The organism is Mesorhizobium sp. CA8 (assembly GCF_020164955.1).
Classification (GTDB): domain Bacteria; phylum Pseudomonadota; class Alphaproteobacteria; order Rhizobiales; family Rhizobiaceae; genus Mesorhizobium.
The window spans coordinates 1-57,671 of the sequence record NZ_JAIUHG010000026.1 but is presented as its reverse complement, the minus strand read 5'-3'; the positions used below and the strand labels follow the sequence as shown (position 1 = coordinate 57,671).

Here is a 57,671-nt window from a genome sequence, read left to right as displayed (position 1 = left end):
CGGGCTGATCGATGCGCAATGTCTGCCCTGCCACAAGCGAACCCATTTCGTCCTGCCTGAAGCGCTCGGCCACGTCCTTCGGATAAAAATCGAAATCCGTTTTGCCGATGAGGTCCTCAACCGAGGCGGCGCGCATCATTTGGGCGGTGGCTGGATTGGCTACGACGAAGCGGCCGTGGACATCCTTCACGTTGAGGCAATCCGGCAGCTCGCGAACCATGGCCCGGTAGATCATATTGGACACGGCGAGATCGCGACGCCTCTGCTGCCGATCAAGCAGCACGGAGATGATGAACGTGCTGAGGAAGCGGAGCACGAGGGAGGGGAACGTGCTCTGCTGAACGAAACCGGTCACGACGTGCGACGGTATGACTAGAAGCATGATCAGTCCGGCAAGCGCGATCGACACGCCGAGGCCGAAAACGTCGAACATGGAGCGTGAGCGCGACCCAACAATGTGGTGCCATACTAGACCGACTACAGCGCTGATCAGTATGCTCATGATGCCGACGCTGGCACCCTGCCCGCCAAGATAGAACCGATAGACGATTGAGCCGGCGGTAGCGATGAACATCGCCGGCCAACCGCCAAAGAATGCGGCCGCACCAATAAACGCGGCGCGCAGGTCGACAATGAAACCTGAGACAGACAGGGCCGTCGCCATGGAAATGATCGAACCCACGGCCATCACCACGCCGAGAAGCAGCGATTGCATCAACCGCGACAGACGCCCGGTAAAATCCGCCACGAGATCCCAGGCGACGACTAGGATGGAGACCAAGGCAAGATTGGCGAGGAGTGAGTGCCATATCTCGGACATGACTTCCGGCTCCTTTTTCCAAATAAATACCGTCAAAACCTATCCGAGGTCTAAACGCCTGCTCACTTGCCGTAGTGCCTGAGCGGTGGCGCCCCGAGGAGACAATGGCGGGCGCCATCAGCGCGGTTCTGGAAGCATCAGGTAAAATCTTGGGCGAGACTGACCGCTTGTGGTCCCCACAACCTCCATATTGTTTTCTCCGGACTCTGTTTCCCCGGCGGCGGCCAAAAGATCCTCGTACGGCCTAAAATTGCAGCACTGCTGCTCGGCATTTTAGTGGCATCGCCGGCTCCGGGCGAGACTTTAGAATTCACTGCTCTAAGGCGGCCCAGTTGGGGCCGGAGCGCGTTTCTGGCGTGCGCCGCGAAGGGGGCCACGCGGCTCTCAAAGCTAATTTAAAACCGACGGAGATCTACTGGATCGCACTCGATCGGGCTGCGCAACCCCGACCAGCTGACGCCCGATCGGGCGCTCTCGTCGCGGCCGGCAGGTAGTTTGCTGAGAGTTCTGCAAATTCGTTGAGGGAGGCGGTCATGGCACGCCGGTGATGTTCAACGTTACCTGATTCCCACGAAGGAACGCCACCGAAGACCAAGACTGAAAACAAGACTGCCATAGCTGCGTCAAAGACATTCTGCTTTCGAACCCGGATGGGCTGCCCGAAGTGACCCGCGCGGCGATGCAGGAAGTGCGCGCCACGGCGACACAGGCCTTGCAGTGGCATGATCGTTTGGCGATCGCCTGGCCCTTGACCTTATCGGAGCCTTGAAGCGCGTCATCAGCCCCGACGCCGCCTCGTAAAGCGAGCGCCGCACATCCGCGTCGCCGGCTTTCGATATGCGACCCTGAACGTCGATCGAGGTGCCCGACTGCCAGCGCCGCGAGGTCAGGCCGCGACGTCGCGCGAGCGACGGAAACGCGACGGATCGTCGATCGCCGTCATGACGAGAGTGCCGGCCCCGGCCCGACGCCGGGGATTGCCATGAAGCGCCGGCACAGCTCGCTGCGGGCCACAATTTTGACGACGAGATCGTGCAGCCGGCAATACTGTGTCCACAGCGCTGCGCGCGCCGACAGCATGGCGTCCATCAACTCGGCGGACAGCGGATCCTCCGCCACCGCGGTGCGCACCGCTTACTCGAAAGCCCCTCGCCCGACCTTGCCCAGTCGCATGCCGAATGCCTTCAGCGAATGGCGTATGGCGTTCTCCAAGTCGAGGAACTTTGGCTTCCAGATTGCGCCGATGCGTCAGCAAAAGCTTCGTCCGGTAGCAGCTTTGCGACTTGAGATGGGTCTGCCGGGACCAGCCGGAGCGCATGATGTGGGCGATGCCCAGCGCATCGGCCTTGTCGGTCTTGTTACGCTTCGCCGACACCGCGGCGCGCACGTGCTGCGTCTCCAGGCAGACGGCCGGCAGGCCGAGTTCTTGAGCTCTGGATGCAGCCACGGCGACAACGCGCCGGCCTCGTACCGACACGCCGCAGGTGCGGCAGAAATGGCTTCAGCACCGCAAACAGCAGCGTCGGGATCAGTCACCGCCGTTATCTCAAGATGCACGACGCCATGATCGTCGACGACGCACACCGCTGTCTCGTCCATCGCTACGTCCAGTCCGCAAAAGAATTCCATCGTTCGCCTCCTGCGTTGCTTCACAGGAGCAGATTTTGCCGCCGAGTCGCCGGCGATCGCCAGTTGACCTTCAGTCGACGCACAGTTTTGCTGCTTGGCCAGGCGCTTGCCCCGACTACGGGCGGCAATCGGCCGGCAGCGCGATCTTTCGATCAGGAGCATTCGAGCTGTGGATGCACCATCTGGTGAGCAACGATGACCTGCGCTAGCGTGCGAAAAAGCTGCAGAATTTGCGTCGCAAGAAGACCGGACGCCAGCGCAAGGCGCCGCAGCCGAAGGGTTACCAAAGGCGGTCGCGCTATCGCTACGGCAAGCGCACGGACAGCGGTCCGATCGCGCTTCGGGCGTTGTGGAGCATGCATGTCGAGGCGATGAACTGGAGCGGCATGCGCCATGCCGAGTACGCCGCAGCGCTCGGACTTTCGCGACATGCGCTGCGGATCGATCTGCTGAAACGCTGCACCTGAGGGTGGGAAGTCGCCACCCTTGGGCAGGACTACTTTTTCAGCAAAAGCGCTTCACGCACCAGCGACGGCAGATTGCCCACACCGAGCAAGTCAATAAGCTCATAGGCCTGTGTATTGGTGATGCCAGTTCTGTCTACAAGCCAGTTGACTTGCTTTTGCTTAGCAGTCTGAGTTTCGCGGCCGCTCTCGCTGGGCATGGCTTTCCTCCGGTTGGGCGAAAGCCTGATCGTCTCTTCCAAGCGTCCGTTGCCAGTTATGCGCGGGCGACCAAAACAGCTTACGCCCTAACAAGACTTATGGCTAGCGTTATGGATCCGGTAATGTCTCAGTTTGATTTGACGTTCTTAGATTTGTCGGCAACTGTGAGCCGTATCAGCGTTATGGGGGCAAGCGGGCGATCGTTAGGAGTGTAGCCACACCGCGCTTGCCTGCCCAACTTCGGCGCAACGGCGTCCATCTGCTCGCATACGTGTTCCATCGACCTTCGCAGCGGGCTTGGGCAATGGGATGGGAGCCACAGTTTGAGCTGGTGTCGTCTGTCGTCGGCTTCCTCGCCAGTGGCGATGCGGCATAACGCGAACGGCGTTGCCGATCACGTCGGCGGGTCTCGCTTCAGGCCTTTAGGTCCGGTTGGCATCTTGCTTGCCTTTGTTGGGCGGACAAGCCGGCAGATCATCGATACCGGGCGCGTAAGCCTTTGCCTCATATTCCCTGGCTGGCATCTCCAATTCCTTGCCGTCGCCGTACCGAACCCACAGCTATCCTGCGTGGCCCAGCCATTCTTTATCCTGCAAATTCCGATCGCCAACTGAAGACCTCGCTTATGCTTTGTCCCTTAAGCATATAGGCGGTTCGGTCTATGGGAGCAAACGCGGTGAGGCGGTTCGGCCTGCCGTCAAATTTCGAAATGAGACACTACCGGGACCCGGCTGGGTCTGCCAAATATATGTCGCCCTCAGCAGCAGAAACGAAATCCAACACAGGCTGCCCATACGCGCCCGTGTGCAGCGCTTGAAGCACTGGCGGCCCAAATCCGCGGTCAGTGTAACCGTCGTTACCTCCGAGCAGGAACAAGGCTTCGCGATCATCGTTGGTCGGTGACCGACGGGAGCACTGCATGAAAAGTTACGTTGTCGAGACAGTGGCCGGTGAAGTGGTGACAGCCAGTCAAAGAGTGGTAGCCGAAACACCGCTGTGTGCGGCCAGAATAGGAACTGCCAGCTAGACTAGGTTCACGAAAGGCGCGAGTTACCGACGAGACGGAGGCCGCCGTGTTTTGGTTCGCCTTCTCCCGGGTTGCACCAGGGCTATCGCATATGGGTTAGCGCCTGGACTAGGTAGTCGTCGTTCCATGCGCATTTCTTGATGCGATGACTGATGGGGACTTTGTCAACGTCGGCGGCCTGAAGGATGTTTCTAGCGATGCGGGTGAGAAGCGCGGTGTTGGCCGGGGCATTGTCCTTGCGGGCACGTGATTGATCCTCATCCAGATGAACGTCGAGCATCCAATGCAGGCCGTTCTCGATCTGCCAATGAGCTCTCGTGAGCTCGAGCGCCCGCTGTGGCGACAGTAAGGTGGAAGCCATGAACAGGCGCGTCATCGGCTTGGCCTGATCGCGCTGGCTGGTGATGCGGATGAAGGCTTCGTGGCCGGCCATCAGTGGCTTGATGGCGGCCACGACCTCGGCCTGCCGCCATTCGCTGCGACCATGGCTGGTTTCGCTCCGCTCCGCCACAGCGAGGGCTGTTTCGGCCAGATGTTGTTTGGCATGAGCGACCCAATGGCGGCGGTTGCCTTTGAGCGCGAGTAAGTAGTCCCCGCCGCGTTCGGTGATGGCTTGTGCCATGCGTTTGTGACAGTGGAGCGCATCGGCCGTGACCATTCTGCCCGCAAGATCAATGAGTTCGACGACCTTGAGGGCTGCCTCGACCTCATTCTCTCCATCGCCCGGCGACACCGCCGCCAGGCACAGCCGCGTCTCGGCGGCAAAGGCCGACACCGTCAGGGGCGGGCTGGCCGCAAGGCCCTTCTCATAGGCTCGCCGCAGCGTCTTGCCGTCAAGCGAGACCACCTCTTGGCAGGCCCGCGCGAAGCCTGCGGCAAAGGCGGCGAAGGCCCGACCGAATGCCTCCGGATCAAGCAGCCGCAGCAGCCGGGAAAAGGTGTCGTGGCTGGGCGCCACCTCGTACTCGATCAACCGCGACAGCGCCTGCTGGCGCTCCTGTGCGAACAGCGAGAACTCAGTCGCATTGCTTGCCCCACACAGGCTTGCGGCGATCATCATCACGATCAGATCGCCAAGCCGATGCGTGGCGTTGCCAGCGCGCGGATCGGGCAGCGCGCCGAAATAGCTCTCAAGGCTGGAAATGGCAGTCTCTCCCTCGTTCGACTGCCTGCCCAAAGAATCCCTTCTCAGGCCAACTTCAAGTCCCAAAAAGCCATATGCGATTCCCCTGCGGGTTGCACGGACAGACGGGTCGGGAGACGGCTGTTCCCTGGCGTATGTACCATTGTAGCTCGTCCAAGCTTCAGAACACCCGGCTGCGGCAATATGTTAGAGGTCGCTTGACGAAGCCGTCGGCCGCACCAGAATCCCGGGATGGTGAAGGGCAGCATCAACATCGGCGATGAAGTTGCTATCACAGCCACGGTTCGCAGGCGGGTGACAAAAGACTGGGTGAGCGTCTGGATCCCGTCATACAATCAGCCGCATTCCACCGTGGATCGGACATCGACCGTGAAGCAGGGCCAACCGATCAAGCTGATAGGCGATGTCACGCGCGTCGGCGATGGCAAAGTGACGGTCAATCTCGGCGTGCCGCTCACTGTGAATGCCGATACGGTCAGGCTGGTGACTGCCTACGTGCCACCTAAGAGAAAGACGCCGCTGGTCGACAAAGCCACCTAGTGGGGCGCTTTCTCTGGCGGTCCAGGTCATTTAAGAACCAGGCGAGCTCATCCGTCATCTCGAAAGGTGAAATGCTTCCAGAGGAAAACGCTGGAGATCATCGGCTACCAGCGTGACCCTGGCCAGGCCACGCGCGTGCTGATGGCCGACAAGGGCCGTTACGTCGGCGCGGCGGTCGTCCACTCAAGCTCGACCAGCGGCAGAAATTATGGGATCAGGTCCAAGGCCTGACCGGCGCGCCGTCCCCAAAGGAATTGAAGAAGGAAAGAGCGCAGTGGCTGAGGCCTGGCCTCGTTGGCCAGGTCGAAACCCTGAAGGGCGGGGAGAAGCTGCGTCACGCTTCGCTGAAACGAGCCTGGAGACAATAAATGGCAGTCGCCAAGAAAGGCCAGGAGCGCGTCACCTACGGTTGGATGTATGGACAGCAGGCGCGCAAAGACGGCAAGGAACGTGCCGTGCCGGACTATTGGGCAGAGCATGCCGACGCTTGGCTGCAGGGCTTCGACGGCGTGCCGATTGGCACCGAGGCGAAGCCGGTGAGTGATCCGTTCGAAACAGAGCTCGACGAAAGCGCGCTCGCGAAGGGCGACAACTAAAGCGCCTTTCCCGCCCGGATCATCGCCCGAGCAATGGCAAGCTCTGCCTCGACCTTGGCGTTTTCCTTCTGGGTCATGTTGTCGGCGGCGATCAGGCGTCGCAGGGAGCGCATGACTTCGGCGCGCCCCCATCCTGCTTCAAGCATGCAATCCACGATCGCCTGAAAACCGGGCTCCATAGCTTCCTGACTGTCGACCTCTCGGTCGGGGTAGTCGCCTTCGCGTCTCGGTCTGCTGATCATCCGTTGCCGTCCACCGTGCTTTCTTCGTCCAACTGGCGCGGCACCGGCAGATAAGCATTGGCGACGAGCCATTCGCCGACGATCTTTTCCACCAGATCCGGCTTAGCAGTGCCCATCTCGGCCGCCAGGCTGGTCAGCGCGTCGTCGGTGCGGGGATCAAGGCTGACCCCACCGGCGTTTCTGATCAGCAGCGCGGCCCGCCGCAACAGCACCTGCATGTCCGCCCGAGAAGCGTCCGCAATGTGGTCGGCGGTGCTTTCCAGTTCATGCACGAATTGATATCGGGACATCGGTCATGCTCCTACAGGAAGTGCTCGCCTTCAGCCCTATGCTCAAAGCAGAACCAGTGCGGCGCCTGCTTCGGCTTGGCAAAGCCCCAACCGGCGTCCTTGCTGCAGCCGTCGTGCTCGCAAACGTGGTGCTGGACGCCAGCCGGCGTAGCGTATTCGGGCCGTGGAAGTCTGATTTCGTCGCTCATAGCGGGTTGATGGGTCCCACAAGGCCGGAATGGTCGTTGGGCTGCTTGTTGATCGTGGCGGCGTTGACCTCCCGTTCGACGCGGTTGAATTGAAGCTGCCCGTCAATGTCGCGGGAGAGCAGCGCCTTAAGGTCGCTCGCCGGCGTGTCCGCATTCAGCCAGACGTCGTAGTAGGCTGGATCGAGGATTAGCGGCTGTCTGTCATGAAGCTGGCGCATCGGCTCGCCGGCGGGCTCGGTGATGATCGTGCAGCTCGTCATGTCCAGCGTCTTGTTGTAAGCCCACAGGCCAGCGAAGGAGAAAGGCGCGTGACCGGGCAGGAAGATGTGCCAGGGGTCCTTGCCGCGATCGGCCGGGCTGATAGTCCATTCGTAGAAGCCATCGGCAGGGATCAGGCAGCGTTTAGACTTGAACGCATCTCGAAAAGCGGTATCGACGCTCTCGATGCGCATTGAACATCGGTGCCTTTGGCATTTCCTTCGCCCAAAAAGGCACAAGCCACCAACGGCCCGAGCGAACCTTATGGTCACCGTCATCTGCGGCGGTGATGAAAGGCACCTCGTCGGTCGGCGCGATATTGTACGCGGCGCATCGTTGCGCCCGACATCGGCCGCGCCGTCAGCCGATAGAGGCGATGGATTTCCGACCAAGGGAGATAACGGGTGTAGCGCCCACACATGTCTATCACTCCATGTCGGGCACATCACCGCTCACAAACAAAGTGTTTGGCGGGCCGTAGTCCCCAAGCGCCGGATCGGCATCCCTGCTCCATGCGATGACGCCCGCATGCTTGCCGGCGAGTGCTTTTGCAGTTCGGATCGCCCGGTCTTCGCTTTGCTGGTCGGCCGGGCCGTACATAGGAAACAACTCGCCGTCGTCGCCGCGATCGAATGCGACCACAACAATCAGCTTCGGCTTTCTCTGCTCCGGAAGGACGTGCGTGGACATTCAATGGCCTTTCTCAATTGAGCGGCGCTGATCCCGCCTCAAGAGCGTCGATCGCGTCGAGCACTGCCTGGCGCTTTGACACGATAGGCTCATTTGGGTGGAACCCTGCGAGCGACAGAGACGTATAGGCAACCGTTACGGCGCTGACGAGTTGCTGCGCTTCCGAACTATCCGGAACCTCAGCAGTGGCGGCCAGAGCAAGCAAGAAGACCCTATGGTCATGATATTCGTGCTTGCCGTCCTCGGCCTGGATGAGGGCCCGCATCCGGGGGAGTGCAGTGGTGCGGTCGGCGAGTTGCACATCCGGATTATGCAGCAACTGCAGGCCGCTGACCTGCATACGCTTCTCGTCCGGCCACCCTTCGCAACACGCCTTGATTGCGGCATTGCTAGCCGCCCACCAAACGTCAGCCGCAGCATACTCGTCTTCCGATGGCTCTTGGTCCGGCGGGAAACCCATCTCATCCAAGCCTTCAACTGCGAATGAGCCTTCCGCCGCTTCCTCGGCCGTCAGGCCAGATTGCTCGATCACGGCCCGAGCTGCGGCGAGGCCGCGCTGTTTTTCTTCAGGGGTGGCTCCCCTGGCGTTCATAATAATGTCCATGACCGGCCTCCTGTGGCTGTCAGAGCATCAGTGAACAAAATGAGAACACTGGAGTCAAGAGCCTCTTGACCAGGCAGGAATATGTTCCTCATTTCAGAGTATGCCGGAACAACCGCAAAAATGGCCGAGAGGCGCCGCCTGGACCCTGACGCATGCCCACGACGCGGGGCAGGTGGCGGGCATCCGCTGCGCCCGCTGCAATATCACGCGCTACTATAAGCCGCTCGAGCTACGGGAGGTGATCGGCAACGTCACGATCGATGAGGTGAGGGACAAGGCGCGCTGCCAGAAGTGCGGGAGCCGGGAGTGGATGAGCGCGCAGTTATTCCACGCGACCGGCGAGCAGGCCCACACCATCCGCTATCGGCGCCTGGTGCAGATCCGATGGGAGAAGCGGGTGATTTGGCGGGATGAGTAGCGGACGGCCCCACGAAACCATCTTCAAAAATACCGACCATACGCAAGCTTCTCGAACAACGTCGCACGTCGCGCCGGAGGGATCGCACCGCGTTGTGTGTATCCGAGATCGGCCAGTGTAGGCTCCATTATGGCGGCCAAAGAGTCGAGATCAGTCGGCGATAATCGACGCCATTTTCCAATCGACTTCGCTGAGAGCCGCGGCTTCTTGGGCGGAGCCTCTGGCAAGTTCAAGCGGGAAAAGAGCCTGTCGAGAGTGACATCGTAATTAAGAACAAGGTCTTCGTATTTTACCTCGATATAATGGTCGCCGAGCCATTGAGAAAACCCTCTGGCGAGGTCGACGTGATACCTCCACCTGTGCGCATTGAAGAGCATGCCGTGGGCTCGGTATGCTCGTTGCGTCATCGGAAATCCGTGCCACGACGAAAGTTCGGAACTGCCGAAATAGACTTTTCGCCACAATGGCGCCTTAGGCGCCACGAAAGGGCTCAACGCCACATCACGACCATCCCTGATCAGGTGAACGAATTTCGCTTGCGGAAAATAGGCCTTTATCAAAGGAACAATGAGAAGCGTCTCGCACAGCTTCCATCCCCACCGCTCCGCTTGGCCAATGTTCTGCAGGTGTTTGCCGATATGACATTTCGCCAGGCGGCGGCTTTCCGGGTCGCGAAGTTCGTTCCCTGTAGGTACGCCGCTTCTCGAAGATAGAATGGCGTGCTCAACCAATGGCACCATCTCCAGGCAGTCTAGTGAGCCACTGACGTTACTGCCCATGTAGACGCCAGCGTCCACCAAAATGCTAGTGAGAAGTCGACTGCCCGAGTGAGCAGTATTGACGATCACGATAGGAGGCGTCGCTTCCGAAAATAGACTTGATGAGTGCATTGCAATTTACAGTGAGCGGACCTTAGCTTTTAGGCTTTTTGCATTCGCCTTCTGGTCTGTTTAGCAACGCGCGTTGCTCCCGTTTTTCGACCGAGTCCGCTCGCCTTGGCCAATTCTGACCGTTGGGCGGCATAATTTGGCGCCGTCATTGGATAGTCGCGCGCCAAGCCCCACTTGGCCCGGTACTCGTCAGGCGTCAGGCCGTAGTGCACGCTGAGATGACGCTTCAGAGATTTGAACTTATTCCCGTCCTCGAGGCAGATGATGTAGTCAGGGAAAACCGATCGCTTCGGATTGACCGCGGGCGCCTGGGCCGGCGTTTCTGGTTCGGCCGATCCTCCGATCTTCGAAAGCGAGAAGTTCACGTTCGCGATCAGATCCGAGAGAGACGCAACCGGCACCGCATTGTTGCTGACGTACGCGGACACTATATCGGCAGTGAGTTCGATCAACTGGCTTCGGCTGTTCTCAATCTCTTCCGGCATGCATATCTCCGATCCTCGCAACAAATAGCCTAACTCTCTTAGCCGGTTTCTGTCCAAGCGCAACAGCCCGAGGATTACCTAACGAAGCCATTGCTACGACCTTGGTCGTGGCCGGCATTAACATGCAGTAGGCGGTAGGACGCGGTCACGTCGCGACGGAGGCTCGCGCCGCGATAGCGCACCCCTGTAGCTGCATCCCAAGGTAGTGGTCCGGGAGCGAGCGCGGAGTCGCGAGTAGCGTCTGGAGCACCTGGTCGGTGAACTTTTGGGCGCGAACCTGAAGCTCGAGCGTTGAAGTCATAACCATAATCCAGCTGCCTGAGAGTGGTCAGTCGTGCTAACTCTGGGGCGGAGAAAGGGAACGTCCCCTCTGGTGCCGTGGCGCAAAAAATGCATTGCGTTTTGATTGCACGTAATCAGGACTGCGGCCGCCATCTCAGCCCCCAATGAAAATTACTGGGCATCGATAAACCGAAATGTCACGTCGACTTATTGCGGTGACGTGATCATGCGAAGTACAGATTAGCAAGGGCGTATGTTTATTCTCACCGAGCCGAGCGGATCGAGTGGGCCCGCTCGCCAATCGCGTGAACTCCGGCGGGTCAGCCAACATTTTGGCTAATTGAGCGGCGAGCCATCGGACCCGGAGATCTCCGCGCGCGCGTGCCAGATTTATGGGGACGCGCCTTTACATCGATTGTTTCTGATCACAAACACCTTGGGTCCCATGGCTCAAACGATGATATTCAGGATCGGCATCATTTCGGACACGCACGGCTTGTTGAGGCCTGAGGCAGAGCGTCGCCTGGCCGGTGTCGATCACATCATTCACGGCGGAGATATAGGCGGGCCGGAGATCATCGCCGCGCTTCGCAGGATTGCGCCGGTTACCGCCATCAGAGGAAACGTGGACACCGGAAGCTGGGCCGCGCAATACGCTGACACTGAGCACGTGCGGCTTGCGGGGCGAACCATCTATGTGCTTCACGACCTAAAGACGCTGCAGATCTCGCCCGCGGCCCTTGGCATCGACATGGTAATCTCGGGCCACTCTCACGTGCCGATGATCGAGACCGTTGATGGGGTGCTCTACTTAAATCCTGGCAGCGCCGGCCGGCGGCGCTTCAAGCTGCCGATCACGTTGGCGACAGTCGATGTCACGCCCAGCCACATGCAACCGGTCATTCACGAGTTGGGCGACGGTTGATACGTCGCACGCAGATAGAGGCGCCCGTGATCATGGCCGAGTGGGCGGCCATCAGAACTTTCTAAGCGGCCGGCAAACAGCGAAAGAACCCGTCGCAACGGTTCTACGGCGGGCAGGCAACGGGCTGCAATCCTAATGGGGGAAATGGGACCGGGTCGTGTGCGTCAAGGCCTAAGAAGGGCGGCCAAGGCGCGGCGATCGAGCATGGCTTGGAAATGCTCCGGCGCCGCAAACAAGGCCAACGGCATCTCCTATTACCCCCTTGGGTGTTCCTAATCACGGACGGAGCGCCGGCTGAAAGCGTGGCGGCGGCCGAACAGGCGATCAAGGCTTTTCGACGGCCCCGAAGGTCAGGTTCTGACGGCTGTCGTATGCGATGGCGCTGGGAGCGCAGCCTATTCTGAAGTCGGGTCCTGGCTTGCCAGCCAGACACTGCTTGAACTCGTGTGACCACCCGTCATCCTGGCCGACACCACCATCGCGCCGTCCCCGTGAGACGGCTGACAGTCGGCACTCCGCCCCAACGCAGACTGATGACTTCGCTGCGCCGGCAGCCCACGGCTATCACCCGGATCAGTGCCGCGGTGGTCCTGCCGGTCCTCGGCCACACTGCATTAAGACGCGGGACTCACCGCGACATCGCGCTTCTCGCAATGTGCGGTAAACCCCCGCACATTGCAAAACCGCGTCGTAATTCATTGCAAATACAACCAACCGACTGCGGCACAATGTGTGTCATTTTACCTTGCCGTCTTAATCGGTCGTACTTTGGAGGACTTATTAATGCAATAATATGCCACTCTATGCTCTATACCACGATTCCGTTTGCTGGCGCTGATTTCGGATGCGCCGTGCAGTCTTCCGCGCTCTGGGACGGCGTAGCTGCGCTGCTTATCTGCAACACTGGAACCCTCGCGGCGCACTTTCCCTCGGGCAGACGGAGCATCGTCATAGGCAATCCGGCGTGGTCCTGCCGCCTCGCAATCGGGCGGCCGCAAGCGAGATAACGTGCGTTCCATCGTTCCTAGTCCTCATCCGCCGGAGCGGTTTCCTTGTGTCAGATGGCGCCCGACAGCGCGCCGACGCCACGCGTTTCAACGTCCGTTGCGCGTTCATGGATGCGCTCCCGGAAGCCGGCGGTCCTTCCTATGAGCGCGCCGGGCAGCATCGCTTCGGTTCGTCGCGGAATCGCCGGCATGGACCATTCCGTCGCTTCACATGGCGAGCATGGTCACCGCCAGTTTGCACGCCACGGCGACACAGGCCTTGCGGCGGTCAGGAGCGTTTTGGCGATCGCCTGACCTCAGCCCTTGACCTTGTCGGAGCCTTGAAGCGCGTCATCACCCCGAAGCCGCCTCGTAAAGCGAGCGTCGAACATCGGCGTCACCGGCTCCTGATATGCAATCCTGAACGTCAATCGAGGAGCCCGATTGCCATCGCCGCGAGGTCAGCCCGAAGTGGGCCGCGACATCGCGTGAGCGGCGAAAGCGTGACGATCGTCGATCGCTGTCGTAAACGAAAGTGCCGTGACCGGACCGACGCCGGGATCGCCATGAAGCGTCGGCACAGTTCGCTGCGCGCCACTTCTTTGACGACGAGATCGTACAGCCGGCAATACTGCCTCCACAGCGTAGCGAGATTGGGTTTGAACCGTCGGCACGACGGATGCGAGATCGGCGCACTTTTGATAGCAATGAGACGTGTCGCTATCTTATTCTTGGTTTCGCTCCGCGTCGACCTAGCATTATGCCGTAATTCGGCGCCTCTGCTTTCGTGAAGCGAACAACTTCATGCTTGCATTTCCTGCGCAAGTCGAACTGCTAGCGCATGCGTACGCACAATCGAAATCAGGGCAGCGCAGATCGATGACCAAGGGAGCGAGTGTGATTGATGTCAGGTCGATCCGGGAGCGTGAGATCACCCTTCATGGCCTTGCTAAGGCTGATGATAGGTACATAATTTACTACGACGAGACGAACAACATTCGCCGGTTGCACGTGCGATCGGACGGGCTCAACGTGCGCGAGCCAAAGTGCTTTGTCGTGGGCGGCATTGTGCACCGCGGGACGCCGCGACCGTTGCCGATTGCCGAGCTTCGGCTCTACGTATGCAACTCAATGCCCCCGAGATAAGACTCAAGCATGTGGCGGCCGGAGAAATTCTTGAGCTGCTCAACGCGCCAAGGTTGGAGATTTTCCTGAAATGGCTCATCGAACAGGAGCTGTTCGTCCAATACTCGATTATTCCGCTCTATTGGTCGATTGTGGATACAATCGACTCAATTCTGAAAGCGCGAGCCGCGGCCGCTCTGCTGGCGGTTGCGTCTCAGCTCAAGAATGACCTTTATACGCTCCTCCGCCACGACTGCGACGACACCGTTGATATTTTCATTCGCTACCGGTACCCGGATGTGGGGCCAGAACGGCGGCCGGCTTTCGTGGCCGAACTCCTCGATCTCCTGGAGCACCGGCGGGAGTTGCTCCCGCAGTTCAACCACATGATGCTGAAAGGTGTGCTTCAGATTGCGGAACCGCTCGATGCCCTTCCTTATCTTGAGGACGAGACACCCAACGTGCTGGTCGAGAGTTGCGCGCGCTTTTATGTGCAGAGGCTCTGTCTCTTCAAGAACTCCCAGCACATCCTCGGCGTTGAGGAGATCGTGAAGGAGCGTATCGAGCGGTTGTCATTCACCGACCGCGATCGCGAGCTGAAACACTTTGCGATTTCCCATGACGAACCTGGTATTCAACTGTCCGATATCATCGTCGGTATTCTCGGCAAATTCCTCTCGTTCGTCTGCTCGTCAGACGACGCGGGATTAATGGCTGCGCGGCGCGGCCTGGGGGAGCGGGAACAGCGAAGCCTGAGCCTACTGAATGCATTGCTCGATCGGTCGGTCGCGGAGACCAAGGCGTTTGAACACTACCTGCTGAGCCTAAGAGATCGGGAAGCCGCAGCGTTCTTCCTGGATCCGTCGGTCTCGCCTTAGGCGCGTGATCGTACTTTGTGGCCGACCGGATGGCCGCCATACTTGGCCTAGAGTCGTGTCGCATTCACAATGTCGGTCAGGAGGTCGTCGATGCTTCCAGACGATGTGGTAAGCCTTCCGTCAACAGCATGAGGAAGATTGTGCTCTTCTTCATAGCGATAGCTCGCCTCGAATTCTTCAATCGCCTCTCCCGCTAGAGGGACGCCACGAATTTCAGGCGCTCATATGCTGCAACGACGAAGTTGAACAGGGCCGGGTTGATGTTCACCACCGAACCATACCAATGGAACATGCGCCGGCAGGCTTGCCGAGTCTCTTCTTGGCATCGTCTAGTGGTCTCAATCGCTGCGACAACGATGTCGCGCGGAACGAGGCACAACGTCATCAGATCGGCCATGATCGGGCAGGTCGCGCATTGAAGAATAAATTGGGACAAGACAAGCAGGTGAACCGTTTTAACCATGAAATGCAACCTGTAACAACCTGGGGTTCAGACCGACATTCTTGGAACTGCTTACCGAACGTATATTAATTAACGCTAAATTAACCACGACGAATGGATGATAAGCCCTACGTTGAGCCGCATCGTCCGGCTCGAAAGAGGGATCTCAATGAAGTTCTTTCGCGCCATCATGGCTGCGAGCCTGCTGGCCGTCTGCGCTGGCCAGAGGGCATCGGCCGCCACCGGAAATGTGCTGTTCAGCGGCACGGTCACCGCGACCTGCACTATCACGATCAACTCCAACGGCACTATGACCGTGAGCAGCAATCTTCAGTCGCTGAGCTCACATAATGCCGCCGGCTCGGCAGGCAGCGCTCAGGTCGATACGACGGGCGGCGTCTCGCTCAGCGTGGACCCCGTGACCACGACGACCGTGCCGGTCTCGGACACCACGGCGACGACATGGATCCCGACCTTCGCCACTTCAGGCGCGCAGACGATTGCCGAAACCGGCACCGCAACCGCGCTGACGGTGCCGGGCACATCGACGGTGGCGGTCAATCTCGCGGCACCAAGAGCGGCACGAACCGGTTCTCCGCCGGCAACTATCAGGCGACGGTGACGCTGCGCTGCGAATAGTCCTAATGCGAAAGGATCGGTCCTTGAGAAGAATTTCAATGCTTGGGGCGGGCCTGATCGCCGCGCTGTCTCCCGTTGCAGCGATCGCCCAGTCGATGACGCCGATGCGGGGTGAGGTGCGATCCTTCACCGATGCCTTTGCCGTCCGCGTCTTTCCGGGTAATCCGTACAACCAGCGCATCCGGGTCGAGGTCCATGTCTACGACCAGGATTTCCAGCCGGTCGCGGCCAGGATCACGCCGGGCACCTTCCTTCTGGCCGGCCAGGCCTCGCGCCCTGTCCTAGTGGTCGTGCCGTTCGACGGCGCGAATGAGCGCAAAGTGCGCATCTGTACCGAGAGTATCCCCTTTCCAAGCGAGCAGACCCAGATAAGGGCACAGATATGCGGAAAGTTCTTCGGGCATCGCAGGTTCTGACCTTGTCCTTGCTGCCCGCCCTGGCTGCCGTCAGTCAGGGGCTTGCCGAGGATATCCTGAACCTGAACCTGAACCAGAACCAGACCGGTTTCAGCCTGCCCGGCGTCACCCTGCCCCAGGGCCAGGACGAGGTTCATGCCAGCGATGGCACCACCTGCCGCTCGGCCGTTTCCGGCAGCGGCGCCTATCTCGACCTCGGCATCATCCGCGGCAATAACAACAGCAACCAGGCCAACAGCGACATCGCCACCTATGGCCGCGTGGTGATCCCGATCGGGCGGACGCCGAAACGCGTCGATTGCAGCCGCCTCTACGAGCTGGAAGTCGAGCGCCTGCAGCTTGAATTGAAGCTGCTCAAAATGGGCCTCGGCGCCGACGGCCAGACCGTGGGGAGTGTGGCCGCCTCTCCACCCCAGGGCGCCGAACCCCAAGCCGGCGCGGCTCAAGTCAGCGCGGCCCAAGCCAAATCAAGGGGATGGGCCAACGAAGGCTGGAGTATCAGAGGCACGGCCGGTGGTGAAAAGAAAAAGAAACGGAAATAGCCGCGCGCTGTTGGCGTTGGCAGCGCTTGCCTGGGTCTGTCTCCCGGCGCAGGCGGCGATCATCGGCACCTGCACAATCGTGATCGGGGCACCGGGAACGATGAAATCGAACCCCGCTATCAACATCTTCGGCTCCAAGCAGGCGGGCGGCTCGAGCGCCGGCGCCACCATCACCGCGAACTCGACGCTGTGTTCCATCCTAAACCTGCTAGACTGCTATACCGTTTCCGCGCCCGCGCCGGCCGCATTCACGTCCGCGCCGACCGGCGGCGACACCAACCTCACCTTCGCCTCCGTCTTCCGCCTCGACGGCTCGGGGCTGGATGTCCCGGGCAGCTCGCCGCAAAAGCTGACCAACGGGACCCATACGATCCAGGTCGATCTGACCGCCACAAAGTCGCCGGGCATCTTCCCGGCAGGCAGTTATCAGGCCGAGGTCACTGTCCGCTGCGAATGATGCCTGTGGGCCACGGGCGCGCGCAACCGACATGATCTGGAGACCGACGCTCTTTCCAGCTGGGCAATCCCAGGAAAGTGGTGACCCGGCCCGGGGCAAGATGCCGATCGACAGAATCGGCCTGGTCCAGGCTAATTTAAATGACAACGACGGAGAGCCTGCGTGTCCCGGCGCACCTGTGCCTTGCCCCGCCAGTCGCAAAGCGCGTGAGACGAACGCCTTATCCGCCAACTCGTAAATCCCGACGGAAAACTGCTTCCGCAGATGTTCATTCAGGTGCTGGCGAGCATAGCCCCGTCATAGTCGGCTGAAAGGCGCCCGCTGACGCCATCGAAAGCGTCCTATCAGCCCAAAGATACCAGATTGCAACGCCGCGCTCAGGCTTGGATACCCCGAAAACCTCCACCTCTTTGAGAAGCCCAAGCATCTAAGCAGACGGACCCACGATGCCGATGTTGTAAGATGCACGCCGGTCCAAGCCAGCGTGTGGAATGCAAGGGTTCAGCCGCACGGTAGGGCCGAGCGCTACCGGCAGCTGGGTTCAAACATGGCGGCGACTCCTGATACCCGCAGCGGCGATGCCGTTGCTGCTGGCGCGACCAATGGAGCTACGAAACCGGTGGAAAGACATAAACATCTATATCAATGCGGGGGCGCTAATTTAGCCTCGCGTTTTAGCCGACTCTTCCCCTACCGAGTCGGTTAGGCCCGGCGGTTCAACCCAACGCACCCCAACGCGGAGCTGTCGGGCCGCTATTATGAAAGACGACATCCAAGCTTTGCGCCGTCCGGAAGGAGATATCAAGAGCAGACAGCACGAACATTAGCATGGCGAACCGCGCATCAAGCGACGCGATCATGGCGACGGTGCGCCGGCGAAGCAGCGAGGATCGTGTCAGCGTCCCGTTCCCGTCCGCCATTCGATCGCCGATCAGAGATCAAAAATCAGCAAGGCCGCCCGGTCGGAGCCCCGGCGGCTTCCCACCCTGAACGCCGCCGCCTGCTCGGTCATGCGGACTTTAGCACGGTAAATGGCCGTTTCTGGTTGGTCCGCTTTGCCTGGAAGCTTCCGGCGGCAGCAGGGCGGCCAACACGGTAACCTTGGACCTTGTCGATGGCGAACTCGTGTATGAGCGCCATCTGCTCGTCGGTTTCCACCCCCTCGACCAGGATTTTGGGGCCGCGATTTCGGACCAAGGCGACGATGTCCTGGAGCATCGCCATGCCCTTCTGGGTACCGCAGGCGTGAAGGAACGAACGGTCGATCTTGACCGTATCGAAATCGATGAGACGCAGCCACGAAAGGCCTGCGAAGCCCGTCCCGAAATCATCAAGCCATATCTTGATACCCAGCACTTTCAGGTCGCTGATGCAGCGTAGAACGTCCGAATGCATCTCCATCTCGAGGCCTTCGGTAATTTCGAAGGCCAGCCTGCTGCCGGCAACACCGGTCTCGCCCAATATGCCGGCGACGGACGTTGCGAAACCGGGCGTCTTGAGCTGGATCGGCGAGACGTTGACGCTGACGACGCCGATGTGGTCGTCCGCCAGGAGCTCGGTGCAGACCGATCTTATCACCCAGCGCCCGAGTTCCAGGACGGCGCCGGTTCTTTCCGCCACGGGAATGAACAGGCTTGGCGGAACCAAAGTGCCGTCCAGCATCTTGAGGCGCATCAAAGCCTCGGCGGCGTGGACCTTGCCCGAAGCGACATCCTGGATGGGCTGGTAAACGAGCGAGACGAGATTCTGGCCGATCGCGATTTTCAGCAAAGCCGCGATGTTCTCGCTCTCGTCGCTGCTCTGGGGATCGGTCGGATCGAACAGCCGAGCGCAGTTCCTGCCGCCGGCTTTTGCCAGGTAGAGCGCGCGATCAGCCTCGTGAATGATCTTCTCCAGCTTTGCGCCAGCCTGCACTCTGGTCAAGGCGGCGCCGACGCTCGCCGTGACGATCGAGATGCCGTCACGCCGCAGCTCGTGGGTAAGAGCCAGCCTTTCCACTGTGAGGCAAATGGCTTCCGCTAGCTCCGCGACCCGCTCCTTCTTGTCCATACGGACCAGCACGATGAATTCCTCGCCGCCGTAGCGCCCGATCGAACCGTCATATTGCTTAATGAGATCGCGAAGCGCATTGGCGACATGGATCAAGCAACGGTCGCCTTCCTGATGGCCATAGCAGTCATTGAATTTCTTGAAGAAATCCACGTCGATAAGGATGGCCGCGAAACCGTTGCCTAGCTGTTGCCAGTCGCTCCAGTAGTCACGCAGCTTCTCATCGATTGCCCGCCTATTCTCCAGCCCCGTAAGCGGGTCTGTCCGCGATAGCCGCAGCAGGGCCTTGCCGCGCTCTGTGGCCTCCCTGTGCTGAATTTTGGCTTCCAGGGCGTTCAGGAAGACGTTGTAGCGCTCCCCATTCAGCTTCCAGTTCACATATGACGTGAACGTAAAGCACGACACGTAGAAGGTCGCGAACACCATCTTGTAGGTTAATGTAGCGGGCAAAAAATAGTTTACCAGGTACAATATTAACATTATTATTGTTGACGTTACTATCGACAACTTGAAGCTGAACGTGAAGAAAAGATTGGCACTCATCATGAAAATCGTGCCGAACACCATGTAGTACCCAACGCTTTCCTTGTCGGCGCCGGTAAAGGCTGGGCAAAGCCAACCGACATAACCGAAAATGATGGCTCCGGCGCAAGTCAAATCGAGCCATTCCGTCGCGACCCCGCGGCGAAGCTGTTCTTCCAAAATCAGCAAGGCTGTTATGCCGACGACGAAGCGGGCTACAATCGTATAGGCCGCCACGTCCGGTATCAGCAGCAGATCCGTTGCCGAAAACGTCAAATAAATGGCGACTGCCATCCATAGCCCAGGCCTGGCTTCCGTTCTTCGTTTCGCCTGGGCTTCCGCTCGATAGAGGACGCGGAGCTCGTCACGCCCCGGCTCGCAGCGGGATTCGTGCGGCTCCACATGCGCCATATCGGCCAATGCGGAGGAGACGCGGTAGTTCACAGCACCCCCCCGCTGAACGGGGTTTTGCGTTGCGAGATCCTTTCCAGCTTCTGCCCCACGCGTCGACTCCTTGGGACACGGTTTGCCACGCAATCATTGCACTGGCGCAGGCCAAGTTTGCATTAACTGGAACCCGGACTCCGAGCCAGGAGATGCTCAAACATCTGAAATGGTTAACGGAGAATTAATCATATCGGTAAAATGCGTCCGAGCCGGCATTGGCAAATGACGCATTCTACGCAATAAGTTAACTGCCTGTTAACTATGGAGCGGCGCGTGCGAACCGTCTTAGATGGCCAAAGCCTGATTACAGCCGAGATAATCGCCGCCAACCTACATCGAAAACCAGAACATCATGGCGAAGCGTTCGAAACCGCACGCGCTGAGCTTGCGCTCATCCTGCACACGACCAGCCAGCAGATCGAACGAGGTAAGAACCCGGCCGATCTTGTTAGCCGCCTGCTGTCGACGCTCAACGCACTGCGATCCAGGCTTCGCCCCGATGTCTGGCAATCCTTAATACCGGTGGCGCAGAACCATCCAATCCTGGAATACTTTCTCGAAGACCCGCTGACGCGCTGGTCTTTCACAAAGCCCAGGGGTTATTCCGGCGACGCGCAGCTGCTCGACTACATCTATTGCGACCCTCATGTGGCCGACAGCGTGGCGAACGCCTCCGAGATCGGCACGGCGCTCTACAGCCATACCAAGAATGTGCCGTCCTGCATCGCTGCACGGGAGCGGCGCGATCTTCTGACCCGCTATGTCGATGAGACCGCGGCCAGAAACGGGCCGGAAACCGAGGTTCTGGCAATAGCTGCCGGCCATTTGCGGGAGGCCAATCGTTCGGCGGCGCTGGCGGAAGGGCACATCAAGCGCTGGGTTGCACTCGATCAGGACCCGCAGAGCGTCGGCCTGATCGCGCGCGAATTCCAGGGCACAGCGGTCGAGGCATTGGACGGTTCGGTGAGGACCGTGCTCGCTAGGGGTCATAGGCTCGGCAAGTTCGATCTCATCTATGCCTCGGGCCTTTACGACTATCTTGCGCACAATGTCGCAGTGAAACTCACGAAACACTGCATGCAGATGCTGAAGCCCGGCGGCACGTTCCTGTTCGCGAACTACGCCGAGGGCAATCCCGACGCCGGATACCGCGAAACGTTTATGGACTGGGTGCTGCTGCTGCGATCTGAGGCCGATATGTGGAACATCATCAATGGGAGCGTCGACCGCAACACGGTCGAGGCGCAAGTGTTCTTCGGCGAGAACCGAAACGTGCTTTACGGCGTCATCGGAAAACGGGGTTAGACAGCGCACGCGGTGGATCGCGATGCGGCTGGGCGAGATCATTGTAAACACGTTCACAACTATCTTGGTGATATGCGGCCTCGCCCTGATTTTTCCGGCAGGCCAAATCTTCCCCAGACGCCGAGCACGAATGGTCGTCCTTCGGCCAGCCGATCCCGACACGACAGCGTCGATCCGTGACAAGCGCCAGCAACTGCCAGGCTACTTCGATCTTGCGCTCGCACCAAGAGGCCAACGGCATTGCGATAGGACCTTCACGTCCAGCGTTTTGGTCAGATGCGCGCAGAACGCCCTAACTCCCCTCCGAGGGCAGGTTAGCATTTGGATCCCTGGGGACTGAGTTGCGAACCCGGGTCCGGGTGCCGTGCGTGCGAAGACACTGGTATCCGCCGGCGTTCGCCGACTTCGATGTCGCACCGTCAGACGGCAGGTTAATTAATCCGTCCTCGAAGGAAAAATCGGCCGAGACCTTCCTGGCCTGTCCACAGCTGCCGCCATCCACGACCGCGCTTGTTGGTGACAATGGCTCTTGCTTGCCGAATCCCATCCCGTCCAGCCATGATCCGGCATGGACGAACTCTCGATTCCCACGCTGGGGCTGATCCTTCTGACGGCCTCGCTTGTCGCCATGATCTCAAGGCGGCTGCCTTCCCTACAGCGTCGGGCTGGTGGCCGCCGGGATAGCGGCTTTGTCCCGGGCGGAACCGAGCTGCCACTCAGCCGCGAGCTGATCTTCACGGTGTTTCTGCCGCCGCTGATTTTCCAGGCGGCGCTTGAAATCGAATGGCGCCATTTCCGGGTCAACCTTCCGGTGACTGCTTTGCTCGCCTTTCCTGGGGTGGCGATCGCCGCTGCTGTTGTAGCGCTCGGAATGCATTGGCTGCTCGGATGGAGCTGGACCGGCGCAAGCCTGTTTGACGTGCTGATCGCGGCGACGGATCCGGTCTCGGTGTTGGCTGCATTCAAGGAGCTGAAAGTGCAGCCGCGCCTTGGACTACTGGTCGAATCCGAAAGCCTGCTCAACGATGGCGCGGCGGCAGTCGGTTTCGCCATCCTGATCGCCATGGCGTCGGACGCCAGCGCCACGCCCGTGGCCATCGCCTCTTCCTTTGTCTGGATCGTCGCCGGCGGCATCGCGATCGGCGCGGCCGTCGCAGCAGTGCTCCTTCTTATCGCGGGGCGGACGGAGGATCACCTGGTGGAGATCACTCTCACCACGATCGCGGCCTATGGATCTTTTTTGATTGCCGAGAAATTCGGCATGTCAGGCGTTCTTGCGACGCTCACCTCCGGACTTCTGGTTGGGAATGTGGGCTGGAAGGGCGCGATATCGGCCAACGCGCGAAGCCACGTGCTGGCATTCTGGGGCTATGCCGCGTTCCTCGCCAACTCGATCGTCTTCATCTTGATTGGCGGCCATGAGGCGCACCAGCCTCTCGCGATCTTTGCGGGTAGCTCTGCAGTAGCCGTCGCACTCATGCTGCTGGGCCGGGTACTGGCCATCTATCCGCTCTGCGCCCTCCTCAACCCGACTTCGCTGAAGGTGGATCTCAAGTACCAGCATGTCCTGGTTTGGGGTGGACTGCGCGGCTCGCTCGCGCTTGCCCTTTCGCGTGCGCTGTAGCGGCTGGTCACCGTGCCTCGCGAATGCCCAACCAGGGCGGCGATCGTCGCTTCGGTGAACCCAAGGTCATTTCCGATGCTAGCGAAGCTGTGTCGCAGAACGTGCGGCGTGATGTCGGCCAAGTCGGTGTCCTTGAGCAGCTTCGTCCACTGCCCTGGGGAAGCTCTCGAACGGCATGCCGTCCTCCCAGCCGGGAAAGACGCAGTCTTCAGCATCCTGTTCCTCGTCGCGGCGACCTTCGAGGTATTCCAGGGCTGGCAAGCCGATGGGACGTACTGATGCTCCCTCCTTGCTGTCGGCGAGGCGCAGGCAACTGCCCGCGATATCAACTTCGCCCCAACGCAGGCCGATGACTAGCGACGCGACCGGCCTGCAGAACGGTATTGCACGACGTAGCTTTTCTTCCCGAGGCAAAGACGCGCAACCCGAAACCGGGCAACTCCTCGTCCCAAATGACATAATCGGCGGAACGAATTTCCGTGGTACCGACAGTTCGTTTGGTCAGCTTCGCCATGCTCGGGCGACTCCTTGAAAGATTCCGCGCGTAAGCAAAGCGTAAGCACGACAGGGCAGGGTTTCGACCGCCTTGTCGTAGCCTTGGCGCTTACTGAATTCGAATTTGTTTGTGACTTCAGCGGTATAGCGCGCGATCGGATAGAAATGGACAGGTTCTGCGAAACCGATTATCCATTCTCCGAAGGCAGAGGTCGCAGATTCGAATTCTGCCGGGCGCGCCAATTTCTAGTTGCGGAGCAAGTAGTTAGCCCTTCACGTTGCTCACCTGAAGTCCTTTAGTGCTGAGCGGCGTAAGCGCTGAGAACCCGAGTTAGGGCAAAGCTAAGTCGCCGCATCCCACTGATTTTCGAGTAAAACAGCGCAAAACACCAGTTTCCGACGGACGAGCTTCAAAAACGAAGGTTGAGCGTTGCCCACGTGGGCAGCGCTCAAGATGACAGAAATGGGGCCGCAAGCGGAATGGCGGCTTTCCGGCTTCGCAACGAAGGATGTCAGAAGTTAAAACTGCCTCGGTCGGGCCGCCAGCTGTTCTTGCTTCGCGGCATCCGTTGACGGCGCGTTCAAACGGGAACGCGATCTGACAGAAAGCGGCGCCAGCCGCCGAATGACGAGATGTCGGAAGCGCCAAGCAAGCCCGCGGATTCCACCAGAAAGCCTTTGGCGGTGCTGCCGTCGTCAAGCTCTATGTTTCCAATGCCCAGCGGCGGCGGAATGGCGGCCACAAAGCGGCCGAAGGCGTCGGCAGGCAGCCGCCAGACCTCTACCTCGATCGCAGTGCCGCCGCTCTCCACACGGACTAGCCCCGGCTTGGGCGTGGCCTGGCCGGCGAGCTGATAAAGCTTGTATGAAGCGGCCGTCCTTATGGCCCGGCAGAACCGGGCGCCGGCCTCCTTGAGCTGGCCATTGAGCGGCATTCCCGAGAGGTGAGCGCCGACCACCACCAATTCGATCGTCCCGTCTTCGGCCGGTGCGCCGACGGGCTGCGCGCTCGGCTGCCGCCAGCCGGTCGCGCCGAGCGTGAGACCGCTCTCGGCATGGAGATCGCGCGCAACGGACGCCACAAGGCCGTCCAGTCCGGCGGCCGCAAGCAGCGTCACGCTCATCGGCAGGCCGTCATCGCGCGTGCCGGTCGGCACGGCGATGCCGCACATGTCGAGCAGATTGACGAAATTGGTGTAGGTGCCGAGCCGGCTGTTGGTCTCGACAGGATCGGCGAGCACGGCGGCGGTGGTGTAATGCGTCGGCGCGGTCGGGACGCAGAACAGGTCGACGGAGGCGATGAGCGGGGCGAGCTTGGCCCGGTAGGCCTGCAAGGCATAGAGGCCGCGGAAGACGTCCGCCGCCGACAGCTTCCTGGCGCCGCCGATGATCCTGCTCGTCACCGGGTGCATGGCGGCTTCGTTGGCTTCCATGAAATCGCGGATCCCAGCATAGCGTTCGGCCACCCAGGCGCCCTCATAGAGAAGGTTGGCGGTGGCGTAGAAATCGCCGAACGGGATTTCGACCAGCCGGCAGCCGAGCCGCGACAGCATGGCGAGCGAGGCCTCGAAGCCGGCCTGCATAGCCGCATCGCCGAAGAATTTCCGGTCGGCTTTTGCCGGGATGCCGACGCTCAGCACAGGCGGACGCGCGGCGAGCGGCCGGACGGCGATGTCGCGCGAATAGGGATCGGCGGTATCGCGCCCTGCCGCGACGCAGAACACTGCATAGGCGTCGTCGACGGTCAGCGCGAACACCGACACGCAGTCGAGCGTGCGGCAGGCCGGAACGACGCCGCCCGTCGACAACGCGCCGACGGTCGGCTTCAGCCCGACGATGTTGTTGAGGCCGGCCGGGATGCGGCCGGAGCCGGCGGTGTCGGTTCCAAGCGCGAAGGAGACGATGCCGCGCGCCGTCGCCACCGCCGACCCGGAGGAGGAGCCGCCCGGCACCAGCTCCGCGTCGATGGCGTTGCGCGGGATCGGCCAGGGCGTGCGCACACCGACGAGGCCGGTGGCGAACTGGTCGAGATTGGTCTTGCCCACGACCAGCGCGCCGGCGGTCTTGAGCCGCGCCACCACGGTGGCGTCCTTGTCGGGCCAATAGGTGTATTGCGCGCAGGCCGCAGTCGTCGGCATTCCGGCGACGTCGATGTTGTCCTTGACTGCGAAGGGAATGCCCCACAGCGGTTTTGCCACCGGATCGAACGGGCCGAGCGCTTCGACCGCGGCAAGCAGATCCGCCCTGGCGGCGAGATGGATGAAGATGCCCGGATCGTCGGCTGCCTCGATGCGGGCATAAATCGCCGCGATCACATCGCCGACGCCGATGCCTCCACGATAGGCGGCGCGCAGACTCGCTATGTCGAAGTGGATATCACTCATTTCGTCTCCCCCAGGATGATCACCGGCAGGTCCCACTGGATCAGCACGACACAGCCGTCCTTCGTCCACACCGAATGCTCGGTGCCGACCGGATTGAGGATCACGCTGCCGGCAGGATAGTCGCCGTTCTCGTCGCTCTGGGTGCCTTCCAGCACGACGATGGTCTCCAGCGCGACATGGCGGTGACGCGGCACGCCGGCGCCGGGCCGGTATTTCAGGATTGCGACCGACGGCTCGACCGGCCCGCCCTTCAGCAGCCAATGCACGCCGATGCCGTCGCGGAAAGGCTCGAACGCCAGGTCGCGCAAGCCGCCGTCGAGCAGGCCGGCAAAGGCAAGATTAGGCATTGGCAATTCCCTCGAGCACCTGGTCGGTCGTCGCCGTCCAGCCGACGATGGCGCCCTGCGCCATGATCATGGCGATCGCCGCCGCCTTGAACTCGGGAAAATAACTTTCCGTGGCGTCCTCGGCGAGCAGGCACTCATAGCCGCGATCGTTGGCCTCGCGCATCGTCGTCTGCACGCAGACTTCCGTGGTGACGCCGGCAAAGACGAGCTGCTCGGCTCCGAGCCTTTTCAGGTCATCGCCGAAGGAGGTCGCATAGAAGGCGCCCTTGCCCGGCTTCTCGATGACGATCTCGCCGGGCAGCGGCGCAAGCTCGTCGAGGATCGCGGTGCCCGGCTCGCCGGCGATCAGCACGCGACCCATTGGCCCGACGTCGCCGATACGAACCGACGGATTGCCGCGATTGCGCTTGGCTGGCGGCAGGTCGGAAAGGTCGGGCCGGTGGCACTCCATCGTGTGGATCACCGGAAGGCCGGCGGCGCGAAAGCCGTCGATCAATCTCTTCACCGTCGGCACGATCGCGGTCACCCGGCTGACGTCGTTGCCGAGGCTGGCGCCGAAGCCGCAGGGCTCGGCGAAGTCGCGTTGCATGTCGATGACGACCAGCGCCAAGGTCCGCGGCTTGAAGGCGAACGGAAATGGCTGTGCTGCGATTTCCGCCATCAGTGGTGCCCCGCCATATGCTCGCCGATGGTCTGCACGCTGGCCTGCGCGATCGGCGTCTCGTAAACCAGCGCACCGTCCGACATGACGAAGATGCGGTCCGAGAGCTCGAGCAGCTCGTCGAGATCCTCGGACATCAGAAGCACGGCGGCACCGGCATTGCGCGCCTTCATGATCCGGGCGCGGATTTCGGCCACGGCCGAGAAGTCGAGGCCGAAGCACGGGTTGGAGACGATCAGAAGGTCGACCTTGCCGGTGAGCTCACGGGCAAGCACGGCACGCTGCACATTGCCGCCCGACAGCGATGCGATCGGCGAGGCAAGCGATGCGGTCTTGACCTTGAACTGCTCGACCAGCCTGGCGCTGAATGCTCTGATGGCGCCGGCACTGATCCAGCTCACCGGTTTGCCGTTGCCGTCGATGTCGAAGGTGCGGAAAGAAATGTTTTCGGCCACCGTCATTTTAGGCGCGCAGGCATTCTTCAGCGGCTCCTCGGGAATGAGCCGCACATTGAGAGCGCGCGCCTCGGCCCGCGTTGCCGTATAGGCGGCGCCGCGCACCATGACCTCGCCGGCATGGCGGGGGCGCTGCCCGGCCAGCACTTCTAGGAATTCCTTCTGGCCGTTGCCGGAAATCCCGGCGATGCCGACGATCTCGCCGGCGCGCACGCCGAGATCCTCGATCCGGATCGACTTCAGCCCGGTGCGGTCCGGCGCCTTCAGCGCCTTGACCTTGAGCACGATCTCGGCGTCCGGCCTGGGCTCGGCGCGGCTGTCGAGGGCTGCGATCGGCTGGTCGCCGATCATCATCGCCGCCATGGCTTTGCGGTCGAGGTCGAGGACGCGGCCAGTGCCGGTCAGCCTGCCCTTGCGCAGCACGCTGACATCGTCGGCGAATTGCGTCACCTCATGGAATTTGTGCGAGATCATCAGCACCGTCAGTTCGCCGGCCCTGGTCATGGCGCGCACCAGGCCAAGCACTTCCTGCGCCTCGCCGGGGGTGAGCACGGAGGTCGGCTCGTCCAGCACGAGGAAGGAGCGGCCGAGATAAAGCTGCTTGATGATCTCCAGCTTCTGCTTCTCGCCGGCAGCGAGCTCGGCCACCTTGACGTCGAGCGGCAGCTTGAACGGCATTCGATCCATGAACTTTGCAAGCTCGCCGCGCTCCTTGCGCCAGTCGATCACGCCCGGAACCTTCTCACGCGAAATGACCAGGTTCTCGGCGCCGGTCAGCGACGGGACAAGCGTGAAATGCTGGTAGACCATGCCGAGGCCGAGCGCCGAGGCGTCCCTGGGGCTGGCGATCGCCACCTCGCGTCCGTCGACGAGGATGTCGCCGGCGGTCGGGTGATAGAAGCCCATTGTGCATTTGACCAGCGTCGACTTGCCGGCGCCGTTTTCGCCAAGCAGCGCGTGGAAGGATCCGGCCGGCACCTTGATCGAGACGTCGCCCAACGCCGTGAAGGCGCCGAAACGCATGGTCATGCCGATGGTCTCGACGCCGACGGCCTTGTTGCCGGTGATCGCGCTCATCCTGGTTTCCTTACGGCAGCTGGGCGACGAAGGATGCCGAGCTCGACACCGCGCCGAAGACGCCGCCCTGCATCTTGGTCATCTTGATCGCGGCAAGATGATTGCCGTAGTCGGTCGCGCCGCAACAATCCTCCAGCATCACGCATTCGAAGCCGCGGTCGTTGGCCTCGCGCATGGTGGTGTGCACGCAGACATCGGTGGTGATGCCGGTGAGCACGATGTTTTCGATGCCGCGCTGGTTGAGGATCAGCTCCAGGTCGGTGGCGCAGAAGGAGCCCTTGCCGGGCTTGTCGATGATCGGCTCGCCCTCGGCCGGGTAGAGGTCGGGAATGATGTCCCAGCCCGGCTCGCCGCGCACCAGGATGCGCCCGCAGGGGCCGGGGTCGCCGATGGCGGCATTGATGCGGCGCGAGCGCCAACGCTTGTTGGCGGGCAGGTCGGCGAGGTCGGGCCGGTGGCCCTCGCGGGTGTGGATGACGGTGTAGCCTTTCGCGCGCATGGCCGACAGCACGGACTTGATCGGCTCGATCGGCGCGCGCACCAGCGACAGGTCGTACCCCATATGATCGACATAGCCGCCCGGCCCGCAGAAATCGGTCTGCATGTCGATGACGATCAACGCCGTGTTGTCGGGGCGAAGCTCGCCATTGTAGGGCCACGGATATGGGTCTGCGTCGATATAGCACCGGGTGATTTCCGCTTTGGCGTTCATGGCAAAAACTCCAGTTACTTGGTGATCGACAATTCGCCCGGCGCGCCCGCTAGCGAGCGTGTCGGCGACGAGGTGGCGATCATGATTATGAGGGTGAGGATGTAGGGGGCGGCGTAGAACAAATAGTAGCCTTGCGTGACGCCAACCGACTGCAGCGCCGGTCCGAGCGCTCCGGCGCCGCCGAACAGAAGCGCGGAGGCAAAGCAGCCGAGCGGATTCCAGCGCGCGAAGATGACCAGCGCCACCGCCATCAGCCCCTGACCGGACGAGATGCGCTCCGTCCAGCTGCCGGGATAGTAGAGCGACAGATAGGCGCCGCCGATGCCGGCCAGCGCGCCGCCGACGCCAGTGGCGATGAGGCGCACTGTGTTCGGGTCGAGGCCCATGGCGCGCGCGGCGTCGGAACTGTCGCCGACGACGCGCACGATAAGGCCGGCGCGGGTGTTGCGGAAGGCCCACCACAGGACCAGCGAAAGTGCTGCCCCGATCAGGAACAGGACGTTGACGTCGAGTGCCGCCTGCACCTGCGGAATGTCGGACCAGGCGCCGAAGGGAATGGCCGGAAGGTTGGGCGCTTTCGGCTTGATGAACGGCTTGCCGAAGAAGAAGGCGAGCCCTGAGCCGAACAGCATCAGCGCGATGCCGATGGCGATGTCGTTGACCTTCGGGAATTTGCAGATCCAGCCATGGAACAGGCCGAAGCAAAGGCCGGCGGCCGCAGCGGCCAGCAGGCCGAGCCATGGCGAGTTGGTCATGACCGCGACTGCATATGCGGTCATGGCGCCGAAGACGAGCGTGCCTTCCAGCCCCAGATTGATGCGGCCGGAGCGCTCGGTGATGGCTTCGCCCAGCGAAACGAAGATGAAGGGCGTCGACACGCGGATCGCGCCGCCGAGTATGGCGAGCGGCACGCCCCAGAGGCCGATCCCGGTCGCATCCATCACGAGGCCCTCCGCCACAAATCGGGATTGAAGGCCTTGACGCGGCCGTACAAGGTTTCGCTGAGCAGGATGACGATGAACAGCATGCCTTGCAGCACCAGCACGGCGGCGTCGGGCAGGTCCATGCGGCGCTGGATCAGCCCGCCGGACGCGTCGATGCCGCCAAGTAGGATCGCGACCGGGATGATGGCCAGTGGGTTGTGGCGGGCGAGGAAGGCGACGAAGATGCCGGTGTAGCCATAGCTGGCGGCGAGCGAGCCGTTGGCACTGCCTTGCACGGCTGCGACTTCCAGCATGCCGGCAAGACCGGCAAAGCCGCCCGCGAGCGCGGTAAAGCCGACGATGAGCGGTCCGACCGCCAGCCCCTGCACCTGCGCTGCCCTGACATTGCCGCCGGCGATGCGGGCGGCAAAGCCCCAGCGGGTTTTTTCGATCAGCACCCAGGAGAGCACGCAGGCGACGACGCCGACCGCAAGCCCCCAATGCACCTCCATGCCCGGAATGTTGCCGATGCGGTAGATGTTGGCGAGCGGCTGGGTCGAGGGCTTGTTGAGCGAGGCCGGGTCGCGCAGCGGCCCTTCCACCAGCTGGTTCATCAGGGCGATGGCGATGTAGGCCATCAGCAGGCTGGAAATGGTCTCGTTGATGGCCCGGTAGTGGCGGAGCGCGCCGACGGCACCGATCCAGATGCCGCCGGCGGCCAGGCCCGCCACGCCCATGGCAACAATGACGATGAAGGAAGGCGCGCCGCTCAGCGCCACGCCCATGGCAGCGGCGCTGACGCCGCCGAGCACGATGGCGCCCTCGCCGCCGATGACGACGAGGCCGAGCCGCGCCGGCAGTGCCACGCACAGCGCCGCCAGCAGCAGCGGTGCGGCCCGCGACAGCGAATTCTGGATGGAGAACCACGAACCGAAGCCGCCCCGCCACATGGTCTCGTAGAGCAGGACCGGCGACTTGCCGACCAGGGCGATGAACAGGCTGAACAGCGCCATGCCGACGACAAGTGCCCCGAGCGGAATGACGAAAGCTTCCGCCCGCCGCGCGATCCCTTCCAGCGCCGCCGGATATCCTTTGGCGCCGAGCAGGGCCGGCGCATCCGCACTGCTGACCGTATCGGCCATAGTCCCGTCTCCGCTCGGCTTCAGGCGGTCGAGCCGACGACGCCCTCGACGAGATAGTCCATGCTTTCGAGCTCGATGGCTGTCTCGGCGAAGGCCTGGCCCTCCGTCGCCACGACGGCGCCCTTGTTGCTCTTCAGCGGGCCCTTGATGACGGAGAAGCCGCCCTTCATCATTTCGGCCAAGGTGGCGTCGAATTGCTTGCGGGCCGGCTCGCCGACGGCGGGACCGAGCGGGCTCATCTTGACGAAGCCGTCGGCCAGTCCGCCGCGGGTGAAATTGGGCAGCGGCGTGCCGGCGATGAGGTCGTCGACGAACATCTTGTAGACCTTGGCCCAGTTCCACTCGGCCCCGGTGAGGTATTTTTCGGGCGCCAGCGGGCTCTGGTTGGCGTGGTAGCCACAGACGAAGGCGCCGCGGCCCGCGACCGTCTCGACCACCACTTTCGGGCTGTCGACATGGCAAGTGATGACGTCGGCGCCCTGGTCGACCAACGCGTTGGCGGCTTCCGCTTCCTTCACCGCCAGCGACCATTCGCCGGTGAAGATGACCTGGCAGGTGATCGCCGGATCGACCGAGCGCGCGCCGAGCAGGAAGGAATTGATGTTGAGCAGCACCTGCGGAATGGGCTTGGCGGCGACGAAACCGAGCTTCTTCGACTTCGATGTGTGGCCGGCGACGACGCCGTTCAGGTACTGGCCCATGCCGATATAGCCGAAATAGGAGCCGGCATTCATCGGGTGCTTGGCCTTGTCCCACATGCCGCCGCAATGGCGGAACTGCACGTCGGGGAATTTCGCGCACATGGCCAACATGTGCGGATCGAAATAGCCGAAGGAGGTTGGGAAGATCAATGAGGCGCCGTCGAGATTGATCATCGATTCCATCGTCTTCTGGACGTCGACCGTCTCGGGAACGTTTTCCTCCTCGACGACGGAGATGCCTTCGATGCCGTTCAGCGCGGCCGCCCCTTCGGCATGCGCCTGGTTGTAGCCATAGTCGTCCTTCGGGCCGACATAGATGAAGCCGACAGTGGCGGCGGTGGCGAAGGCACGGCTGATCGGAAAGGATGCCGAGGCGAGGCCGAGCGCGGCTCCTGCAGCGGTCGTCTTGAGCAGTTGGCGGCGGTTAAGCATGAATCTGTCGGTCATAGTGAATGCTCCCCTTTGAGACCCTTTTCCGGGTCGGTTAACATGCCGTCGAAGAAAGTGCATGCAATCACTGTGCCAGTTTGTGTCTTGAAAATTAATCAATAAAATCAGTAACCAGCTCGAAGGCTTATGCCTATGCCGGAGGCAATTGCATGCACTTTTTGCCTTGAAAGTAGCCAATTTGACAGGCAGATTAAAATAAAGGCATAGAGGGCATATCCGAGTCGAAGGCCAACGAGTCGACCGACTCCACGAGAGACGCGACGGAGGAAAATTGTCGGGGAAGCGCAGCTTGATCAGGTCGGGCACGACCGTGGATCAGATGGTCAGGGCGATCGGCGACCGGATCGTCACCGGCTACCTGCGTCCCGGCGAAAAGCTGGACGAGACCTCGCTCGCCGCTCGCTTCGACGTATCACGCACCCCTGTCAGGGAGGCGCTCGGCCGGCTCAGCGCCATGGGACTGGTCGAGAGACGGCCCAACAGGGGTGCTATCGTTGCCGTCGTGACGCAGGAGCATCTCGCCTCGATGTTCGAGAGCATGGCCGAACTGGAAGCGATCTGCGCGCGCTTCTCGGCCGAGCGCATGACCAGCAGCGAGCGTCGCGGGCTCGAGATCGAGCACCAGGCTTCGGCGCGGATGGTGCAGTTGGGCGCCGAGGAGGACTATGAGTATTTCAACACCGAGTTCCATAGCCGGCTTTATCGTGGCGCCCACAATGCGCATATCCACGAACTCACCGTGATGACCCGCAGCCGGCTGGCACCCTTCCGCCGCGCGCAGTTCATGCTGCCCGGACGGCTGGCCAAATCCTGGCAGGAACACGACCTGATCGTCACCGCAATCATGCGCGGAGATAGCGTGGCTGCGGGCCAGGCCGCCAGGGACCATGTCTCAATCGTCAGCGAGGCGAGCGCGGTGTTCGCGGCTGACGATCGCAAGCCAATTCGGCGGCACGTGGCCTGAAAAATTTCCGGACGGTCCGAATCTTAGCAGAAGATGTCGGCGCCCAGGCGGCGCAAAGTTTCGCTCCAACGACCGTGATGGGGCGCAGAGCTGCCGTTAATGGTCACCCATTTGGAGTTCGCTGAAGCGCGCACTCGGTTGGTTGAAGGGGCCGACAGCGGGTAGGCCCCTTTTGCTTGATCAGCGCATAAAGCCAACCTGCTGGAGATTGGGCTTTGGCTTAATCAGGCCGGGCGACCGGAGCTGGCATCCTCGAAATCTCGGCCGGATTACTGAATTCACGCGTGGGAAACGCCGGTCATCGGTAAACCGTCCGAGGCCTTTTCAAATACTCACGTATTGTACGGCAACGGGTCCGAACCTTTTCCAGCCCATCCGCCGAAAGCGTGGCAACGGTGGGATGGCTCCATCTGTCGACCGCGACGCGCAGCCTGTGGGACCATCGAGGCAGACGGCGACAGTATGGTGGGCAACCTCCATGCGAAAATGGTGCTGCCAAGGACTTGTCCCTTTCTCAGGGGGCGGCATATTCCGGCGCGGTCGGAGGCTGACCTCAAGGGGCGAGCCGGCGTTCCAATTGAGCCCCGGAGCCGAGCGTCAGCTTGCAGTGTTTCCGGCAGAAGCGAAGGCTGGGGAACAGAGCTGAGGAACCTTTCACCTAACGCCCAGTTCTGCTCGGTATCTGGGATCAAGTTTGCCGATAAACGATGCAGCGGAACAGGCGTACTACGGAACAGGCTGCATCACTTCTGCGACAGCAGTTCAAAAACGAAATAATGCGACGCCACTTGCGTGCGCTCCCGATTTTTCGCACGGAGAGATGGTTGCCCGACCACTTGCGTGCGATCATGGATCGGCTAAAGGCGAACGACATAAAAAACCGTAGAGGCTGAGCATTTCGCGCTAGAACTGAACTGCGTATGGATCCGCGAGTCATCCTTTGCAACTCTGCTAGGTTAAGCGGCGCCGACCAACGGCAGCAATCGCTGGGGTCAAGCGCGATAGCGGCAGAATGGACGCCCCCCTTGGCCCTCTGGGCTCATCAGGGGAATCGCTGCCGATGACCTTACGCAAGGCAACTCGTCGCCAGCCTTGGCACAGGCGCGCGAGTTGCGGCGAGTCTACATGGGGCGGCCGCCGGTAACCGCGACAACCGCACCTGCCATATAGCTCGCGTCGTCGGACGCGAGCAGTACATACGCGCCAGCAAGTTCCGCCGGATGAGCTGGCCTGCCGATCGGGGTATTTCGGCCAAACTCCCTTACTTTCTCGGCGGGCATGGTCGAGGGAATGAGTGGCGTCCAGACCGGGCCCGGTGCGACCGCATTCACTCTGATGCCCCGCTCTGCGACCATCTTGGCGAGCCCCCTGGTGAAATTCGCGACGGCCGCTTTGGTAGCTGCATAGGCAAGAAGCGGCGGCGAAGGATCGGAAGCCTGGATCGAGGCTGTGTTGATTATCCTGCCGCCCTCGCCCATCCGCTCCAATGCAGCCTGAGCCAGCATGAACTGGGAGTAGACATTCGTTTTGAAAGTGCGATCCAGTTCCTCAAATGTCAGATCTGCGATGCTGTCGACACTCGCCTGATGTGCTGCATTGTTGACGAGAATATCTAGGCGGCCAAGTTCACTTACTGCTGTCTCAATAATGTGCCGGCAATGCGCTGCGTCGCCGACATCACCGGGAACGAGGACGGCTCTTCGGCCTGCCCGCTCGATCCATTGAGCGGTATCGCGGGCGTCCTCGTGCTCCTCCAGGTAGGAAATAAGCACGTCTGCGCCCTCTCTCGCGAACGCGATTGCAACTGCTCTGCCAATGCCTGAGTCGCCTCCCGTTATAACCGCCACACGACCAGCAAGCTTACCACTGCCCCTGTAGCTTTGCTCTCCGTGGTCTGGCCGGGGAGACATCTTACTCATGGTTCCAGGTGCGCTCTGCTGTTGCTCTGGAAGTTTTCCATCGAGATCGGGGTGGATAGAAGCGGACATTCTCATATCTCACGTGTTGTAAGAATCGCCAGAAGGCAATTCGAGGGTGGTGCCTTGCTTGCCGGGCTCGGACCGTACTCGCCCGATGCTCGGTTAGTCGGAACTGCTGGTTTCGTCGGGAGCCTTGAAGGCTCCTGTTTCAATGGAACGGGCAACAGCTGCGAAGTCCGGAAATTGCGAGGCCGAACTTGCCTGGCGGGCGAAGGTTCCATCTACCGCCGGTATTGCACCCCTAAGCTCGTTTGTTCTCGATCCTGCGCCCTGCGTGAGCCGGCTTCCTAGCGTTTCCGGCGCCGTTCCACAGCATTCCGATCTCACCGTACCGGGCCAGCATCTCGCCACCTTGCTCAGAGGCAGTGCGATGCTCTTGGGTGGTTCACTGACCTTGGCTTGGGCAACCGAAGCACTCGACCTGCTCGGTCTTCTTCCTGCGTTTTGTACATTGGCGCCTCCTTTTCGGGTCCATCCAATGCTCCGTATCGTAGCGCCGGCACCGGGGTTGCCGCTGGTCTCCTGCGCCATGGCGCCTGACGTCGAGGATAGGATCGCCTTTCAACTGTGCCGAGCCGGCTGACGGGGAAACGAAAGTGGACGCGCTACATCCGCCGGAGACCTTCCGAATAGATTGATATCCCCTCCTGACCCCGCCCGAAGCCAGCTTAACGTAGAGGCGCGCTGAGCGCGTTCTGCTTGGGCGCTCCCCGAAGGCGCCGTTGTACTGACCGCCAACCCCACGCCGTTGACCACATTGAGCTCCGGCGCGCGGCGCGGACCCGATAGAGCTGCGAATCGATGGCTTCCGTCAGGTGCAATGCGGGGTTGCCGGGCAGATTCTCGGCGGCAGCGAAAACGTTCCCACGATCTCCCATCGCTTGGGGGGAGAACTCGACGCAGGCCTTTCCGTAGGTGCGGCAACTGGCAATGTCGTTGACTGGGATTTCGGCTCCGACCTCCAGCGCCGGCGTCACGGCATAAACATGTTGTCGCTGCTTTCGAAGCTGAAGGCGCCGACCGAGCCCTCCTCCTGGCGGAGAAGGCCACCCGTCGAAACTGGATCGTTGGGCTGCAGGTAGAAGCGCCTGATGCGCCATGCCGACCCGCGCCGAACCGCCGAACTGGGCGGTATCCTGCTTGTAGGTTAGCCTGTTGCCGATGCCGTCGAGCAGCCGTCCAGCGTCTCGCCGGGAATGCCGAACAATCGGTATTTGATGGAGGCTGTTTCGGAAGAGCACAACGGTGCCGTACCGGCCCAACTTGAACGTTGGGCTCGCGCCTCAAGGGCTCGGAGCTATCTGTCCACGTCGCCCAGCACGATATCGATCGACCCCAGGACGGCCGTGACGTCCGCGAGCAGGTGGCCTCGGCAGAGCAGGTCCATCGCCTGCAGGTGTGCGAAGCTCGGCGCCCGCAATTTGCACCGGTATGGCTTGTTCGTGCCGTCCGCGACCAGATAGACGCCGAACTCGCCTTTGGGCGCTTCGACAGCAGCATAGACCTCTCCCGCCGGCACGCGGAAACCTTCCGTATAGAGTTTGAAATGATGGATCAGCGCTTCCATCGAGCGCTTCATCGCGGCTCGGTTCGGCGGCACGATCTTTCCGTCCGGATTGGAGATGGGCCCTGGCCCCTCCTTCACCAGCAGATCGACGCATTGGCGCATGATGTTCGCCGACTGGCGCATCTCTTCCATGCGCACGAGATACCGATCGTAGCAGTCGCCGTTCTTGCCCACGGGTATATCGAAATCCATTTCGGCGTAGCATTCATAGGGCTGCGCCCTCCGCAAGTCCCATGCAGCGCCCGAGCCGCGCACCATCACGCCCGAGAAGCCCCATCCCCAGGCGTCCGCCTCGGAGATCTGGCCGATGTCGACGTTGCGAAGCTTGAAGATGCGGTTGTTGGTGAGCAGCCGATCCAAGTCAGCGACGGACTTCAGAAAGGGATCGATCCACTTGCCGATATCTTCGACGAGATCCGGCGGCAGGTCCTGGTGCACCCCGCCAGGCCGAAAATAGGCGGCGTGCATGCGAGAGCCTGAGGCCCGCTCATAGAACACCATCAGCTTCTCTCGCTCAATGAAGCCCCATAGCGGTGGAGTTAGCGCGCCGATATCCAATGCCTGGGTTGTGACATTGAGCAGGTGGGACAGTATCCGCGATATCTCGCTGTAAAGAACACGTATCAATTGCGCGCGCCGCGGCACGGTCAGGCCCGCAAGCTTCTCGATTGCCAGGCACCAGGCATGCTCCTGGCACATCGGCGCCACATAATCGAGGCGGTCGAAGTAAGGCAGGGCTTGGAGATAGGTCTTGTATTCGATGAGCTTTTCGGTGCCGCGGTGGAGCAGACCTATATGAGGGTCGACCCGTTCAACCACCTCGCCGTCAAGCTCGAGCACAAGGCGAAGCACACCGTGCGCCGCCGGATGCTGCGGACCGAAATTGATATTGAAGTTCCTGACGGCGGACTCGGCCATGAAACTTTTTATTCCAAGCAGCGGCGCCAAACCCGAAAGTGGCGCTGGTGTTCCAGGCAAGGCGGGCGCCGTCGGTTCATGCGCCGCAGGCTGTTGCACACTGCCATCGCCTACCGGCTCGAATATCTATGCCGACCGAACCGGGTCTTACCCCGTCCGACGGTTGGATCGGCGGCGGCCCGATGACATTGCTTTCGCCGCTTCAACGCTGTGGCCCGATCGATCTCGATGCCCGGCTTAAGCCTTTGCCCGAGCACAGGTCGGTTCCAGGCATGCAGGGATGGCAGTGGCTGCGCACGTCCGAGCACGACGCGGTCACGTCTCGCCGTGGCGCGAAGAAGGTGGACGCAGCCCAGCCGGTCTCGCGGACAAATGTTCCTCTCTTGGACTCGGTAGCTCGGGATCGCTATCGACCTTTCGTTCGAAACGGACGGCCGTTGCCAACACCGGCCACGCCGGCCAGCGATGACCGATCGAGAGGCCTCAGCCATTCCACCAGGCCCCGGAGCCTGGTGTGGTCGGAGCGTCGGGGGAAGCCATCGGTTCCTCCGGCCGCGATTGCGGTTCAGAGGTATTCTGTTTGTGGGCATTGATTGCATCGGCGAGTTGAGCCGAGGCCTTAGCTAACAGGGCTGGCTCGTCGAAATCGCTGTCTCCGGCTTGCACTACGATCACGACCTCCGCCGCCTCGCCTGATCGGGACCTGATACTCACTCCATGCGAAAGCTTTGACGAGGATTCCTGATCTGACATTAAAACCGCCTCACATGTTGCGCCCGCTTCAATCTCTCGTCGGAGCTGATTGGAGCGGGCATTGATGTCGTCGATGATCTTTGTGAGGGCGAGCAGTTCTCGGCTTCCCTCCCCGTCGGCGCCAAGCACGCTCGTCGTCAGCTCCTGAAGCTTCTGACCGTCGGCACGCAATCCTTCGAATATCGCTCTGGCGCTCACATTCGCCTTCCATGCCTCAGCCGATGTTGGACGGCATTGCCCAGGACCAAAACAGCGCGCCGCAGTCCACCGCGCGGTGGTTCCCTGCCGCAGCCGTCATCTGCTCTGGCGGAAGCTTCTCCGGCTCAACCTTCTGCTCTCTGTGCGTGCCCGCCAGGTTACTACTCTCGCGCTCGTTTGCCATTGGAGTCCCTTCAACTATCGATTCTGCGACCTGCGCCCGTTCAACTGTTGACCGCCGGGCTTGTTCCGCCCGGACCCAAATTCAGCGAGGACGTGGAACCTCCTTACCCTTCGGAGGTTCGTTGCCTGACTGCGATGGGGACTTTGGTGGGAATCCGAAACACAACATTCACCAAACCCGGTTTGCCGTTTCCGCTTGGCGCGACATGGGACGGCTCCGGGACGAATTTCGCTCTGTTCTCTGCCAATGCGACCAAGGTGGAGCTTTGCCTGTTCGACCAAACGGGCCGTCGCGAGCTCGATCGTGTCCTTCTGCCCGAGCACACCGAGGAAGTCTGGCATGGCTACCTTGCGGAAGTCAGGCCCGGGCAGCTCTACGGCTATCGTGTGCACGGCCCCTATGCGCCCGAGGCCGGCCATCGCTTCAACCCCAACAAGCTGCTGCTCGATCCTTATGCCTTGGAATTGCGAGGTGACCTTCGATGGCACGACGCCGCGTTCGGCTACCGCATCGGCGGCGCCCGCGCCGATCTCGGCATCGACCGGCGGGATTCTGCTTTCGTCATGCCCAAATGCGTGGTGGTCGATCCCGCGGTCACATGGGGCAACGACATCCGCCCGAGAACCGCTTGGCAAAATACGATCATCTACGAAGCACATGTGAAAGGGCTGACGGCCAGGCACCCGGCGCTGCCGGAGCAGTTGCGCGGCACCTTCGGTGGTCTGGCCGACCTGCGGGTAATCGATCACCTTGTGAAACTCGGCGTCACGGCTGTCGAGCTGATGCCGGTCCAGACATTCTTCGACGACCGGTACCTGATCGAGCGCGGGCTCAAGAATTTCTGGGGTTACAATACTATCGGTTTTTTCTCGCCGGCGCCGCGATACCTATCGCCCGGCAGCAACCTTCATGAATTCAAACTAATGGTAAGGCGCCTGCACGAGGCCGACATTGAAGTTATTCTCGATGTCGTCTACAACCACACTGCGGAAGGCAACCAGATGGGGCCCACCCTGTCCTTCCGCGGCATCGACAACGCCAGCTACTACATGCTTGCGGATGACCGCCGTTACTATTTTGACACAACGGGGTGCGGCAACACGCTGAACCTTCGTCATCAGCGCGTCTTGCAGATGGTGATGGACTCCCTGCGGTACTGGGTCGAGCAGTGCCATGTCGACGGTTTCCGCTTCGATCTCGCCAGTTCACTGGGACGCGACCGCGAGACTTTCGAACCTGACGGTGTTTTCTTCGGCGCAGTCCGCCAGGACCCTGTGCTCTCCACGGTAAAGCTGATCGCAGAACCCTGGGATCTTGGGCCTGACGGGTATCAGGTGGGCGGTTTCCCCCCGGGATGGGCAGAGTGGAACGGCAGTTTCCGCGATGTCGTGCGCGGCTTCTGGAAGGGCAACGAGGCTCTCGCCGGCAAGCTCGCAGGCAAGCTGCTGGGGTCTTCGGACCTTTTCGAGAAGCGAGGCCGGCGACCATGGTCGAGCGTCAACTTCGTGACTGCCCATGACGGGTTTACGTTGCTCGACCTCGTCAGCTTCAACCACAAGCACAATGAGGCCAACCAGGAGGATAACAGGGATGGCCACTCGGACAACCTGAGCTGGAACTGCGGATCCGAAGGGCAAACGGACGATCCTCAGGTACTCGATTTGCGCGACCGGATGAGACGCAATCTCATTGCAACGGTGCTCCTGTCCCAAGGGACGCCGATGCTCCTTGGGGGCGATGAGATCGGCCGCAGCCAGGGCGGAAACAATAATTCCTATTGCCAGGACAATGAAATGAACTGGCTCAAATGGGACGAGATAGGCGAACGCGACGCGGCTTTCCGGAAATTTGTCAGCGGCGTTATCGCGATCCGTCGTTCGCGACCGCTGCTGCGGCTGGACCGCTTCCTGCATGGCCGGCCAACGACAAATGGCGAGCCGGACATTACCTGGCTGCGGCCTGACAGCGAGGCAATGGACGACCAGGATTGGATCAACCCGCACACCCGCACGGTTGCGGCCAGGCTGAGCAACAGCCGCGGCTCCTTGCTCCTGCTTCTCAATGCTCATTACGAAACCGTGCGCTTCGCGCTGCCCTCGTTCACCGGACCTGGCTGGCAGCTCCTGATCGACACCGCGAGCGGCACTGCCAGCCCGCTGGGCGGCGAGCTTCCGAAGAGCGAAGCCTGGGAGTTAGATGGCCGTTCGCTCGTCGTTCTGGAGGCTCCTCATCATGCCTGAGGCTCCGTCCGATTTTCGCATTTTCCCGAAGCAGTGGGGCGCCGAGTTCGTAGGCTCCGGCGATGTCCACTTCCGGATTTGGGCGCCCGGAGTCGATACACTGTCGCTGCGCTTGGGCGACAAGGTAACGCCGATGAGCTGCGACGACCAAGGATGGTACGAAATACTGGCGTCGGGGGTTCAGCAGGGCTCGACATATGGTTTCGTTCTGCCCGATGGCCGGCTTGTGCCGGATCCGGCCTCGCGGGCACAATCCGGTGACATTCATTCACCCTCACTGCTGGTCGATCCAAGCTCCTACCAATGGCGAGCGAGAGACTGGAGTGGCAGACCCTGGCGCGAGGCCGTCATCTATGAGCTTCATGTCGGAACATTCACGCCCGAGGGTACCTTCAGCGCAGCGGCCAGGAAACTAGATCACCTCGCAGGCCTGGGCGTCACAGCTGTCGAACTCATGCCTGTCGGTCAATTCCCGGGAACTCGAGGCTGGGGCTACGATGGCGTTCTGCCCTATGCTCCGCATAATGCCTATGGCCCCCCCGACGCGTTGAAGGCGTTGGTCGACGCCGCGCACGAACGCGGCCTGATGATGCTCCTCGACGTGGTCTACAACCACTTCGGTCCGGAAGGTAATTATCTGCCAAGCTATGCCCCTGAGTTCTTCGACAACGGGCGCCGCACGCCGTGGGGCGCCGGAATCGCCTATCAACGCCCGGCTGTGCGGCGGTTTTTCATCGACAACGCGCTCTATTGGGTCGAAGAGTTCAACTTCGATGGGCTGAGGCTCGATGCCGTGGACCAAATCCAGGATCCGTCGCGCCCCGAGTTGTTGCTGGAACTCGCTGAAGCCGTCCGCCAGGAATTTCCCGAGCGCCACATCCACCTCATCACCGAAGACAATCGCAACGTGACGTACCTCCATGAGCGAGCGGATGGGCGATGCCACCACTATACTGCGGAATGGAATGATGACTTCCACAATGCCGCGCACGTGGTGCTGACCGGAGAGAGCGAAGGATATTACGCCGACTTTTCGGCCGACCCGATCGGCCAATTGGCCCGGTGTCTAGTCGAGGGTTTTGCATTCCAGGGCGAGCCATCCGGTCCAGAGAAGAAACCGCGGGGCGAGCCAAGCGGTCACCTCCCGCCAACAGCTTTCGTGGACTTCCTGCAAAATCACGATCAGATCGGAAATCGGGCGAGAGGCGAGCGTCTCTCCTGCTTGGCCGACCGACTAATGATCGAGGCACTGACGGCGATCCTGATCCTTTCTCCACACATCCCGCTGATCTTCATGGGAGAAGAATGGAGAGAGACGCGGCCCTTCCTCTTCTTCACCGATTTCACCGGCTCCCTGGCCAAGGCGGTGCGCGACGGACGCCGGAAAGAGTTCGAGCATTTCGCGGCCTTTCAGGGAGAGAATGATGAGACGCAGATCCCGGATCCCAACGCATTGGAGACGTTCCATTCCAGCAAACTGGACTGGACGCGGGCCACCCGTGAGAGGGAATGCCGGCAAGAGTTCATCCAGAACCTTCTTGGTCTGCGCAAACAGCACATCGTGCCCTTGCTCCATGATGTGGGCGGCCAAGGCCGTGTAACGAAAATCCAGGACGCTGCATTCGCGATCGAGTGGTCTTTCGACGACGTCCAACTGCATCTGCGAGCGAACCTTGGCAAGCGGTCGGCGCAACTGCCTCCGCCACGCGGCCACATCGTCTTCCCCAATCCTGAGCAGATCCCAGCGGCCGGCGAAACCGAGTTCGAGCTCGCGCCGGGAACCGTCATCGTTTCGGTATCCAATGATGTCGTCGATCGATGAGTTGTCCCAACGCTACGGCATAGTTGCGTCTTATCCCGGTGGTGACGGGCAGCCGGTACTAGTATCTGAAGAAACCCGCCGTTGTTTCGTTGCAGCACTCGGTGGCGGCGACCTCGATTACGAGGCTGGCGTGATCGGTCAGACCCGCAACGAGCCACCCGATCGCCCCCGGACCGCTCCTGAATGCTATTTCCCTGATTGGCTGCGTGAACGTAAGGCCTGGGGCCTTGCAGCCCAGCTCTACGAACTGCGTTCCGCGAGGAACTGGGGCATTGGTGACTTCGAGGATCTCGGCAGGCTGTGCGAGATCGTCGCCGATGCCGGAGCGCAGTTCGTCGGCCTCAACCCGCTTCACGCGTTGTTTCTCGCTGAACCGGACCGGTGCAGTCCCTTCTCGCCGTCCGACCGACGCTTCCTGAACCCGCTCTACATAGCCGTCGATCGCGTGGCGGGATTCGATGGCGCCATGGCCGGCGAGGCGGAGCTCGAGCGGCTGCGGACACAGGAATTGGTAGACTACGACGGTGTTGCGAAAGCCAAGCTCGAAGCACTTTTGTGGATTTGGCGAAGCCGGCCCGATGCCTCTGCGGATGCCTTTCTGACATTCAAAGCCGAGGGCGGGGACCCCCTGCGCAGGCACGCGCTATTCGAGGCATTGTCGTTGCACATGAAGGCCGCCGGTTATGGGGCGGGTTGGAAAAGCTGGCCCGACGGCTTTCACCGCTTCGATGATCCCGACGTAATGGCCTTCGGCGAGACGCATGCGGAGCGGATCGACTTCCATATCTGGCTTCAATGGATCGCCCGGGACCAGTTGGCTCGCGCCGCTGCCCGCGCCAAGGCAGCGGGCATGCAGATCGGGCTGTATCTCGATTTCGCAGTTGGCGAGGCGCAGGATGGTTCCGCAACCTGGAGCGATCCTCTGCTTGCTGTCCATGGCATTCAGATCGGGGCGCCCCCGGACGTGTTCAGCGCCGGCGGCCAGGATTGGGGATTGTCGCCGCTGTCGCCGTTGAAGCTTGCCGAACATGATTTCGCAGCTTACCGGGCCCTGATCCGCAGCGTCATGGATCAGGCTGGCGCGATGCGCCTCGACCATGCCATGTCGCTGATGCAGCTCTTCTGGATTCCGCAGGGTCGTTCGGCAGCCGAAGGGGGGTTCGTCCGCTATCCCACCGAAGGTCTGCTCAACGTGCTTGCGTTCACCTCGCAGGAGAACCGCACAATGATCATCGGCGAAGATCTCGGCCACGTACCGGACGGCTTTCGCGCGTTGATGGCCAAGACGCAGATTTCCTCTTACCGAATTCTTTACTTCGAAAAAGCGGGACCGCGATTTCGTCCCGCGCGAATGTGGCCTGCGCTGGCTCTTGCCTGTCTGTCGACGCATGATCTCGCGACGCTGAAGGGATGGTGGTCCGGCAGCGATGTCAGCCTGCGGCTGCAGCACCGGTTGATCGACGCTACGGCGGCAAAGCAGCAGACGAGACAGCGTCTTTCCGAGCGGAAGACGCTGCTGCGTACATTTCTCGAAAACGCGCTTTTGGCGCGAGCCGATTATCATCGGCTGAAGCAGGCCGCCCGACCGGACGAAAGCTCGTTTGTAGCACTCGCCGTCGCGGCTCACCGGTTCATCGCCCGCACCCCATGCAGGCTCGCCAGCATGCGGCTCGCCGATGCCGTTGGCGAACAGGAACCAACCAATCTGCCTGGCACCTCCAAAGAGTATCCAAACTGGCGGCGCAAGCTCAACGTCGACATCGAAGAACTAGCCTCTCTGTCGCTTTATCGGGCAATCACCGCCGCATTCGCGAAGGAACGTGCGTGATGCATATACCGATCGTCGCCACGTACAGGCTGCAGTTTCGCAACGGCATGACATTCTACAGAGCGGCAGAGATCATCCCCTATCTGAAGCAACTCGGGATCAGTCATCTCTATGCCTCTCCAATCTTCTCGGCGGAAACCGGATCGACGCACGGCTACGACGTGGTAGATCACAACGAAATCGACCCGGCTATCGGCGGCATCGATGGTTTTCGCAGGCTTCATCGGGCGCTGCGGAGTCACGACATGGGGCTCATCCTGGATATCGTGCCCAACCATATGGCCGCGTCGCTCGAAAACCGGTGGTGGCGCAGCGTGGTCGAGCGTGGCAAGGCCAGTCCGTTCGCAGGCCATTTCGACATCGATTGGGGCAGGAAGCTCACACTCCCTCGCCTTGGACGACCTTACCGCGAAGCACTCGAGGCCGGCGAACTGAGGATTGAGGCGGATGCGAAGGAAAGTTGCCTGGCGCTTGGCTACTTCGACAGCAAGCTGCCGCTGCTGCCCGCAAGCTACCGGCTGATCGCGGAGCGCTTGGAAGGCGACGTGGCAACAGCCCTCCGCGATGTTGCGCTGATCGGCGAGCGCCCGGAAAGGGACGCAGATTTCCACGACGCAGTAGGAGTACTTCTTGCCCGCGACAACCATGTGCTTGCGGAGAGTCTGGACGCCCTTTCTCGCGAGCTCGGTTTAATCGACGACCTGCACAAGCAGCAGCCCTGGGAACTTATCTATTGGAGGGACGCTCGCCGAAATCTTTCCTACCGGCGCTTCTTCGAGGTCACGGGACTGGTCGGCGTCCGCGTCGAGGATGGGCAGGTATTCGCAGATGTCCACCGGCTGGCGCTGTCGCTTGTCGCCGAGGGCCTGGTGAATGGCTTGCGCATAGATCATGTGGATGGGCTCGCCTGCCCGACGAGCTATTTACGCAAGTTACGACAGGAGGTAGGGCCGGACATCCCGGTGTTCGTGGAGAAGATACTGGCGGAAGGCGAAGAACTGCCGGGCGAATGGCCGATCTCCGGCACCACGGGGTACGAGTTCATTCCAACTGTCGCCGATCTGCTTGCCGACGTCGACGGTCTCGCGGAACTGGTACGGGACTACGAACGCTTCATCGGACGACATGTCGACCTTGATGCGGAGACGCGCGAGGCCAAGCGCCTGATCCTCAGGCGAAACTTCGAAGGCGAGTTGGCGGCGCTTGTGCGGCTGGCCCAGGAAATCCGCCAACGCGCTGAAGTGCAACAGGCCGGAGACGACGACATCCTGAACTCGATCGCTGAGATTATCGTAGGCTTCGATGTCTACCGCACCTATGCGGAGCCTGGTCGGTGGACCGGACGAGACGAAATCGAACTGGATCGAGCAACCGCCTCCGCGCTGGCCTCGGGTCGGGCCGATCCGGAGCTGATTGCCTTCATTAAAGCAATGCTGTCGGGAGCCGGCGACGAGGACGCCACCACCTTTTTTATCCGTTTTCAGCAGTTGACAGGTCCGGTCATGGCCAAGGCTGTCGAAGACACCCTCTATTACCGGGTCAACCCCTTCATCGCCGACAATGAGGTGGGCTGCTCTCCGGGCAGCGCAAGGGGCGGTGTTCGTCAATTCCATCGCCGCATGGCAAGCTGGGTCAAGGGGCGCTCCGGCATGCTGGCCACGGCGACGCACGACACCAAGCGGGGGGAGGATGCCCGCGCGCGGCTTTACAGCCTCACCTGTGCGCCTTCGGTCTGGGCCGACTCGGTCGGGCGCTGGGCGAAGATAAACGAGGAAAACCGGAGAGCTCTTCCAGGCGGCTTCGCGCCGGAACCGGACGTGGAATGGCTCCTCTATCAATCTCTGGCAGGCGTCTGGCCACCCTTGCTCAGGATCGAAGACGAACACGGGCTGGCTGAACTGTCCGGCCGTTTTCTTCCCTATGTCGAAAAGGCTTTGCGCGAAGCAAAGCTCCGCACGGACTGGCTTGATGCCGACGAGGCATACGAGAAAGGCGTGCTGAGCTACGCGATGGCTCTTCTTGAACCGGCCAACCGCACCTTCCTCGAAGACTTCGCTGCAACATTGCGGCCATTCGTGGAGGCCGGAAGCATCAACTCGATTACCCAGACGCTCGTAAAGCTCACGGCTGCGGGCATTCCGGATTTTTACCAGGGCTCCGAAGGGCTCGATTTCAGCCTTGTCGATCCAGACAATCGCCGCCCGGTCAACTTTGCAAATCTTGAACGCCGCCTCAATCAGCAGCAGGCCGCACCCGGTTGCGAGTATACGCTTGTCGACGGAAGCTTCAAACAATGGATGATAAGTCGGGCCTTGGCGTGCCGACGCGAAAACGAAACGCTCTTCGCGCGGGGCGCATATCGGCCTGTCGAGATCGTGGGATCCGAGTCAAATCGCTTCACAGCCTTTCTCAGGGAGCTTGACGATCACGCCGCGTTGGTCGTCGTGCAGCGACCGGCTTTCGGGCGCGAGTCCGATGGCTTGCGGTCGACCTTTCTTCTACTGCCCGAACGATATGATGGCGGCACCTTCGAGGGGATTCTCACCGGCACGTCTTTTCAGGGTCAAACGTCTCTGCCGATCGGAATCCCTCTCGGCGGACTGCCCACTGCGCTCGCACTCGCGAGGCTTCGATAAGTCGGGTCCAAACAGCCTCTGGTGCTGGCAGGCGATTTCAATATCAGCCGACCGAACTCGGTGTCTACAAGCCCGAGCGCTGGTTGGAGGATGCTCTGTTCGCGCCTGAGGCGCGCGCCGCCTACGCGAGGCTGCTCAAACAAGGCTTGGCCGACGCGCTGCGCGCGGGCCGTCCCGGTGGGAAGATCTACACGTTCTGGGATTTATCCGCAACGCCTCGGCCGCAACGCCGGCCTTCGCATCGACCACCTTCCGCAGAGGCCGTCGCTCAAGAAGCGATTAGTCGACGCCCAGGTCGACATGGAGGTGCGCGGTGGGAACGGAGCAGCGGACTACGCGCCTGTATGGATCGAACTGTCAGACAAGCCCGCACCAAAGGTTGCACAGAGAGGTCGCTACGCGCCCGTGGACTAGCCGGCCAACCCGCGCTGAACGGTGATGACGACTGCCGACGGAATGCCCTTCTTCCACGACGCCGAGAATATCTGATGTCTAGCCGAGTGGGTTCGCACCTTTGCGTTCATCGTACTGCGCCGGCACTCGGAAGTTCTGGCTGCCAACCAGAGCAATGCCATTTCGGAGGAATATCGCTGGTTCGGCGTATGGCAGGCTTGGTAGAGTTTTGCCCCAGACCTGCCGGGCCGCTTTCCACCCCGCCCCCGTCAGCCGAATTTTAGTTCACGCCTAGTGAACCCGCCCGGAGGCAGGTCGCCTTGCTCCCAAAGCTGCTTGCCCAAATTGACAAACTCGGCAGCGACATAGCGATCCCTTCATAAGCACCGGAGTAGCCTGGCCCGGATCATGCTGCTAGCTGATCATTCCGGCGGCTGGTCTGGGTCCCCTCGTGCCATTCCACGGTTGGCCCGCTGCTAACAGCTGCGCTCCCGCTGAGAAGTTATGTGTCGACACCGGCCTGTCGACCAAGCGGAACAACCGCGTGGCCAGGCCCGGCATTAGCTTATGCAGCGCATGGCTGCACAGTCCCTGCGCCGTCGAACTACCGTCCGCACCGCTTCTGGACCCTCGCCAACATCGGCTACAAAAGCCCAGTCTTGGAATCCCTCGGCGTCACCTATTTCGCGCTTCGTCTTGAACTTTGCTTGCCGACCCACGTTGAGCGGGAGCAGACCCATCCAGCGGACCCAAATGACCAATCAATTGAGAGCTGGAGCGATACCTATCGCCCAGCCGAGCTTGCAAAGATGTTTGGTTTGACCATCGAGCAGGCGAAGATCGTAATCGGCTCGAATGGGCCTTCGAAACATGGTTGCGAGGTGGGTGCCCAAGCCTTCCGTAATGCCTTGAAAATGCGAAGCGGGCGGCAGACATCCCGTCGCCGCAACGGCGGTTAGATGGCTTCTCTGTGCGGATCGAGAGGGCGTGCTTGTTCAATCGGGGGTTCGATCTCTACCGGGGAGCGCAGCAGGTGATCTTGCTTCAGGCATTTCGAATGCCAAAGGGGAAACATTATCTCGGCCGGAGACCCGACGACTCGCCGGCGAAAAAGTCCAGCCGGCCGCGCTGGCGAGTGTCCCCCTGGCCAGGATGTCGGAGAGCGAAGTAGCGCGCGTGCACCGCAAGGAGATCAGTGCCGACATGACACCGTTGAACCCAGTGGGCGCTGTGGCAGCAATGACGCACCGCCGCATCCGCACGTGCGTTGCACCGATCCTTTATATCGCACAAGACACCCGCAGAGCCGAGCAGCTAACAACAATCCTCAAGACGATGGCCGGCGAGTTGGCGGCTGCGTTTTATCCGCGTTGGGATGGTTCAGCAGCTGACGCTATTCCGGCGAGCGCGGAAGCGGTTGGACGGCGCATGAGCGTCCTGCGATGGCTGTTGGATCGAGACAAGCGGCCGCGCGTGCTCGTCAGTACACCTGAGGCACTTTTGCGCCGTGTCCCTCCTCGTGACATCTGGAATAACGTTCACCTCGAATTCCAAGCCGGCGACGAGGTGGTCGCAGAGGATGTTCAGGATAGGCTGCAAGAAATCGGATACGTATTCGACGACCGCGTCGACGAGCCCGGCGAAGCAGCGATCCGTGGCCGCGTGATAGAGGTGTTCCCTGCCGCCTCGCCTCGCCCCTGCCGCATCGAAATAGAGAACAGCACTATCATCTCGATCCGCTCCTATGATCCTTTGTCGCAGCGCTCAGTCGCGGAAGCCAGGCACCTCATCGTGGATCCGGCGTCGGAATCGGTCCCGGTCCACGGCACGTCGCCGGATGGTCTCACCCGGCCGGGCGAGACCCTTTTCGACTATCTCGATGATGCCGAGGTGATCGCCGAGCGTGGCGCCAATCAGCGGGGTCTGGATGCCATCTCAGCGCTGCAGGAAGATGGCGAGAACATGTCCGACTTCCTCTCCCGGGATGAGTGGGAATCCATCTCCAGCAAGATCGCCGCTGAGGTGCTGAACGATCCCGACGCAAAGACGCAAATACCCGTTTTCGCCCGAGAAGCCGATGCTGCTGGTGCCTTGCGATCTTTTGCGGAAAATCTGATCGCAGAGGGATTGCGGGTCGTTCTCATCGGACCGGCCGGACATGTGCTGCAGCTGTGGAGGCGGCGTGTCGAACGCGCCTTGGCGTTGCCGCTAGCTCCCCAGGACGATTGGGAGGCCGTGTGCACAGCGCCATCTGCGTGCTTGTATGTAGCCCCAATCGAGCATGGCTTTGTTGATCGTGAGGACATGCTTCTTTGTGTCGCGCTGAGAGATCTTGCTGGACAGGCACTCCCAGTTCACCAGCCTCGGAATGATTTATCGCACTACCCGGACGCCCAGCTTCGCTTCGGCGACGTGGTGGTTCATTTCGAACACGGCATCGGCATTCTGGAAGGGCTTGAGCCCGCAATCGGAGATGATGAAGCGCTGCGCCTGCGTTACGCCGATGACGCCGTCCTGCTGGTCCCGCTGCGGGAAATCGGGAAGCTGTGGCGGTATGGCGGCGCCGAAACGGAAGTCACGCTTGACCGCCTCAAGGGTGACGCCTGGAGACAACGCCGCGACAAGACAGTGGCGAGGATCGAGCAAACGGCCAAACGGATGGTGCGAATGCTCGGCGAGCGCGACCTACGCCGGGCCACGCCGCTCAACCCCGACCGGGTACAATTTGAACGCCTCTGCGCCGGCTTTCCATACGATCTGACCCTGGGGCAAGCCGATGCCTCTGCCGCCATCGCCACGGACCTCGCCTCCGGCCGGCCGATGAACCGGCTTCTTTGCGGAGATGTCGGTTTCGGCAAGACCGAGATCGCCGTGCGCGCCGTAGCCGCTGCGGTCTTCTCGGGGCGGCAGGCGGCGCTGGTCGCTCCGACCACGGTCCTTGCCCGCCAGCACTTCGAGCTGTTCAGAAGGCGTTTCAGGCGACATGGCATCGAGGTTGCAATGCTGTCTCGCCTGCAAACCGTGTCCGAGACCCGCCGAACGAAAGCCAGCCTAGCGGAGGGCTCAGTCCGAATTCTTGTGGCTACCCATGCCATCTGCGCCAAGGACGTCCGGTTTAAGGATCTGTCACTCGTCGTGATCGATGAAGAGCAGAGATTTGGGATGCGCCACAAGAAGGCGATGCGCGATCTGGCCCGAGGACAGCACGTCCTTTCGATGACAGCAACGCCCATTCCGAGGACGCTACAAGCAGGCTTCGTGGGGCTCATGGATTTGAGTGTCATCACCACGCCACCGGTAAGACGTCGCCCGATACGGACAGCGACGGTGACGTTCGAAACCGAAATCGTGCGAAAAGCGCTGCGCGCTGAAAAAGAGCGGAGCGGGCAAAGCTTGATTGTGTGCCCGCGCATCGAGGACCTCGCTCCGCTTTCCAGACGCATCAACGACATGGTCCCCGAGCTCTCACTCACGGTTCTTCATGGCGACATGTCAGGTGCGAAAATCGATCGTGCGATGCTCGACTTTGCTGCGGGCAAGGGCGACATATTGTTGGCAACCAACATAGTTGAGAGCGGCCTCAATGTTCCAGGAGCCAACACAATCATCGTTTATAAGCCCGAGCGGTTTGGCCTTGCCCAGCTCCATCAGCTACGGGGTCGCGTGGGACGTGGCTCTCGCCGGGCAAACATGCTGATGGCGCTAGAACCCGGCGCTGACGTGTCCGAGGGTGCGCGACGTCGGTTCCAGGCGTTGGAGCAGTTCAATGCCCTCGGCTCGGGGTTTGACATCAGCACTCGCGACCTCGACATCCGCGGTGCCGGCGACTTGCTAGGCAAAGAGCAAGCCGGACACCTTTATGCAATCGGTTTGTCGCTCTATCGAAGCCTGCTCGAGCGTGCTCTTGCCAAAGTTCGAGGCGAAAGAACAGAAGCAGCGAACCGCGCTGAAATTGACCTTGGCTTTACTCCCGCCATTCCGATTGACTACATCCCCCATCCCGAACTGCGGATCGAGTTAGCCGCCGCGCTCGATAGGGCCGAAAGCGAAGTTGCGCTCGCCCAAACTCGTGAGGAATTCAGCGATCGGTTTGGGCCGATCCCGTCTTCGCTCGAGACAGGCTTCGCCCTTGCGTCGCTTCGAATTCGCGCGACGATGCTTGGAATTAGCAAAATCGATGGCGGACCCAAGGGGGTTGCGCTGAGACTTCCTGCCGAGCACGCGGCAGAGCTGCAGAAGCGCCTCAAAATTGGGAAAAACGATCCGCTCCGATGGTCGGCCCATCGGCTCATTCTTGACCACGGCACCGATGTGCGAGAGGAGAGGCTGGCCGCAGTTGAAAGCCTTCTGGACCGGATCGCTTGACCGCTTTGCATGCCAGAATCGACGCTCTGTTAGGCTGTCGGAAATGGTTTCCACGGCACGGCGCTGACTGAGCAACCATTGAGGCATTGGCCGAGTGAGCTACTGCGAGGCGGGCTGTGACGGTTGCTTGCCCGGTTGGTCGCCGCCTGTGCTGGATCGAGGCGTTGGGTCCCTGTCCACCTGTGGATTCCGGTCGACGGGGGCGACGTTCATATTATCGGCTTTGGACTTTGCCGGATCAGCTTCCGCGGGATTCGGACTGGCGGTCGAGGGCGCCTGACCATTCTCCTGCGGCGCCGGCTTTTCCTGGGTTGCAGGCGTCTTTGCCTGCTCACCATACATCTCTGCAATGCCCCACGCGATGATCGCCAGCACCAGCCCACAGATGAGAACGGCAAGGACCGGAAGTCCGCGGCCACCCTGGCGCGCTTTCTTTTCGGGGATGTCATCGGCCATCGAAACACCATTTCGGAGAGGGATGCGCGTGCTGGCAGCACGCCCCAGGATTCTGCTGCGACTAACCAGTGATTCCGACGGATGTTCCCCAATTGACCAATCAAGAAGCTACGGCGGGGGATGTACGTAAGGCGCCGTCGTCGTGCGCAGCTTCGACTTGGGCACTGACGTTAACTCAGCTCCGCAGGAAGGAAGCCATGATTGAAAGGCCACGGTGTCGGAGGGAGCGCATTCCAGCCATGTCGCGCACGCGGCCTCGAGCAACGGAGGTCCTCCTCTTCCAAGTTGCCACGGCTGCCATAAGCTGTAGCGGCCTTGCTATCCTTTCACGGGCGTTTCACCGAGGCGCGGCGCAGTTTCGCTCGTCTTCCTTCGACACCATGCCTTCACGCCGGTCACGTCGACCCGGTGGAACACTCAGTCGCCGGTGCCCGGCATGGCCTCGCTGAACTGGATCCGATGTTCGGGTGGCATCAACGTGGAGGATCGCGCGGCGCCGCCGGGTGCCGTCGCGATCGTTTGATCACCTGCGTTCAGTAGCCGTGCTGTTTGACTCTTGAAGCCAAAGGTCGCCCTTCGGAGGACTCCTGAAGAGCTTCGGTTCCATAGGCTGGATGAAGTAAGCTCGCCCCTGCCCACGGGCTTACACATGTGCACCAAATCACTCGGGTTCAAATTCAACAGCATGGAGTGAATCTGTCCTATTAGCAGTAGCTGACTCGACAACGGAACAATTTCAGGGGGCCGGCATTGTTGGACTAATTCAACCGAGGGCCTGCCAATGTCCATCATTGAGAGCATCACCGGCATTTTCTCGTCGAAGGAGGAGCCGAAAAAGGCGCGTGCAAGAAAGGCTGCGCCGAAGAAGACCGCCGCCAAGTCGTCAGCAGCGAAGAAGACTGGTGCAGCTCCGGCGATGTCGGCCCACTCGAAAGGCGCTGCCTCAAAGAGCAAGTCAGGGCAGCCGAAAGCGCCGGACAAGAAGAAGGCAGTCGACTGACCGAAGAGAACCCCGCAGAAGCGGGTTCCTTTAGCAGATCGCGGCTTGAGACTGCTCAGGGCTGCTTCCGTGCCGGCACCAAAAGCCGTTGGCGCTGCGCGAACGCTTCGTCCGAAATTGTGTCATTTCGGACTCCACCTTGCCGGGGGGCCTAGATCCGGCAAAATCCTTCCTCCGCATAAAACCGTGTCCCGAGCTATTTATTAGCGCATCTGCAACCCACCGGGCCACGGCGCGTTGCACGCGGCGAACATATCGGATCATTACCAGGCAATATGGAGTCTCGGTGGTGGCGGCCAATCGTAGTAATGGAGTGTCGGAGCCGAGGCTGGCGAGCCTGCTCGCCGCTTCCAGAGGGCATCCGCGCACGGTGTTGCCGACAGTGGCGAGCGTCGTCACCATTGTCGCCGCACTTTATTTCGGGCGCGAGGTGTTTCTGCCGATCGCGGTCGCGCTGCTCTTGACCTTCGCCATCGCGCCGGTCGTGTCCTGGCTGAAGCGCGCCGGCGTCCCTCGCATCGTCGCCGTCATCGCCAGTGTGGCGGGGGCCTTTGCCGCGCTGTCGCTGTTCGCCTTCATCGTCGCCACCCAGGTCAGCGATCTCGCGCAGAACATCCCGGTCTACCAGATCAACATCCTGACCAAGGTGCGCGCTTTGAAGGAAAGCGGCCTCGGCGGGGGGATCGTCTCGCGCCTCAGTGGCGTCATCGAGCGCGTCGGCCAGGAGATCGACCGTCAGGAACCGCAGCTGCCTTCCGCCGCCCAAGCGCCGACGCGCGATCCGATTCCGGTCGAGGTCGTCGCACATGAGAAGCCCCTGGAAGTGCTGCAGAACCTGATTGGGCCGCTGATCAGCCCCCTGGCTTCCGCCGGCCTGGTGATCATCGTCGTCATCTTCATGCTGATGGAGCGGGAGGATTTGCGCGACCGCTTCATCCGCCTCGTCGGCTATGGCGACCTCCATCGCACCACGCAGGCCCTGCAAGACGCCGGCAAGCGCGTCGGCCAGTATCTGCTGATGCAGTTGGTGGTGAACACCGTCTACGCGGTGCCCATCACCGTCGGGCTATGGGTGCTTGGCATTCCCAACGCAGTGCTCTGGGGCCTCCTGGCGCTCGCGCTGCGCTTCGTGCCGTATATTGGGCCGATCGTAGGCGCGCTGCTGCCGCTGTTCCTGGCGCTGGCGGTGGCGCCCGGCTGGTCGCTGCTTTTGTGGACCGTCGCGCTTTTCATCGTCGTGGAGCTCATCACCGGCAATGTCATCGAGCCGTGGCTCTATGGCTCGCATACCGGTCTGTCGCCGTTGGCAATCATCGTGGCCGCGATTTTCTGGACCTGGCTGTGGGGGCCGATTGGCCTGGTGCTGTCGACGCCGCTCACTGTCTGCCTGGTGGTGCTCGGGCGGCATGTGCCGCAATTCGAGTTCCTCGACGTGCTGTTCGGTAACGAACCGGTGCTGGAGCCGCATGCTCGACTCTACCAGCGGCTGCTGGCCGGGGATCCCGATGAGGCGACCGATCATGCCGAGGAGATGCTTGAGGAAAAATATTTGTTCCAGTTCTATGATCAGGTCGCCATCCCCGCGCTTCTGCTTGGCGAGCAGGACCGGGGGCGCGGCGTCATGGATGACGAGCAGCGCAGGCAGGTTGCCGACAGCGCGAAGACGCTGGTCGCCAATCTCGACGACAGCGCCCAGCAGGAGGCTGAGGAGGAAGAGGAAGAGCAGGTGGCTGAGGCGCACGTGAAGGCAACAGACAAGAAGACGGCCGAGAAGAAGGTGCTTGATAAGAAGGCTGCCGAAAGCAAGCCTTCCGGGGAAGACCACGAGGAGGAAGACATCGACCTGCCGGACGGCTCCGGCATGGCGGTTCTCTGCGCCGGCGGGCGCGGCGAGCTCGACGATGCGGCCGCCGCCATGCTGGCGCAGGTGCTGGAAGTACAAGGCGCCTCGGTGTCGAAGGCGAGCTTCGCAGACCTCGAGCCTTCGGCTATCCGCCGCCTCGACCTGAAGCCCACCAACGCCGTCCTCATCGGCTTCCTCAACCGCCAGTCCACCCAGCACGCGCGCTTCATGGTGCGCCGGCTGAAGCGCCTTGAACCGAAGCTGCGCGTCGGCATTGTTTTCTGGTCGGAAGGCGGCAATGGCGATGGCAAGGCCGCGGCCGAGCTCGCCAGCACGCTCAACGCCGATTTCGTCGCTTTCGACATGGTTGGCGCCGTAACCGGCGCCCTATCCGCCAAACCGGCGGTCCCGCTCAGAACCACCCACCGCCGCCGCCAGCCGGTGCGCCGGAAGCAACTGCAGGCTGCCGGGAAGTGAGAGTGGCGCGTCTGCTAGTCGGCATGCCAGTGACGAACTACGGGGCCTGACTCTCAACGCCCACAGGCCGGGCGCCAGTTCTCCAACCAGGGCCAAAAGCACTTGGCTCGAGCTTCTTGCAAGCCCCACTCAGGGTCAGATCTGGCCACTGCGATAGGTCCCGCTCTTAACCCATGTAGCAGATTGCCTTGAGACCACTCGGTCAAGGCACTCGCTCGGTGATGCCGCCGATCAGAGCGGCTAGGGCCGCGCGATCGCATCGCCATCGAAAGCCGCCTTTCCTTCCGATCGCCTCAGTGCCCGCACCTCGTCAAAGGAGTGGAACAACCGCCCGCTGTGGCAGTTGGGGCGTGTCTCCGGGAGTTGTACGGCCGTCGGCAGCGAGAGCGTCAGCGCTCGGAGACTTGATCAGAGATTTCGACGCGCGCTTCGTCGGACACGCATTATCCCAAACACGTGACCAATCGTTGTGTTGTTCCCCAGTAGATCCGAATCACTGCGTCTGCTCATCTGGTTGCCTGTAATATCGGGCCTGCCCGGCTGCGCGGGCGGCGTGCTCGACCCGCAGGGACCGATCGGCGCCGGCAACCGCACCATCCTCTTGAACTCGCTTGCCGTGATGCTGGTCATCGTCATCCCGACATTGGTCGCGCTGCTTGCCTTTGCCTGGATGTTCCGCGCCACGAACCGCAGGGCGCGTTATGATCCGGAATTCACCTATTCCGGCCGCATCGAGCTGATCGTCTGGTCCATCCCGACGCTCACCATCCTCTTCCTTGGCGGACTTATCTACTACGGATCCCATCACCTCGACCCGCGCCGGCCGATCGAGTCCGGCCAGCGCCCGCTGGAGGTTCAGGTGGTGGCGCTCGACTGGAAATGGCTGTTCCTCTATCCGGACCAGGGTGTGGGAACGGTCAACCAGCTGGTCATCCCCGCCGGTGTTCCGGTGCATTTCAGGCTGACCTCGGCCAGCGTGATGAACACCTTCTTCGTGCCGCAGCTTGGCAGCATGGTCTATGTGATGAACGGCATGCAGACCGAATTGCATCTGCAGGCCGACCGCGAAGGCGACTATTTCGGCCTGTCGGCGCATTTCAGCGGCGACGGCTTCTCGGACATGAATTTCCGCGTGCGGGCGGTCTCGGCGGATGCGTTCGCCGCGTGGGCTTCGTCCCTGCATGGCAAGGGCGTAATGGACGCCAACGCCTATCGCGCGCTTGCCCGCCAAAGCATCAACATGCCGCCTACCGCCTTCGGCCAGGTCGAACCGGGCTTGTTCGATGCGGTGCTGCGCCAGGCTCTGCCACCCGGACCGGGACCTGCCGAAACGGCCGCCAGCGAGCCGCAGGTGAGCCCGAAAACCCAGCCGAAGGCCATGACGAACCCGCCCAAAGAAGGAGGATGACGATGCTCGGCAAGCTCGACTGGTCGGCAATTCCCTTCGACCAGCCTATCCCGCTCGGTGCAGCCCTGGTCGTCTTCCTGGCGGCCGCCGCGGTGCTGGTCTGGATAACAGCGAAAGGCTACTGGCCCTATCTCTGGCGCGAATGGATAACGTCGGTCGATCACAAGC

At 61.3% G+C, this 57,671-nt stretch carries 48 protein-coding genes and 4 pseudogenes (1 of these 52 running past the window's edge); 22 read left to right on the top strand and 30 right to left on the bottom strand.

Annotation, left to right across the window (positions count from 1 at the left end; translation table 11 throughout):
* Together LB553_RS24255 and LB553_RS24250 are read right to left on the bottom strand one after the other, a co-directional pair.
* Positions 1-820: the 5' portion of an ATP-binding protein gene (locus tag LB553_RS24255; RefSeq protein ID WP_224516846.1), read on the bottom strand. Its footprint begins 1,622 nt before the window's first position; the window shows 820 of its 2,442 coding nt (coding positions 1-820); its start codon is at positions 818-820; the stop codon falls past the left edge of the window.
* 678 nt (positions 821-1,498) lie between these two features.
* Positions 1,499-2,449 (bottom strand): annotated as a pseudogene (locus LB553_RS24250) (IS110 family transposase); the annotation flags it as partial.
* A gap of 230 nt (positions 2,450-2,679) precedes the next feature.
* Here LB553_RS24250 and LB553_RS24245 point away from each other — a divergent pair.
* Entirely contained in the window at positions 2,680-2,916 is a 237-nt protein-coding gene (locus tag LB553_RS24245; RefSeq protein ID WP_224516843.1) for a hypothetical protein, read from the top strand.
* A gap of 29 nt (positions 2,917-2,945) precedes the next feature.
* Here the strand turns inward: LB553_RS24245 and LB553_RS24240 are convergent, their stop codons facing one another.
* On the bottom strand, positions 2,946-3,113 hold the full coding sequence (locus LB553_RS24240; RefSeq protein ID WP_224516842.1) for a hypothetical protein: 168 nt from the start codon (positions 3,111-3,113) through the stop codon (positions 2,946-2,948).
* 1,110 nt (positions 3,114-4,223) lie between these two features.
* Positions 4,224-5,318, bottom strand: coding sequence for an ISAs1 family transposase (locus LB553_RS24235; protein WP_224516840.1), 1,095 nt, complete (start codon positions 5,316-5,318; stop codon positions 4,224-4,226).
* A gap of 198 nt (positions 5,319-5,516) precedes the next feature.
* Here LB553_RS24235 and LB553_RS24230 point away from each other — a divergent pair, with 198 nt between their 5' ends.
* Entirely contained in the window at positions 5,517-5,825 is a 309-nt protein-coding gene (locus LB553_RS24230; RefSeq protein ID WP_224516838.1) for a hypothetical protein, read from the top strand.
* Between the two features lie 368 nt (positions 5,826-6,193).
* On the top strand, positions 6,194-6,421 hold the full coding sequence (locus LB553_RS24225) for a hypothetical protein (protein WP_224516836.1): 228 nt from the start codon (positions 6,194-6,196) through the stop codon (positions 6,419-6,421).
* Here the strand turns inward: LB553_RS24225 and LB553_RS24220 are convergent.
* The 6 genes and pseudogenes from LB553_RS24220 to LB553_RS24195 all read right to left on the bottom strand — a co-directional run bounded on the left by LB553_RS24220 (position 6,418) and on the right by LB553_RS24195 (position 8,693).
* Positions 6,418-6,663, bottom strand: a complete 246-nt coding sequence (locus LB553_RS24220) for a hypothetical protein (RefSeq protein ID WP_224516834.1) — start codon at positions 6,661-6,663, stop codon at positions 6,418-6,420. The two genes, LB553_RS24225 and LB553_RS24220, sit on opposite strands and share 4 nt — an antisense overlap.
* On the bottom strand, positions 6,660-6,953 hold the full coding sequence (locus LB553_RS24215; protein ID WP_224516832.1) for a hypothetical protein: 294 nt from the start codon (positions 6,951-6,953) through the stop codon (positions 6,660-6,662). Before LB553_RS24215 ends, LB553_RS24220 begins: the two co-directional genes overlap by 4 nt.
* Before the next feature lie 11 nt (positions 6,954-6,964).
* Positions 6,965-7,141, bottom strand: coding sequence for a hypothetical protein (locus LB553_RS24210; RefSeq protein ID WP_224516830.1), 177 nt, complete (start codon positions 7,139-7,141; stop codon positions 6,965-6,967).
* A pseudogene (locus LB553_RS24205) lies at positions 7,138-7,699 on the bottom strand (SOS response-associated peptidase). Before LB553_RS24205 ends, LB553_RS24210 begins: the two are co-directional and overlap by 4 nt.
* Positions 7,700-7,825: 126 nt before the next feature.
* On the bottom strand, positions 7,826-8,089 hold the full coding sequence (locus tag LB553_RS24200; RefSeq protein ID WP_224516829.1) for a hypothetical protein: 264 nt from the start codon (positions 8,087-8,089) through the stop codon (positions 7,826-7,828).
* Positions 8,090-8,102: 13 nt separating this feature from the next.
* The gene (locus LB553_RS24195) at positions 8,103-8,693 is read right to left on the bottom strand and encodes a hypothetical protein (RefSeq protein WP_224516827.1); all 591 of its coding nucleotides are present in this window, start codon (positions 8,691-8,693) and stop codon (positions 8,103-8,105) included.
* A gap of 172 nt (positions 8,694-8,865) precedes the next feature.
* On the opposite strand from LB553_RS24195, the gene LB553_RS24190 reads away from it, so the two are divergent.
* Positions 8,866-9,111, top strand: a complete 246-nt coding sequence (locus LB553_RS24190) for a hypothetical protein (RefSeq protein WP_224516826.1) — start codon at positions 8,866-8,868, stop codon at positions 9,109-9,111.
* A 23-nt stretch (positions 9,112-9,134) separates the two neighbouring features.
* On the opposite strand, the gene LB553_RS24185 is transcribed toward LB553_RS24190, so the two are convergent.
* The gene (locus tag LB553_RS24185; RefSeq protein WP_412033375.1) at positions 9,135-10,001 is read right to left on the bottom strand and encodes a sulfotransferase family protein; all 867 of its coding nucleotides are present in this window, start codon (positions 9,999-10,001) and stop codon (positions 9,135-9,137) included.
* A gap of 29 nt (positions 10,002-10,030) precedes the next feature.
* A complete protein-coding gene (locus LB553_RS24180) occupies positions 10,031-10,486 on the bottom strand; it encodes a MucR family transcriptional regulator (protein ID WP_224516822.1) in 456 nt (151 codons plus the stop codon).
* A gap of 739 nt (positions 10,487-11,225) precedes the next feature.
* Between LB553_RS24180 and LB553_RS24175 the strand changes: the two genes are divergently transcribed.
* Positions 11,226-11,693, top strand: coding sequence for a metallophosphoesterase family protein (locus LB553_RS24175; RefSeq protein ID WP_224516820.1), 468 nt, complete (start codon positions 11,226-11,228; stop codon positions 11,691-11,693).
* Between the two features lie 294 nt (positions 11,694-11,987).
* Positions 11,988-12,143, top strand: coding sequence for a protein phosphatase 2C domain-containing protein (locus tag LB553_RS24170; RefSeq protein ID WP_224516921.1), 156 nt, complete (start codon positions 11,988-11,990; stop codon positions 12,141-12,143).
* Positions 12,144-12,805: 662 nt separating this feature from the next.
* Here the strand turns inward: LB553_RS24170 and LB553_RS24165 are convergent.
* Positions 12,806-13,328 (bottom strand): annotated as a pseudogene (locus LB553_RS24165) (transposase); the annotation flags it as partial.
* A gap of 472 nt (positions 13,329-13,800) precedes the next feature.
* Between LB553_RS24165 and LB553_RS24160 the strand changes: the two are divergent.
* Positions 13,801-14,682, top strand: a complete 882-nt coding sequence (locus LB553_RS24160; protein ID WP_224516818.1) for a DUF3800 domain-containing protein — start codon at positions 13,801-13,803, stop codon at positions 14,680-14,682.
* Between the two features lie 193 nt (positions 14,683-14,875).
* Here LB553_RS24160 and LB553_RS24155 read toward each other — a convergent pair whose 3' ends face one another.
* Complete coding sequence (locus tag LB553_RS24155; RefSeq protein WP_224516815.1) at positions 14,876-15,145, bottom strand: hypothetical protein; 270 nt, start codon at positions 15,143-15,145, stop codon at positions 14,876-14,878.
* Between the two features lie 148 nt (positions 15,146-15,293).
* Between LB553_RS24155 and LB553_RS24150 the strand changes: the two genes are divergently transcribed.
* The 4 genes from LB553_RS24150 to LB553_RS24135 are packed head-to-tail and all read left to right on the top strand — an operon-like array spanning position 15,294 to position 17,178.
* On the top strand, positions 15,294-15,746 hold the full coding sequence (locus tag LB553_RS24150) for a hypothetical protein (protein ID WP_224516814.1): 453 nt from the start codon (positions 15,294-15,296) through the stop codon (positions 15,744-15,746).
* Between the two features lie 55 nt (positions 15,747-15,801).
* Positions 15,802-16,179, top strand: coding sequence for a hypothetical protein (locus tag LB553_RS24145; RefSeq protein WP_224516812.1), 378 nt, complete (start codon positions 15,802-15,804; stop codon positions 16,177-16,179).
* Positions 16,146-16,721 (top strand): hypothetical protein, encoded by a 576-nt coding sequence (locus tag LB553_RS24140; protein ID WP_224516811.1) that lies wholly within the window; start codon positions 16,146-16,148, stop codon positions 16,719-16,721. Before LB553_RS24145 ends, LB553_RS24140 begins: the two co-directional genes overlap by 34 nt.
* Positions 16,696-17,178 (top strand): hypothetical protein, encoded by a 483-nt coding sequence (locus tag LB553_RS24135; RefSeq protein WP_224516919.1) that lies wholly within the window; start codon positions 16,696-16,698, stop codon positions 17,176-17,178. The genes LB553_RS24140 and LB553_RS24135 overlap by 26 nt, the downstream gene beginning before the upstream one ends.
* Before the next feature lie 1,008 nt (positions 17,179-18,186).
* On the opposite strand, the gene LB553_RS24130 is transcribed toward LB553_RS24135, so the two are convergent.
* Entirely contained in the window at positions 18,187-20,160 is a 1,974-nt protein-coding gene (locus tag LB553_RS24130) for a putative bifunctional diguanylate cyclase/phosphodiesterase (protein WP_224516917.1), read from the bottom strand.
* 297 nt (positions 20,161-20,457) lie between these two features.
* Between LB553_RS24130 and LB553_RS24125 the strand changes: the two genes are divergently transcribed.
* Positions 20,458-21,501, top strand: coding sequence for a class I SAM-dependent methyltransferase (locus LB553_RS24125; RefSeq protein ID WP_263484201.1), 1,044 nt, complete (start codon positions 20,458-20,460; stop codon positions 21,499-21,501).
* Between the two features lie 568 nt (positions 21,502-22,069).
* Entirely contained in the window at positions 22,070-23,125 is a 1,056-nt protein-coding gene (locus LB553_RS24120) for a cation:proton antiporter (protein ID WP_318011524.1), read from the top strand.
* A 50-nt stretch (positions 23,126-23,175) separates the two neighbouring features.
* Here LB553_RS24120 and LB553_RS30830 read toward each other — a convergent pair.
* The 10 genes and pseudogenes from LB553_RS30830 to LB553_RS24070 form a co-directional block, all read right to left on the bottom strand.
* Positions 23,176-23,340: pseudogene (locus tag LB553_RS30830) on the bottom strand (integrase); the annotation flags it as partial.
* Between the two features lie 110 nt (positions 23,341-23,450).
* Positions 23,451-23,639 carry a hypothetical protein gene (locus LB553_RS24110; protein ID WP_224516929.1) on the bottom strand — a complete coding sequence of 63 codons (189 nt, stop codon included), beginning with the start codon at positions 23,637-23,639 and terminating at the stop codon, positions 23,451-23,453.
* Between the two features lie 562 nt (positions 23,640-24,201).
* Positions 24,202-26,004: an allophanate hydrolase gene (atzF, locus tag LB553_RS24105; protein ID WP_224516807.1), complete on the bottom strand. Its 1,803-nt coding sequence runs from the start codon at positions 26,002-26,004 to the stop codon at positions 24,202-24,204.
* Positions 26,001-26,351 carry a cupin domain-containing protein gene (locus LB553_RS24100; protein WP_224516805.1) on the bottom strand — a complete coding sequence of 117 codons (351 nt, stop codon included), beginning with the start codon at positions 26,349-26,351 and terminating at the stop codon, positions 26,001-26,003. The genes atzF and LB553_RS24100 overlap by 4 nt, the downstream gene beginning before the upstream one ends.
* Entirely contained in the window at positions 26,344-27,012 is a 669-nt protein-coding gene (locus LB553_RS24095; RefSeq protein WP_224516804.1) for a cysteine hydrolase family protein, read from the bottom strand. Before LB553_RS24095 ends, LB553_RS24100 begins: the two co-directional genes overlap by 8 nt.
* Entirely contained in the window at positions 27,012-28,544 is a 1,533-nt protein-coding gene (locus LB553_RS24090) for an ABC transporter ATP-binding protein (protein WP_224516802.1), read from the bottom strand. The genes LB553_RS24095 and LB553_RS24090 overlap by 1 nt, the downstream gene beginning before the upstream one ends.
* Before the next feature lie 10 nt (positions 28,545-28,554).
* The gene (locus LB553_RS24085; protein WP_224516801.1) at positions 28,555-29,256 is read right to left on the bottom strand and encodes a cysteine hydrolase family protein; all 702 of its coding nucleotides are present in this window, start codon (positions 29,254-29,256) and stop codon (positions 28,555-28,557) included.
* 14 nt (positions 29,257-29,270) lie between these two features.
* Positions 29,271-30,197: an ABC transporter permease gene (locus LB553_RS24080; protein WP_224516914.1), complete on the bottom strand. Its 927-nt coding sequence runs from the start codon at positions 30,195-30,197 to the stop codon at positions 29,271-29,273.
* Positions 30,197-31,321: an ABC transporter permease gene (locus tag LB553_RS24075; RefSeq protein ID WP_224516799.1), complete on the bottom strand. Its 1,125-nt coding sequence runs from the start codon at positions 31,319-31,321 to the stop codon at positions 30,197-30,199. Before LB553_RS24075 ends, LB553_RS24080 begins: the two co-directional genes overlap by 1 nt.
* 20 nt (positions 31,322-31,341) lie before the next feature.
* Positions 31,342-32,469: a BMP family ABC transporter substrate-binding protein gene (locus LB553_RS24070; protein WP_224516797.1), complete on the bottom strand. Its 1,128-nt coding sequence runs from the start codon at positions 32,467-32,469 to the stop codon at positions 31,342-31,344.
* Positions 32,470-32,761: 292 nt separating this feature from the next.
* On the opposite strand from LB553_RS24070, the gene LB553_RS24065 reads away from it, so the two are divergent.
* Entirely contained in the window at positions 32,762-33,436 is a 675-nt protein-coding gene (locus LB553_RS24065) for a GntR family transcriptional regulator (protein WP_224516795.1), read from the top strand.
* A 1,121-nt stretch (positions 33,437-34,557) separates the two neighbouring features.
* Here LB553_RS24065 and LB553_RS24060 read toward each other — a convergent pair.
* The 3 genes from LB553_RS24060 to LB553_RS24050 all read right to left on the bottom strand — a co-directional run bounded on the left by LB553_RS24060 (position 34,558) and on the right by LB553_RS24050 (position 38,851).
* Positions 34,558-35,424: a glucose 1-dehydrogenase gene (locus tag LB553_RS24060; RefSeq protein WP_318011523.1), complete on the bottom strand. Its 867-nt coding sequence runs from the start codon at positions 35,422-35,424 to the stop codon at positions 34,558-34,560.
* A gap of 1,288 nt (positions 35,425-36,712) precedes the next feature.
* Positions 36,713-37,900: an NADH-quinone oxidoreductase subunit D gene (locus LB553_RS24055; protein WP_224516791.1), complete on the bottom strand. Its 1,188-nt coding sequence runs from the start codon at positions 37,898-37,900 to the stop codon at positions 36,713-36,715.
* A gap of 483 nt (positions 37,901-38,383) precedes the next feature.
* Complete coding sequence (locus LB553_RS24050; RefSeq protein WP_224516789.1) at positions 38,384-38,851, bottom strand: hypothetical protein; 468 nt, start codon at positions 38,849-38,851, stop codon at positions 38,384-38,386.
* Positions 38,852-39,169: 318 nt separating this feature from the next.
* Here LB553_RS24050 and glgX point away from each other — a divergent pair, with 318 nt between their 5' ends.
* The 6 genes from glgX (at position 39,170) to LB553_RS24020 (ending at position 52,319) form a co-directional block, all read left to right on the top strand.
* Entirely contained in the window at positions 39,170-41,275 is a 2,106-nt protein-coding gene (glgX, locus tag LB553_RS24045; protein WP_411962242.1) for a glycogen debranching protein GlgX, read from the top strand.
* A complete protein-coding gene (gene treZ / locus LB553_RS24040; protein ID WP_224516785.1) occupies positions 41,268-43,097 on the top strand; it encodes a malto-oligosyltrehalose trehalohydrolase in 1,830 nt (609 codons plus the stop codon). The genes glgX and treZ overlap by 8 nt, the downstream gene beginning before the upstream one ends.
* A complete protein-coding gene (gene malQ, locus LB553_RS24035) occupies positions 43,081-44,925 on the top strand; it encodes a 4-alpha-glucanotransferase (RefSeq protein WP_224516783.1) in 1,845 nt (614 codons plus the stop codon). The genes treZ and malQ overlap by 17 nt, the downstream gene beginning before the upstream one ends.
* Positions 44,925-47,561, top strand: coding sequence for a malto-oligosyltrehalose synthase (treY, locus tag LB553_RS24030; RefSeq protein ID WP_224516780.1), 2,637 nt, complete (start codon positions 44,925-44,927; stop codon positions 47,559-47,561). Before malQ ends, treY begins: the two co-directional genes overlap by 1 nt.
* A 1,052-nt stretch (positions 47,562-48,613) precedes the next feature.
* Positions 48,614-48,913 carry a hypothetical protein gene (locus tag LB553_RS24025; RefSeq protein ID WP_224516778.1) on the top strand — a complete coding sequence of 100 codons (300 nt, stop codon included), beginning with the start codon at positions 48,614-48,616 and terminating at the stop codon, positions 48,911-48,913.
* Positions 48,914-48,941: 28 nt separating this feature from the next.
* Positions 48,942-52,319, top strand: a complete 3,378-nt coding sequence (locus LB553_RS24020) for a helicase-related protein (protein WP_224516776.1) — start codon at positions 48,942-48,944, stop codon at positions 52,317-52,319.
* A 99-nt stretch (positions 52,320-52,418) separates the two neighbouring features.
* Here LB553_RS24020 and LB553_RS24015 read toward each other — a convergent pair whose 3' ends face one another.
* Together LB553_RS24015 and LB553_RS24010 are read right to left on the bottom strand one after the other, a co-directional pair.
* Positions 52,419-52,775, bottom strand: coding sequence for a hypothetical protein (locus tag LB553_RS24015; RefSeq protein WP_224516774.1), 357 nt, complete (start codon positions 52,773-52,775; stop codon positions 52,419-52,421).
* Between the two features lie 417 nt (positions 52,776-53,192).
* Complete coding sequence (locus tag LB553_RS24010) at positions 53,193-53,729, bottom strand: hypothetical protein (RefSeq protein WP_224516772.1); 537 nt, start codon at positions 53,727-53,729, stop codon at positions 53,193-53,195.
* A gap of 335 nt (positions 53,730-54,064) precedes the next feature.
* On the opposite strand from LB553_RS24010, the gene LB553_RS24005 reads away from it, so the two are divergent.
* Both LB553_RS24005 and cyoA read left to right on the top strand, forming a co-directional pair.
* Positions 54,065-56,095, top strand: coding sequence for an AI-2E family transporter (locus tag LB553_RS24005; RefSeq protein WP_224516771.1), 2,031 nt, complete (start codon positions 54,065-54,067; stop codon positions 56,093-56,095).
* A 514-nt stretch (positions 56,096-56,609) separates the two neighbouring features.
* The gene (gene cyoA, locus LB553_RS24000; protein WP_224516770.1) at positions 56,610-57,503 is read left to right on the top strand and encodes a ubiquinol oxidase subunit II; all 894 of its coding nucleotides are present in this window, start codon (positions 56,610-56,612) and stop codon (positions 57,501-57,503) included.
* Positions 57,504-57,671 lie beyond the last annotated feature (168 nt).

What these genes read in the sequence shown, in the direction of transcription:
- LB553_RS24240 (WP_224516842.1), bottom strand. Translation starts at nt 3,113, where the DNA reads ATGCCCAGCGAGAGCGGCCGCGAAACTCAGACTGCTAAGCAAAAGCAA.
- LB553_RS24230 (WP_224516838.1), top strand. Translation starts at nt 5,517, where the DNA reads ATGGTGAAGGGCAGCATCAACATCGGCGATGAAGTTGCTATCACAGCC.
- LB553_RS24225 (WP_224516836.1), top strand. Translation starts at nt 6,194, where the DNA reads ATGGCAGTCGCCAAGAAAGGCCAGGAGCGCGTCACCTACGGTTGGATG.
- LB553_RS24220 (WP_224516834.1), bottom strand. Translation starts at nt 6,663, where the DNA reads ATGATCAGCAGACCGAGACGCGAAGGCGACTACCCCGACCGAGAGGTC.
- LB553_RS24215 (WP_224516832.1), bottom strand. Translation starts at nt 6,953, where the DNA reads ATGTCCCGATATCAATTCGTGCATGAACTGGAAAGCACCGCCGACCAC.
- LB553_RS24210 (WP_224516830.1), bottom strand. Translation starts at nt 7,141, where the DNA reads ATGAGCGACGAAATCAGACTTCCACGGCCCGAATACGCTACGCCGGCT.
- LB553_RS24200 (WP_224516829.1), bottom strand. Translation starts at nt 8,089, where the DNA reads ATGTCCACGCACGTCCTTCCGGAGCAGAGAAAGCCGAAGCTGATTGTT.
- LB553_RS24195 (WP_224516827.1), bottom strand. Translation starts at nt 8,693, where the DNA reads ATGGACATTATTATGAACGCCAGGGGAGCCACCCCTGAAGAAAAACAG.
- LB553_RS24185 (WP_412033375.1), bottom strand. Translation starts at nt 10,001, where the DNA reads ATGCACTCATCAAGTCTATTTTCGGAAGCGACGCCTCCTATCGTGATC.
- LB553_RS24180 (WP_224516822.1), bottom strand. Translation starts at nt 10,486, where the DNA reads ATGCCGGAAGAGATTGAGAACAGCCGAAGCCAGTTGATCGAACTCACT.
- LB553_RS24175 (WP_224516820.1), top strand. Translation starts at nt 11,226, where the DNA reads ATGATATTCAGGATCGGCATCATTTCGGACACGCACGGCTTGTTGAGG.
- LB553_RS24160 (WP_224516818.1), top strand. Translation starts at nt 13,801, where the DNA reads ATGCAACTCAATGCCCCCGAGATAAGACTCAAGCATGTGGCGGCCGGA.
- LB553_RS24155 (WP_224516815.1), bottom strand. Translation starts at nt 15,145, where the DNA reads ATGGTTAAAACGGTTCACCTGCTTGTCTTGTCCCAATTTATTCTTCAA.
- LB553_RS24150 (WP_224516814.1), top strand. Translation starts at nt 15,294, where the DNA reads ATGAAGTTCTTTCGCGCCATCATGGCTGCGAGCCTGCTGGCCGTCTGC.
- LB553_RS24145 (WP_224516812.1), top strand. Translation starts at nt 15,802, where the DNA reads ATGCTTGGGGCGGGCCTGATCGCCGCGCTGTCTCCCGTTGCAGCGATC.
- LB553_RS24140 (WP_224516811.1), top strand. Translation starts at nt 16,146, where the DNA reads ATGCGGAAAGTTCTTCGGGCATCGCAGGTTCTGACCTTGTCCTTGCTG.
- LB553_RS24130 (WP_224516917.1), bottom strand. Translation starts at nt 20,160, where the DNA reads ATGGCGCATGTGGAGCCGCACGAATCCCGCTGCGAGCCGGGGCGTGAC.
- LB553_RS24125 (WP_263484201.1), top strand. Translation starts at nt 20,458, where the DNA reads ATGGAGCGGCGCGTGCGAACCGTCTTAGATGGCCAAAGCCTGATTACA.
- LB553_RS24120 (WP_318011524.1), top strand. Translation starts at nt 22,070, where the DNA reads ATGGACGAACTCTCGATTCCCACGCTGGGGCTGATCCTTCTGACGGCC.
- LB553_RS24110 (WP_224516929.1), bottom strand. Translation starts at nt 23,639, where the DNA reads ATGGCGAAGCTGACCAAACGAACTGTCGGTACCACGGAAATTCGTTCC.
- atzF (WP_224516807.1), bottom strand. Translation starts at nt 26,004, where the DNA reads ATGAGTGATATCCACTTCGACATAGCGAGTCTGCGCGCCGCCTATCGT.
- LB553_RS24100 (WP_224516805.1), bottom strand. Translation starts at nt 26,351, where the DNA reads ATGCCTAATCTTGCCTTTGCCGGCCTGCTCGACGGCGGCTTGCGCGAC.
- LB553_RS24095 (WP_224516804.1), bottom strand. Translation starts at nt 27,012, where the DNA reads ATGGCGGAAATCGCAGCACAGCCATTTCCGTTCGCCTTCAAGCCGCGG.
- LB553_RS24090 (WP_224516802.1), bottom strand. Translation starts at nt 28,544, where the DNA reads ATGAGCGCGATCACCGGCAACAAGGCCGTCGGCGTCGAGACCATCGGC.
- LB553_RS24085 (WP_224516801.1), bottom strand. Translation starts at nt 29,256, where the DNA reads ATGAACGCCAAAGCGGAAATCACCCGGTGCTATATCGACGCAGACCCA.
- LB553_RS24080 (WP_224516914.1), bottom strand. Translation starts at nt 30,197, where the DNA reads ATGGATGCGACCGGGATCGGCCTCTGGGGCGTGCCGCTCGCCATACTC.
- LB553_RS24075 (WP_224516799.1), bottom strand. Translation starts at nt 31,321, where the DNA reads ATGGCCGATACGGTCAGCAGTGCGGATGCGCCGGCCCTGCTCGGCGCC.
- LB553_RS24070 (WP_224516797.1), bottom strand. Translation starts at nt 32,469, where the DNA reads ATGACCGACAGATTCATGCTTAACCGCCGCCAACTGCTCAAGACGACC.
- LB553_RS24060 (WP_318011523.1), bottom strand. Translation starts at nt 35,424, where the DNA reads ATGTCCGCTTCTATCCACCCCGATCTCGATGGAAAACTTCCAGAGCAA.
- LB553_RS24055 (WP_224516791.1), bottom strand. Translation starts at nt 37,900, where the DNA reads ATGGCCGAGTCCGCCGTCAGGAACTTCAATATCAATTTCGGTCCGCAG.
- glgX (WP_411962242.1), top strand. Translation starts at nt 39,170, where the DNA reads ATGGGGACTTTGGTGGGAATCCGAAACACAACATTCACCAAACCCGGT.
- treZ (WP_224516785.1), top strand. Translation starts at nt 41,268, where the DNA reads ATGCCTGAGGCTCCGTCCGATTTTCGCATTTTCCCGAAGCAGTGGGGC.
- malQ (WP_224516783.1), top strand. Translation starts at nt 43,081, where the DNA reads ATGTCGTCGATCGATGAGTTGTCCCAACGCTACGGCATAGTTGCGTCT.
- treY (WP_224516780.1), top strand. Translation starts at nt 44,925, where the DNA reads ATGCATATACCGATCGTCGCCACGTACAGGCTGCAGTTTCGCAACGGC.
- LB553_RS24015 (WP_224516774.1), bottom strand. Translation starts at nt 52,775, where the DNA reads ATGGCCGATGACATCCCCGAAAAGAAAGCGCGCCAGGGTGGCCGCGGA.